Origin of the sequence: Tindallia californiensis (assembly GCF_900107405.1) — a bacterium.
GTDB lineage: Bacteria > Bacillota > Clostridia > Peptostreptococcales > Tindalliaceae > Tindallia > Tindallia californiensis.
On sequence record NZ_FNPV01000010.1, the window covers coordinates 57672 to 115342 of the forward strand.

The window sequence follows — 57671 nt, forward strand, 5'->3', positions numbered from 1 at the left end:
TGGACCAAGCAGTTGATCAGATCTATAAAGCAGAAACAATTTATTTCTTAGGGTTGGGAACGAGTGTTATTGTGATAGATTTTTTAGCGTATCATATGAGACGGATGGGCTTTAGAGTAAATGTGATCCACCACGGTGGATTAATGCTGTTTGATCATTTAACGAGCATTAGCGAAAAAGATCTATTAATAGTTGCTACTTTCCCAAGGTATTCAAAAGATTCTATGAATGCTGTTCTTTATGCCAAGAAAAAGGGAGCTACGGTTGTTGTGATTACCGACAGTGAGTTGTCTGAAGTAGCGAATAAAGGCGATATTGTTTTAACGACAAAAACCAATAACACCAGCTTTTTTAATTCTTATATTGTTCCAATGGAATTGTGTAATCTACTATTGATAAGCATTCTAGAAAGAAATAAAGATAAAATTTACAGTAGTTTAAAAGAAAATATCAATAGCATGGAAGACTTTGATTTGTTTATCTAGACTAGAACCTTCGAAAGACTTTTTTTCGAAATATCTGTTAGATAATGTAAACGTACAATCAATAAAGGGCAGACCTATGAGGGGGTGCCCTTTTTTGTGTGGAAATTTTTTAAGAGCTAGAAGTTAATGTGCCTAATCGTAAACCAACTTCTCCTAAAGAGACTTAAAGCAGATTTATTGCAAATAATGAGAAAATTATAGTTGCAAATACTACACTAATAAAATATAATGTAGTAAAAACTACAACACAATAGGGGGGTATGTATGATGGAAAAATCGAGTGAGACTAAAAGAAAGCTTACAGAAAAATTCATTAAAAGCATTGAGAAAGCTGGTAATAAATTACCACACCCTTTAACACTGTTTACCTACTTAGCCATAGGCGTACTGATCATGTCTTTTTTTCTCTCCAAAGCAGATATGACCGTAAGCTACACCATGGCGTCCAGAGATGCAACTGAATTAGCAGAAGAAACAACAGTGGCAGTCGTAAATCTGCTCTCTAGACCAGAGCTCCAAAAAATAACAAGTGAATTTGTTACTACCTATATCCGCTTTTTTCCAATCGGATTAGTCATTGTAATGATGCTGGGGGTTGCAGTGGCAGAGCAATCTGGTTTAATTGAGGCCTTGATGAAAAAATTGGTATTGGGTGCCCCTGATTTTATGGTTACCTTTATTATTGCAATTGTAGGTATTTGCGCAAATGTGGCTTCAGATGCTGGCATTGTTTTTGCACCTGCCATAGGTGGGTCGGTTTTTTATGCCTTAGGAAGACATCCTATAGCTGGTATCTTAGCAGGTTATGTAGCCGCCTATGGAGGTTTTTCAGCAAATGCACTAGTGGCTGGTACAGATGCTATGCTTGCAGGTATTACTCAGTCAACGGCTACTTCTTTTGGTATTGATGCACCAATTCATCCATTGATGAACTGGTTTGTCATGGCTGCTTCTACATTGATGCTGGCACTAGTCGTCACTATTATAACAGAAAAGGTCATTACACCGATTTTAGGCACCTTTGATCCAGCGGATCCGAATTTGAAAATTGTAGATAAGAACGAATTCGCAGTAAAGGATAATGAAATAAAAGGTTTGAAAGCTGCCGGCATTGCAACGGCTATTTTCTTTGCTGTTCTTCTAATGCTCACAGTACCACAAAACGGATTCTTTAGAAGTGATGCTGGAGATTTACTGCCCAGATCTCCTTTAGTAGATAGTATCCTATTCTTAGTGTTTGCTTTCTTTATGGTAGTGGGTGTGATTTATGGAAAAGTAGCAGGAACAATTAAGTCTGATAAAGATATTGCTAAATTTATGCAAAGTGGATTAACAGGAGTTGCTGGATTTTTGGTAGTCTGTTTACCTGCATCTATGTTTGTAACATGGTTTGCAAGAAGTAATATTTCTACAGTATTAGCGGTTAAAGGTGCAGAGGCTTTGCAAAGCATGAATATATCAGGGATTCCCCTTATTTTGTCCTTTGCATTTTTATGTGCGGTATTAAATCTTTTTATTACGAGTGGTGCTTCGAAATGGATGCTCTTAGCTCCTATTTTTGTTCCCATGTTTGCAATGATGAATGTATCTCCTGCAACTACACAGATGGCTTACCGAATTGGAGATTCCATCACCAATATTATCTCACCGCTATCAGCCTACTTACCAGTCGTATTGGGAATGATGGAAAAATATAGAAATAAAGGGCAGGAAATGGGGATTGGTACGGTGATATCGTTGACCTTGCCATATTCCATAGTATTGTTGGTATGTTGGATGATATTTTTCGGTATTTGGCTAGCCTTAGGATTACCAATGGGACCGGGAGCACCAACCTACCTTATGTAATTTGAATAGAAGTGTAGTTGTAATAAAGCTCATTGATATAATCCTAGATTTAAAATATAACAATCGAGAGGAATGGGATGCTATGAAAAAAGTGTTGATCAGAGGTGGATATTTGATTGATCCAGGAAATAAGAAAGAAGGAAACTATGATCTTCTCGTTGAAGGCGATAGGATATCAAAAATTGAAAAAGAAATAACCGTCAATAAGGAGATTGAAGTGATTGAAGCAGATGGGAAATTTGTTGTTCCTGGCTTTGTAGATCTTCAAGTAAACCCAGGAAATACCATTGAGTATATTTCAGATATTTTACCATTTTGTGGCATTACAACACCTTTAATAATGCCCTGCAACACCTATGATGGAATACCTATTATCGATCATTATGGTGGATTGAAAAAAATGCTATCCATTTGTGAGGGCCTTCGAGTAAATATTGCCACAGCCATCTCCATAGAACCACCTGATACTGGTGGGCATGAAACCTATGTTAAGCTGGCGGTGCCCTATGAGAAATTAAGCAGCAGAATCGAAGAATTTATCGATTTAGGGATTACTTCTGTGGGAGAAGTGGTGTTACCACTTGGGGGGATTGCCCATATTACCAGCGACAGCAGTGAGGAGTTTTTAGATCGGTTATTAGAGGAAACAACTAAATATGATATGCCAGTATTGGTTCATACAGGATTAGGACTGGCAGGGATTCAAAAATCTGTAGAGATTACGAAAGGAAGAACTATGCATCTTTGTCATGTTGGAAGTACATGTTCTCAGGATAGTATTCACAAGGCACTAACATTGCTAGAAGATAATCCGCATATTACAACGGACACCCACTTGTCAGAAGTGGCGGGTAGCACTAGTAGAAATAGTAAGTTGGTGATGGACTATTTTAAAAGAGGAGAAGTAGTAAAAATAGACCCGCAAGATTTTAAGGTGTCCGTTCCTAAGGATATAAACACGGCGAAGCCACCCTTTTACTATAATAAGACTAACCTACTAGAAAACAATATTATATGCGCTTTGTCTGAAAGAGTAGAGGCTATCGAAACAGATGAGCTAGGAGATGGAATTAGAGCTAGAATCATGTTAAAAAATTTTTTCAGACTTGTTAACTCAGTGGCATTAGAACACGCAAAAATTAAAGTTTTAGGAAAATTAATCCAAAAACTAACGGTTAATCCTGCTAGAATATTAAAAATCAATAGAGGTACCTTAGGGGAAGGTGATTTTGCCGATGTGGTCATTCTGGATTTAGTAGGAGAAAAAGTTGATACAGTGCTTGTGAATGGTGAAACGGTTGTTTTCAATGGTCAGGCAACAGAGAAGAAACCTGGAAGAAGAATTCTTTATAAAGGTTAGTTAAACGAGGCAGGACAAGGGGAGGAGGGTTACCTTGTCCTGCCTTGTTAAATCTTTAGATTCTCCTCTCATCATTTACATAGATACGTATATGAAAAGAAGGGTACTGGTTATTAAAAATCGGTATAGCACAGTAGTTGTATTTTCTGTTAAATAATATACAATAAAAAGCATGTTATAACAAAGCTAGAAACTTCGAAGTGAAAATTTAATAAGGTAAAAGGGAGACTATAGACCATGGATTATAGTCAATTAAGATTTGTCGTTGAAATTGTAGAAACAGGAAGTATTTCAAAAGCGGCTAGCAATCTATTTATTTCTCAGCCGAATTTAAGTAATCAAATTGCTAATTTAGAAAAGATTTTGGGGAAAAATATCTTTTATAGAAGCAATAGAGGGGTAACGCTTACTTCCTATGGGGTGGAAGTTTACAGTTATGCAAAAGCACTGGTAGAGCAATATGCGATGGTAGAAAAAAAGCTCATGACCCGCTCCAACGAAAATAAAATTAAGATAGCTTCTTTTGGATCAGAAGTCATAAACTCCCAATTTTTCGAAATATGCAAAAGGTATAACGAAAATAATTATGAATTTAATTTATGTGAATGTGGTGTTGAAGCAGCAATCCAGAAAGTGAATATGAGAGATTGCGATGTTGCTTTAATCATCTATAGCGATTTTCAGCAGAACAAATTGGGACAGCTATTGACCGCACAAGAGCTGGAGTTAAAAAACCTTTTTCAAGGGCAACTAAAAATTCATGTGAGTCAAAAATATCCATTAAGTAAAAAAAGTAATATTACGAGAAAAGATTTAGAAGGGTTGTTTCATGTAAAAAAAGCGTATCTTTTTGAAGGCATGTTCAGCCTTGATTACGAGCTTCAATTTTTAGGAATACCAGAAAATCAAAAAACAATATTGGCAAATGGAAATAAAACGTATAATGATGCCTTACATAACTTACCTTCTTTTGCCATAGAGATAGACTGGAAATGTAATAAGGCCTTGCCGAGTGATCTGAATAGAATCCCTTATGAAAACAAAAATCTGCCGATCACCTGTGGATTAGTAAAGAGAAAAAATGAATTTTTAAAGGAAGAGCTATCCTTTTTTGTAGAAAAGTTAATCGATGCGTATGGGTAATAGGTGCTTAATTAAAAAGCATATCAGATGTCTAAGCATTAGAATAAAGAGGAGGAAGTATATAGTGAAGAAAAACATTTTGTTAATGATCATCTTAGCGTTGACTTTTGTCGCAAATGTGGCCTGTAGCAATTCTGAGGCAACTAATATTGCTGCAGAAGAAAAAAGTGAAGAGGCAGTGGATACGGTTACAGCTAGTTCTGAGCAAGTTGACGGAGTAACCACAGCATCGGTTGTAGCGGACCGTTATCGGAACAATTATGAACCAAACGGGTTTACAGATTCTGATCAGAAAAAAGCATTATTTGTTGTAGGAGATCCACGAAAGTATAGTGTACAGTATGATATGACCTATACAGCTATGAAGCATTTCGAAGAAAAAGGAATAGAAGTAGAGTTGAGGGATTTATATGACATGGATTGGAACCCAGTCTTGTCGGCAGAGGAATTCTATTACCAGAAAGATGGAAAAGGAACAGTGCCTGAAGATGTAAAAGTGGAACAGGATTTGGTAACCCAGGCAGATTATATTATTTTCTCTTATCCTAATTGGCATGACACACCAAATGTGATGGTAAAAGGTTATATGGAGAGAGTTTTTGCCAGCCAGTTTGCATATACCAACGAAGGACCAGAAGGATTGCTAGTAGGAAAAGGCATGTATACCATAAGCAACTGTGGTTTTCTTGGAGGCGGCAGAGGCTTTGTAGGAGATGGTGTGGGCATCAATGATGACTTGTGGGATGAGTATATGGAAGCTTTCCGTGTTTTCGATGAAGATACTGCCGGTTGGTGGGGGATGGAAAACCTAGGCAGATTTATGAATGACAGAACGCCGGCCAATGACGACGAAAACTACGAAACAGAAATGATGGAGCTTAGAAATACGCTAATCAATCATTTGGATACAACGTTTTTTTAATCAAATCAACAAAAGAACCACTTAAAGGGAAAGAGATCCCAAGGAGTGGTTCTTTTTTTAGCGTAAACAATTGGACAATATCGACGGTGAACATTCAATAGATATAGACATAGGGGAAAGAGGAAATTCTGAGGCTATGAAGGTTGACATAAGCACGCTTAAAAGCAAGGATCGCTGGACAGCCATATAGTAGAAGGCATTCGCTATTTATGCTATACTCAAACCAAAGAAATTTTATCCGATTGATAAAGAAAACAAAGACCTCTAAACAATAAAAAACAAGGGCCAGGAATAGAGAAGAGGGTTGAAATGACACAAGATAAATCGTTTAACGCCCATAGCAAACACCGTATCTTGATGCATGGAATAAAAGAGAAAAATGTCGCAAAAACCTGCCGCGTTTTTGGAATTTCCAGAACCATTTATTATCGTTGGATGAAAGCTTACAAAAAAGAAGGAATGAAAGGACTGGAGGGGAAAGAACGGAAGCCGCCTGTTATGAAAAATAAGATTGGGAAGCAGTGGGAGGAAGAAATTCTTGATTATGTTCTTCTGTATCCAGAAGATGGCCCTAAACGGATTTTTTATGAAATGAAGTCCCGCGGGATGGAAATCAGTGAATCGGGCATTTACAAGGTGTTGCTCCGAAAGAATTTGACCCGAAAGGTGCAACGAAGAAACTTTGCTCAAGAAAAAGCCATGGACCCTGTCAAAGAAAATAAAAAGGAAGAAGGGTTTTACAGAAAGGAAGTGCCAGTAAAGGGCATAGGCGATCTAATGATTCAAAGGATTGATTATTTAGGCCGATTTCAGGGTGCGGGAAGGGTTTATCAGTATACCTTGTACGATCTTTATTCCGGATTAGCCGTGTCTCGTATCTTTCAAGGAAAAAACCAGATTGATATTGGCTTTCTTCTTGACCGGAAAATTCGGTACCTATTAAAAACCTTTGATGCTTCCATAACCCTGCTTTGCAGTTGCTATCAAAAAGAGTTTTTACCCTATTTTATCAAAGGCGATATGCTCCAAAGAGCTTTAGAAGATCTGAACATTGACCATCAGTTCATTAAAGAAAACCATCCGATGGTAGAAAAACTCAAGGCATTTCAACGAGATCTTCGAGCCGGATTTTATAAAGAACTGGAAAAAAACGGAGGACTTTTTCATTTTAGAGAAATGGAAAAAGCCTTGGAACAGCAAATCCGCCGGCATAACTTTTTTATCCCCATCAAAGCAGGGCTTCATCAAGGGAAGGCACCAATCGAAATGATGATCGAATCGTCAAAGATCAAAGAAAGTGACTTGGAATCCTTGCCGCTGTGGATTTTGGCATTATTGGATCGGCGAAGGGAGGAAAAAAGCAATGGGTGAAACAAAGGACAAAATTGCCATTGTGGGCGGCGGTCTTGCCGGACTTACCATTGCTTATGAGTTAAAGAAAAAAGGATATCAAAACATTACCCTCTTTGAAAAGGAAGGGCGCCTCGGTGGAAAACTCTACAGCTATCACTATAAAGGTCGGTCCTACGAACTAGGGGCTACGTTTGGCCTTGCAACACAAAAAAACCTTTGTCGATTGATGGATGAACTGAATGTACGACCGGATGGTCCTAACCTTGCAAGAGTCTACTATAATGAAAAAAAGGAAAAAACCCTGCAAATACCCAGAGAAAAACTGACAAGCTTTATTGCAGAAATGGATAGACTGCCTTTGGTCTTAGAAAAATATCCGTCTCTGAAGGAAGCTGGTTTTGGTAATAGCGAAAAAGCCTTGATGAAACCCTTTGACGCATGGTGTCGTCAAGAAGGATTTCACCTGTTGCCTTCCATTTACCGCAATCATTTTACCGGATACGGCCTGGGAGAAATCGAAAAAGTACCGGCACTCTATGTTTTGAAAGCCTTAGATTACGATTCTGTCCGATCTTTTCTTGAGGTTCCGGAACTTTTCACATGGAAAAAAGGAATTTCAGAAATTGCTTACCGGTTGGGAGAAAAAGTGGAGGATATCCGGCTAGGGCAGCCGGTGGTCAGGCTGATAAAAGAAAAGAATGACTCCCAAAAGCAGGTACTGAAAATAGAAACACCTTACGAAACAGCATTTTATGACAAGGTGATCTGGACGGCTCCACCTCATATATTAAAGGATATCTTTGAAGAAGACATCCAGAAAGAAGCCATGGAAAAGCTTCGCTATCATGACTATAGCGTTCATGGAATTCTTGGTGAAAATTTGCCTCAGGGATGTGGCATTGAAATCTCTTTTGTGACACAAGCTGTTGGAGGCGTACCACTGATATGGATCAATCGGTGGGACCCTTCAGAGATTCTTACGGTCTTTTCCTATCAGGGACGAAAACAAAAGAAGCAGGAACATCTTTACGGTTTACTCCATCATTTTAGGGCATGGGGAGGGCGGAACCTTCGGCTGCATCGGACGGCTCATTGGAAACAAGGCCCCTATCTGGAAGAAGGGATATTAAAACAAGGATTTTATCACAGTGTGGAGAAAAGACAGGGGGAAAACGGCCTTTACTTGGCAGGAGAACTCTTTAGCGGTGTTTCTATGGACAAGGTAATTGGTTATGGAAACGCACTGGTAGAGAGATACTTCTAAAAGTTTACTTACAGGATGAGTTGACATATAGGAAGATAAAAAGGAAGCAAAGCGTTGAATTCCATCATGGATAAGAGCGAAAGGACATGGTGGAAATGTCAACACAAGTCGTAAGATAAACAGAGGGAAACCCAGATGTAAGAAGGGTTTCCTTTTTTTTGACAGAAAAAACCCTCTGAGCTATAGTGAAACTGAAAGATTGTTAAAAAATTAATAAATAGGTTGTAGGTACAGAACAGCAATATATGAAAACCATGAAAACAGAGAAAAAAATCCAAAGACACCAAAGACAAGGAACAAGAAACAAGAAGCAAAAAAGAGGAGGGAAAAAATGGAAGCATTTAAGGTCATTGAAATTAAAAAGAGCGTATACAAGGATAATGATGAGCGAGCTAGTCTTCTAAGAAAAGATTTGGAAAAGCAGGAAATCTTTTTATTAAACCTGATGTCCTCTCCGGGATCAGGGAAGACCACTACTGTTCTGGGAACCATCGAAGAGCTGAAAGCAAAAACCCGGATGGGAGTCATGGAAGCGGATATTGATTCCGATGTTGATGCCATGTCTGTTGCAACAACCAATACAAAAGTGATCCAGCTTCATACAGGAGGCATGTGTCATATTGATGCAGAAATGACAAAAGAAGGGCTGCGTCAACTGGGAACAGAGGACCTTGATTTTGTTATCTTAGAAAACATAGGCAACCTAATTTGTACAGCCGGCTATGATGTGGGTGCGGCTAAAAACGTAATGATTCTCAGCGTTCCTGAAGGGGATGATAAACCGCTGAAATACCCTGTAATGTTTGAAAAGGTAGACTGTATTCTTGTTAATAAAATTGATGCCATGGCCTTCTTTGATTTCAATATGGAGAAACTAAAAGAAAGGGTAGCGACACTGAACCCGGATGCTACCATCATCCCTATTTCATCGAAAACAGGTGAAGGAATGGATGCATGGATAGGATGGTTGTTATCGGCCATGGAACAATGGAAGAAACACATTCATTCCCAGAGTGAGTAAGGAGTTGGCAATGAGCTGATAAGAAGTGGGTAAAACCTTTGGACAGAAACAAAAGGAGGGGTTTTGATGGTGAAAGAACGGGTCTTGGATTATGCCAATAAAATAAGTCGCACCAAAAAAGGAAAAGCGGAGGGCATTACCTCGGACCGGCCAGAATACAAAATTTTGGCACCGGTGGTGACGGAGGAAATGGCAGAAGTAGGAATGATGCTAGCATTTCGGGAACCGCAAAATGCCATGGATATTGCTAAGAAAATGGGTCGCTCCAAGGAAGAAGTAGAAAAACAGCTATGGGAACTGGCTCTTTGTGGAGCCGCTTTTGTCAGTGAGATGGATGGCGTGGATCACTACTGGCATGATATTTGGGTGCCGGGGCATATGGAAATGATGGCAAACCATAAAGAAAATGTGGAGAAATATCCGGAAATTGCCATGGCCTTTGACGAATACGGAAAAGTCCGGGGACCTAAAGCCGCAGGCATCTTTCCCATAGGAACCGGTCCGATGCGGGTAATTCCCATTGAAGAGACCATTCAGGGCGAGACAAGAAAAGCTTCCTATGAAGAAGTTTCGCAATACCTGAAAGACAGCCATCGGTTTTCTGTTTCTGATTGTTCCTGCAGAACCTCCAGAGAAGTGATGGGTGAAGGATGTGGGCATCTAAAAGAGGATATGTGCATTCAACTGGACCATGCCGCCGAATATTATATTCGAACCGGAAGAGGTCGGGAAATTACAAGAGAAGAAGCCTTTGAGATTATTCATCGAGCCGAAGAAAACGGTTTAATGCACTCCATCCCCAATTTGGACGGACCAGGAAAAACCCATGCCATATGCAACTGTTGCGGATGTTCCTGTTTTGCCATGAGGATTGCAGCCATGTATCGGAATCCGGATATGGTACGATCCAATTATGTTTCGAAAGTAGATGAAGACAAATGCGTGGCCTGTGGAGAATGTGTGGAGAACTGTCCCACCAATGCCCTGCGTTTGGGGCAAAAAATTTGCACGAAAACACCGATTCATCGGGAAGAAGGAGAGGTACCCTACGATACCGAGTGGGGACCGGAGAGATGGAATATGGATTACCGACAAAACATGCAAGTGGTAGTCGATTCAGGAACCAGCCCCTGTAAAGCCGAATGTCCGGCTCATATAGGGATTCAAGGCTATATTAAACTGGCCGCCGAAGGAAAGTATATGGAAGCTCTGGAACTAATCAAAGAAGAAAATCCTCTGCCGGCAGTTTGTGGAAGAATCTGTCCCAAAAACTGTGAATCAGCCTGTACACGTAGTGATTTGGATGACCCGATTGCCATTGATGATATTAAGAAATTTATTGCAGATAAAGAATTACAAGAAGAAAATCGATTTATTCCCAGGAAAAAAGGAAGGCACAGCGAGAAAATTGCTGTTATCGGATCAGGCCCCGGAGGCTTATCCTGCGCCTATTATCTGGCAATCCAGGGATATCCGGTTACGATCTTTGAAAGAGAAAAAGAACTGGGAGGAATGCTGACCCTGGGAATACCTAATTATCGACTGGAAAAAGAAGTTATTCTTTCTGAGATTGAAGTCCTGAAAGCTTTGGGAGTTGAGTTCCAGACAGGTGTTGAGGTAGGAAAGGACAGGACGCTTAAAGACCTACGGGAAGAAGGGTATCAGGCTTTTTACCTGGCCATAGGTGCACAGAAAGGACAACTCCTGGGATTGGAAGGAGAAAAAGGTGAAGGGGTAATGACTGGCGTTGAGTTTCTGAAAAAAGTCAATCTGGAAGAGGCTGTTGACATTCAGGGACCAGTGGTGGTAATCGGTGGTGGCAATGTGGCCATAGATGTGTCAAGAACAGCTGTACGCCTTGCAGAACATGAAGTAACCATGGTCTGTCTGGAGGCGGAAGAGGAAATGCCGGCGTTGGAGGAAGAAATTTATGAGGCGAAAGAAGAAGAAGTGCTTATCCAAAATGGATGGGGACCTAAAAGAATTCTCCGTCATGAAGGGAACGTAACCGGTGTAGAATTTGCAAGATGCTTACAGGTAACAGACGAAAAAGGAAGATTTCGGCCTGTCTTTGATGAAACTCAAAAGAAAATCATCAAAGCAAACCATGTATTTCTTTCCGTGGGACAAAAAATTGATTGGGGCTCTTTACTGGATGGCAGCAACGTAAAACGTAATGGAAATGAAACCGCTAAAGCGGATGGAATTACCTTTCAAACCGATGAACCTGATATTTTTGTAGGGGGAGATGCCCTGACAGGACCCAAATTTGCCATTGATGCCATTGCTCAGGGAAAAGAAGGAGCCATTTCTATTCATCGCTTTGTGCATAGAGGACAAAGCTTGACCCTTGGGAGAAGAAATCGGGATTACCGTCCTTTAGATAAAGAAAATCTTGATCTGGCAGGCTATGACCAGCTTCCACGGCAACGTATGAATGTGCTGAAAGGCAAGGAAACGAAAAAGACCTTTAAGGATCTTCGTGGCATTTTTACAGAGGAGCAATTGAAAAAAGAAACAGAACGCTGTCTGGATTGCGGTGCAACAGAGGTAGATGAGTTTATGTGTGTGGGATGTGGTTCCTGTGTGACAAAATGTAAGTTTGATGCCATTTCACTGCAACGTAAATATGATAAAACCTCTGTGGAATTTGAAAAACTGAAACCTATCGTTGTGAAATATGCTTTGCAGCGAAAACTAAGAATTAAAAAGAAAGAAATGAAAAGAAGGTTCAAAAAAATGATCGGCAATGCATAGACGCTTGGTAATTCGTATAAATATTCTGTTGATAGACGAGAGGAAACAATGGTCAGCAAAAGGAGGGTAATGATGTTCTTTTTCGAAGATCTCACCATCATTAATATAGTAACTTTTATAGTGGTTATCTTGGCAGCAATTGGCATCAATGAGCTTTTACGAATGAGCAAAAAAATAAGCATCGGCATTTTTTTGGTGCTTCCCTTTATCATGACCTTTTACTGGATATCGAATGATAGCGAAGTGGTGTCATGGTTTTTCTGGGTGAAAGTCTATTCGGCACTGGCTGGTTCGCTGATTTACATGGTCGTTCGATTTACCGATTATCCGGTGAAACATCCCGGCTACCTGTTGCTGATTCCAGGAATCTTAGCTTTAAATATACTGGAAGCCGTAGTGAGAGAGTTTCAGGTAGTCCTAGCAGGCTTTCATGGGATGGTGGATGGAGCCTACTATATTTCCGGCGGATGGAACTATGTCAATGCGGTGGCAGGAATTATAAACATCCTATTGCTTTGTGGCTGGGTAGGGATTAAAAGGAAAGAAAGAAAAAACAGAGTTGATATGGTCTGGCCGGATCTGGGCTCCATGTACATTATGGCCTACGCCCTATGGAATATCTCTTATGTGTATTCCTGTTCTCCCAATAACGCTTTATATTCCGGTTTTGCACTGAACCTGGCACCCATCATCCCTGCTTTTTTCTGGGCTAAAGGAACCTGGATGCAAAACCGAGCCCATACCTTGAGTGTATGGATGATTCTTATTATGACCTTTCCTTACCTATTCGCCGATGGCAGCATGCTTCAGGCCAGCCTAAGCTATCATGCTATCGCAAATTGGAGCCTGGCCATTGCTTCTTTGGGACTTAACGGAACCCTTTTTGTATGGCAAGCAGCAAGAATCCTTAAAACAAAGAAAAACCCTCTCAGAGAAGAAATATGGGTGGGAACCAGTCAGTATCAGGGAGAAGACGAGGTGACAGAAAATGCACGAACTGGGCGTAGTAATAGAAGTGGTCAAGAGTGTTCAACGAGTAGCGCAAGAACATAAGATTACAGAAATCGACACGTTGGTATTACAAATTGGAGAACTTTCATCGATGATTCCCCGATATGTGGAAGCCTGTTATCCAGCAGCGGTGGAGGGAACCCTGCTGGAAAATACAAAACTGGAGATAGAAGTGATTCCGGCCAATGGCCGATGTCGGGGATGTGGTCATTTGTTTCACCTTATCCAGCATCCGGAAAAATGCCCAGGCTGTCAGAGCACCAATTGGGAATTGCTACGAGGAAAAGAATTTTTCATTAAAGAAATCCTTGCACGATAAGAAAAACAAGAAGAATAGGGAAAACAAGAAGAATAAGAAGGAGGATCATCATGAACAATAAAAACACAAGAGAACTCGTTTGGGGTGCCATGCTAATAGCCGTCGGAGTGGTATTGCCCATAGCTTTTCATGCGGTGGGAGGTGCGGGGCCGGTCTTCCTTCCCATGCATTTACCAGTGTTTTTTGCCGGAATAATGCTCAATCCCTATTTAGCCGGAGTCGTTGGGTTTTTAACTCCCTTCATTAGCAGTATGTTGACCGGCATGCCTCCTCTTTTTCCGATGATGCCGATTATGATGATGGAACTGGCAACCTACGGCTTTGTAACCAGCCATTTAGTTTATCAAAAAAACAGAAGGCTTCTTCCGGCCCTATGCATCAGCATGGTTGCCGGAAGAATGGTGGCAGGCTTTACGGTGTGGGGACTCAGCTGGTTTTTTGCGGTTGCTCTGCCGGGACCAATCCTCTTTCTTTCTGGAAGCATTCTTACAGGAATTCCGGGAATTCTGATTCAGCTTATCTTTATCCCTTCCGTGATAGGTATTATATCTCTGCGAAAAAAAGAAGTGGGGTACCGGTAATGACGAAAACAGAAAAAGAAAGAGCTTTTTTTAATGAAAAAGCGGCTACCTGGGATCAACAGGTGGTTCATAATCCTGAAAAAATTTCTGCCATTCTTGATACCATAGGCATTCAAAAAGGAGATAGAATATTAGACGTGGGATGTGGTACAGGGGTTCTAACACCATATCTTTTGGAGAAACTGCAAGGGGAAGGATGGATTCTTGCTATGGATCTGGCGGAAGAAATGATAAAAAGAGCAAAAGAGAAATATTCAGATCCACAGATAGAATACCGAAGAGGAAATGTGCTGGAAGACCTGGAAGACGAAACCTTTCATCATATTATCTGTTACTCCATGTTCCCTCATTTTGAGAACAAAGAAGAAGCGATCCATCAGATGAAGAAGCACCTTAAAGAAAAAGGAACCCTTACCATTGCGCATAGTAACAGCCGGGAAGAAATTAACGGCGTCCATAAAAAACAGGCCGCGACCATCGTGGCAGAAGATCGACTTCCTTCAGAAGAAACATTGACTGCTTTCGGGAAAGAAGTTGGCTTAGAAAAAGAACATGTTATTGACTCCTCCGAGTACTTCGTGGTGATGCTACGTAATACGGAGTAAAGGAGAAGTTCCATTCCATTGACAATCAAAAATTCCCGACAACTCCCGATAACTCCTGATAGGATGTCGGGAGTTTTTTGATTAAAAAACTTTCCTTTCACGAATAAATTCCTATAAGGTATAATGAGTGAGAGGGAGAAAGAAGTATCGGAAAGAGATAGATCATTTTTTGTCTCTTGAAAAAAGGCGATAATAACAACTACAAGTTCAGTAAAAGTATTGCAACTAAGGCTTAAATAGCGTATGACTGAATGATTATGCAGCCATTGCGATTAGTTCTAATACTAGCCAAGGTAACGGCAAAGATAACTCTTCTGGCAATACGATATTCACGCTTTGACATATGAACTTCCGTTGCGGTAAACTTTCTTAGTTGATTAGCGGAAGGGTCCAGGCCAAAACAAGCTAATAACTGCTTTGGTTTTTGAACGCACTGAAAACATCAATCTCGCACATGTTAGTTACAACTTAGAGGAAACCGACACTAAAAATTGAGTTAAGAAAACGAATCTGCTTAATAAACTTCTCAGAACTGTTATTGTCCATTAGAGCGTGAATTTGTTTTAAGACTGATTTGTAATAGCAGCATCAAGCTTCGCAATAAGCTCAATCTTCAATGAGATATTTAAATACACTTTCTAAGTTGTACCCGAAAACTTGTGCAGCTTTGGTGGCTCCAACTAGCTTATCGTATTTGATAGTAGCTTCCTTGATCCCCTCTCTAGAAGCTTCAGAAATTTTCTGGATTATAGTTTTTTTCTATGACTACGCAGTATTTAAACAAGCCCCCACCTTTATGGTAAGGAGCTTTTCTAATAATCATATATTTAAACAACAACTTCTTTTGGCTTATTTTTCTTATCTCTTTTGTTTTTCTTAGCTACATATGTTGTTAGTACAGGAACAAATAAAGCAGTTATAATGACAGAAGCTGCGACTTGTGCTGTGGCGATCTCTGCAGTAGCTTGCAAGCTTGGATCTGCTAATGCCACAGCCATTGGTGTAGCTACAGCATTTCCAGCCGTACTAGATGCTGCAGCACCAGCGACTCCTGATCCTCCAGAAGCTTTATCTGATAAAATACAAACACCTCCTGTAATCCCAACGGTCATTAACCCTAAAACAATACCAGGAACACCAGCTTGCACTAACATATTGAAGTTAATTCCTGTACCCAGTCCAAAAGCAAAGAATGGTATAAGCATACTACCGCCAGCCCCTAAAAAACTTCTCATTTCTTCATCTAAGTTTCCGATGATCATACCTAGCACGATGGGTAATACCACGGCTACTAGCGTCATAAATGGAATTTGTGCAGCTCCAGCAGCCCCTAGTGCAACTAATGTAAAAAAAGGCCCATCGTTAACTGAGATGATTGAAATTGCTCCAACATCTGTTTCATCCCCAAATTCTCCAGTTAAGGCAGCATAAAGACCACCATTAGTATTAGTCATGGCTGAAATAATCGCTAAAGGCGCTAAACCAAGAAAACCATTTTCTCCAAAAATGTGCTGAACTATTAATCCAGTAGATACACCCGCTATAAACTTTCCTATGGTAATACTAAAACCTTTTTTTAAAGCTTTCGGTGCAGCATTGAATTTCATTTGAGAGCCCATAACAAATAGAAACACTCCCAAAATAGGCATAGCACCTCCTGCAATAGCTGTAGTGAATCCACCAATTTCTAATACCTCTGGATAAAAGGTATTGATAATGGCACCTACCAAAAGTGGGACTACCATTAGCCCTCCAGGAACTTTTTCAATAGATTTTTTAATTTTCACCAGGTTTTTACCTCCCTTTCATTCATTAACCCTTTTCGTATGTTATCTAAAGCCGAATAATCTAGCGTGCCTATTAAATTAAGTCAACACCATTGAAGTTCGATAACTCTTTATTTATGTCTTCAACGTGGAACATTCTGAAATTTCAAAATACAGCACTTAGTTTCTTGAATTTTGTGAATCTTTTATGACACGTCTTGAAGTTGCGTAATAGACTCCTAGCTTTTATGTGTTGGCATGGTTTATTGAATCAAATTCGTAATATCCCAACAATTTTTGTCATCTCTTAATATTTATCAAGTTAATTCACCATGCCAACATTAGCTAACTTTGAAACTATTGTCACCTTACAAAGATATCATAATAGGTTATCCACTTTGTCATTAATCAGTTACCAGATAAATAACGACCTTCCAATGTCGTCTTTTCCTTCTAATTAAAAAGTTGGTGCGCTCTTATATATTGAAAACTCTCTATGGCCCAATTGTTCCGCTTTTGTATGTTTACCATTTGCAACACTTATTATTTCTTCAAAAATACCTTGTCCTACCTCTTCAATTGTTTTTGTGCCAGCTATAATTTCTCCAGCGTTAATATCTATGTTTGGCTTCATTCTTTCGAACGTATTGTTATTCCCAGTAATTTTAATAACTGGCGCCAGCGGATTTCCAGTTGGCGTTCCTCTACCCGTTGTAAATATAATAATTTGCGATCCACCTGCGACCATCCCTGATATTGATTCAATATCTTGCCCTGGTGTATCCATCACATGCAACCCTTTTTGAGTTGGAATTTCTGCATATTGTAATACATCTTGTACAGGAGCTGAACCAGCTTTGTGAATACATCCTAATGATTTTTCTTCAATAGACGTTAATCCTCCAACAATATTACCCGGCGTGGGTTGTCCCCCTCTTATATCTTCCCCCAGTGCTTTCGCTCTCTCTTCACAGTCACGTACAAGATCTAATAATTTCTGCGAAACTTCTTCGTTTACAGCTCGACGTGCCAAAACATGTTCTGCTCCAATTAGTTCAGTAGTCTCAGAGAGCATAGAGGTACCACCCTTATCTATTAAAATGTCAGATGCAATACCACAGGCTGGATTTGAAGCAAGTCCAGAAGTTGTATCTGACCCACCACACTCAATTCCTAATATTAGTTCACTAACATCAATTTTTTCTCTCGTCTGCTGAGAAAGTATTTGCCCATATTCACGGGCTATTTCACATCCTTTAGCAAAAGCTCCCAAAGTACCACCTTCTTCTTGAATAACAACTGTAGAAACAAGTTTTCCTGTTTCTTTTAATTCTTTTGCTACTTTATGAGGCTCAACTCCCTCGCAACCTAAACCAACAACAATGACCGCACCCGCATTTGGGTGTTTCCCTGCATTTACCAATGTCTTATAGGTTAATTTAGCATCTCCCGCTACTTGACAACAGCCAAACTGATTGTTTATTATAGTACATCCTTCTACCTTGGTAGCAATTTCAGTTGCTACCTGTGTTGAACAAACACTTGTTGGTAATAATAGTACATAATTTCGAATACCTGCTTTTCCGTCTGAACGCCTATAACCATTAAATTCCATAAGATAATACCTCCATATTCTATTAGTAGTTTACAAATCTCCTCTTCCACGTGCACTTTCAACATTATGAACATGTACATGATTTCCAATTTTTATTTCTTTTGTAGCTTTCCCTATGGATTCATTGTATTTAAGAACGTGTTCCCCTACAGCAACATCTCTTATAGCGAGCTTATGTCCAAAAGGAATATTATCATTTGCTACCACTTCTAATACTTCTTCACCTATAAACATCCTTACATTCTCACCTTTCTTCAAATCAACGGTAGCTGTAGCAACGCTATCCGTCGCTGTAATCACAACAGCTTGTTTTTTCATGCGCATTCATCCTCCTTGAGATTTAATTTTTTATCCACTTATTTATATAGCAAAATTCATGCCATCAAGTATTTAATCAGCCATATCAAGGGTTTCCATAAATTTTATTTTCTGACATAAAAAAACCACACAAATGTGTGGTTTTTTTAAGCAGCAGCGCTGCTTAATTAATCACTTTAAGTATTTATCAACCGTAGAACGGTCCAATTCTAGGCGCCTTGCTGTGCGGCTTTTATTGTCGCCCTCCTCCTTCAGAATTTTTGTAATTACCTTTCTTTTTATATCTTTCATTGTTCCTTCTAATATATATTCGCTGTCATTTTTGTTTTCACCTATAAAATCGTTTTTTAATTCTTCCACCAAAAATTCTGCATCCCGTAAAGTAATATAATCACCTTTTGCTGATAGTACTAATCTTTCGATAATATTTTTTAGCTCCCTTACATTTCCCGGCCAAGTATGTTGTATTAACAATGGCATGACATCTTCCGAAAATCCCTCTATTTGACGACCATATTTTTGATTAATAGATCTTAAAAAACACTTCGATAAATAAGCAATGTCTTCTTGACGCTCTCTCAAAGGAATTGTCTGCAACTTTAGTACATTAAGACGATAATATAGATCCATTCTAAATGCTCCTTGTTTTACTTGTGCCTTTAGATCTAGATTAGTAGCAGCAATAATTCTAATGTCAACTGGAATTATTTTATCAGAACCTAAACGCATGATCTGTTTCTCTTCCAATACACGCAAAAGTCTTGCCTGAAGATTTTTATCCATTTCTCCCATCTCATCTAAAAAAATAGTCCCTTTGTGAGCTAACTCAAAGTGTCCTATTTTCCCACTTTTTTTCGCTCCTGTAAAAGCACCTTCCTCATAACCGAAAAGTTCACTTTCTAACAATTGTGATGATAAAGCCGCGCAGTTCACAGCAACAAATGGACCATCTTTTCGCGAGCTTAAGCTATGTATACTTTGAGCAAGTATTTCTTTTCCCGTACCGCTTTCTCCACAAATAAGAACCGTAGCATCGGTTTTAGCAAAGTCTTGTGCGATTATTATGAGTCGTTTCATTTTTTTGTTTTTCGTTATAAAATCTTTAAAGTTGTATCTTGTAACTAAACCTTTAGCATAAAGTTTTTGACGAATCTTTTGTTCTGCGCCTTGAATAGCAGAAACATCTTGGAAGGTTGCCACAACACCTTTAACAGTTCCATTCACCATGATAGGTATGCGATTAGTCACAATATGACCACTGCCTACCTTTTGAATTTTTTGAATATCTCCACTTTTCTTCCTGATTACGTTCATTATTTCGGTATTGGAAATGATACTCGTCACAGGATGTCCTATAACTTCTTCCTTTTTGATTCCAAAAATTTTTTCAGCTATCGGGTTAATAACCGTAATAGTACCTTCTTCATCTGTTGCTAAGACTCCATCATTAACAAAATCTAATACTGCTTCAAATCTTTTTCTTTTTTCTTTTTCTGTTTCTCTAACACTAGAAATATGAATAGCCTCTTCTATAGCCTGGATTATGGCTTCTTGCCCTGATGTAATTAACTTTACGGCAATATTAAGCGATGGTAATTTGCTTATTATTGTTGTATCTCCAACAAGAGCCTCTATTTTATGGATAGAAACTAACTCATTTACTTTGTTTTCAACATGAAGCCAGTCTATTTTAGCTTCATCATTAGGAATGATAATTTCTTGAATCGGTATCTCTAAAATTTCACTGATAGTCTGACAACCTTCTACAACATTTTTATAACCTACTACTCCGATAATGCTTTCATTCTTTCGGTAAGGATATAGACTTTTTAAGAGATCATGACCCGTTACTCTAACCTCAACTACAGGAATACTCACATTTTGCCTAATAATAGATGCTGTTCCTCCACGACTAATAATAACTTGAGCGCCACTCATTTCTGCTTGTTTTGCTGGAACAATACCTTCTTCTAAGTTACCTCTTTTAATGGTAATTTTAGTTTTTGTTTTTTTGCAAACTTTTTCTGTTAGTTTAAAAATCTCTTCATAAGGAGCGATAAAACAAATCTTTTCCAGCTTCCTCACCTCTCTGGCATATTAGAGTCTTAGCATAAAGTTATGAAAATTACTTAATTGAAGTTTTAAATACTAGTTTAGGAGTTCTTTTTAAAGTTAATATTGGTTAGAATGCTAAAACGTCCATTTTTAAGCAGTCAATTGGTCTAATTGTTGAAGCGAGCTCAGTTTTCTCCAAAAACTATGCGTATTACGAGAAAAATCAGTAAGTAAACGCCCCTGCATCGCCTTTTTCAATACTCTTTTAACGTTGATGGCTGCCACTTTAAACGCGAACCACATTTTTGAGCGCAGAAAGCCACGGACAGGCATCTGGTCAACGTGGTATTTGCGTCGTAGCACGGAAGGGTTCTGTAAGCTCTGAGGCGTAATTTCTTTTTTAGGTTTAGCTGTGATGATTCCGCTGTTATTGGTGTGGGTCTGTTCTTCCATTACCCGGATCAGTAGAGAACCGGCTTCTGTGTGCTGGTGTTTTTTTGAGATCAGGTTCATCAGTTGTTTAGCATCTTCAATGGTCGCGGACAGGCGTTGGTTCATGTCTTCATGGCGCTGGTGATAGATTACCTGGTTTTTATGTTCTTCTTTCAGGTAGGCTTGCAAGTTTTGGTTCAGACTTGTTTCGCCTTCTTTGTCAAGTTGCTTTACCAGGTTGGCCACGCAGGTATATAGAATCTCCAGCCGGCTCATTTTCTTGCTTCCAGAAGCGACCATCAAGCTGTCCATTCGCTTTAATGTAGGTTCGATCTTGAGGAATTTTCGAAAGGCTTCGCTTAAATGGATCATTTCATCTTTCAGCAAATCCTCACCAGTATTGCACTCGTAATGGTATAGTCGTTCTCGAAACCGGCTGATGGTACGGTCGCTGAAGGGTTGTTCCTGAAAGCTGGTGGTTCGCAACGCTACTTGAAACCGTATATCACACAGGATGGACTCCAGTAGTTCTTCATCTGTTAGGCCGAACAGTTCTTTAATGATTAATGCGCCAATAATGGCATTAACAAGCGTGTTAGGCCGCGAAGCTGGATTGTCGCTGTAAAGAACGGCAAACCGCTTTTTGTTAATCACAGGGAATACGATATCAGAAAAACCGGCGGTCCAGGATTTCTCAACAAATTCTTTTACACGAGGCGGGAGATTGAGTAATGCATCTTTCATATTATTTTGTTGGACATCATTGGATTTGAACGCCATAGAATCCACCTTTCCGAATCTGTTGAGGTGCTTCAATTATACCATAAACAAGGCGTTAAAGGTTGATATTTCAATATTTTTAAGACTTTCTGCAAGTGTACTAAAAAAACTGTTTCTGTAAGTGTTTAGGACTTTATGGTAGGCGGTTGGGTACGAAAAATATTTTTGACACCTTAACCATATTTTAACCAATTCTTAGACGGATTGCTAATCTATTAGAAGAAAGATCGGAATAATTTATAGATAAGGACTTGCGAATATACTATTCTTAAATTTCGGCCAATAACCAAAGTCAGAAAGACCAACCATGAAAAGTCAAGCATCAAATTGAAAAAAGATAGCAAATCATTTTGGTAATTTATGCATCGAGTAGATCAGCAAAGAGCAAATTCAAGACCTTGGGGATGCTGTTCCCAAAACTCCTGTCCTCGCCGGAAGGCAGGTGCCTGCATGGCAGCCCCCATGAAAAACATACTATTGGCATATTGTATAACAAAAAATATATGATACAATAGAAAAAATATTGCGTATTTAGAATGTTTTAGCTACTTAAATGAAAAGAATATTCAAAAAAATAGGCAATAAATGCGAATGACTCAAAAGAGTCTGAAGGAGTGTTCTTATGTCGATCAAAAAGCAGTTTCCATTAATGATTATTTTCATTCTGCTGATGAGTTTTTTAGCCGTAGGCTTTACAGGAAGTCGAATCGTACGTCAGTTGGTGCAGGATCAACAGTACCAATTGTCGGATTCAATGGCTTCTACTTCTGTTATTGATGTGAATAACTTTATAACCGAAAAAATGGTATACCTGGAAGAATCCGGAGAAACCGTCTTTCAGTTGATCCAAAATGACGTAGATCCTTTGGAGTATGTCACAAAGCAAACACAGCGGGATGAAGACATTATTGCTGTTTATTTCGGATATGAAGATGGAAGTGAGTTTATATCTGGAGATGGCTGGATACCTGATTCGGATTGGGACTGGACACAACGCCCCTGGTATGTGGAGGCGGTAGAGGAAGCTTCGACCATCTTTACCTCGCCTTATATCGATGATACTACCGAAGCTATGATTATTTCCGCCGCCATGCCGGTGTATGATGATTCAAACCGCTTAATCGGGGTGGTTGGCGCCGATATTGATATTAAAACGGTGACGGCGATGATTAGTGAAGCCAATGTTTCTAAGGATATGTCCGTATTTTTGATGGAAACCACGGGTTCCTTAGTAGCTCATCCAGATGATACGTTAATCACGGTGGATCATGTAACCCATTTGGATGAATTATATGCTTTTCCCGATGAAAGGCTAAGAGCGGATGCAGACCGATTTTCAGTCGGTGAAAGAAATGGTGTTCGTGAATTTATGATTGCCAGCGATGTAAACCATATTGACTGGCAGGTTATTACAACCATCGATCCTACCATTATTACCAACGAAGTTACTTCGACCCTTAGAAGTTTAGGGCTGTTATTACTAGGAATCTTTCTGGTTGCTGCTTTGATTGGATATCGAATGAGCCTTCGTATTTCCAAGCCTATAGAAGAACTTTCAAGAATGATTAGGAAATTATCTAATTATGATTTAACCATCGAGGAAAACAGTCTTGCCAACCAATATGCCGAGCGAAAAGACGAGATTGGAGAAATTACCAAAGCATTAACAACCATGCAGACGAATCTAAGCAACCTGATTAAACGCATTTCAGAAAGCGCTGAAAATGTGGCGGCATCTTCAGAACAGCTTACGGCTACCAGTAATCAATCGGCTACAGCGGCCAATGAAGTAGCCAAAACAATAGAAGAAATAGCCCGGGGAGCAGTGGATCAGGCAAAAGATACGGAAAATGGTGCCAGTCATGTTCACGGTTTAGATCAAATGATCCAGTCTAATCAGCAATATATGCATACCCTCAACGATTCAGCCAAAAAGAGCGATGAGCTGAAGAATGAAGGGAGAGCAATGCTTCAGGAAGTAGTTACTAAAACAGAACAAAGCCGCCAGGCGACCCAGGAAGTAAATCAGGTTATTATTGAAACCAACGATAGTGCGTATCAGATTCAAAATGCCAGCACGATGATTAAAAGCATTGCAGAACAGACGAACCTATTGGCACTGAACGCAGCGATTGAATCTGCAAGAGCTGGTGAAGCTGGCCGAGGATTTGCTGTGGTAGCTGAAGAAATTCGGAAACTGGCGGAACAATCGAATCGGTTTACAGAAGAAATAGCGTCTGTTATAGAAAAATTAACCGAAAAAACCGGCAATGCGGTTAAGACGATGGAGTCTGTTAGTGAAATAACCAAAGATCAAACTCAAGGGATCTATGAAACCAATGAGAAATTCGATGGCATTGATAAATCCATTGCCAGCATGGTGTCGGTCATCGGAGATCTTAACAAATCTGGAGAAGAAATGAATAGAAAAAAAGATGAGATCATTGCGGTTATTGAAAACCTATCGGCTGTTTCAGAAGAAAATGCGGCTGGGACAGAAGAAGCCTCTGCTTCTGTAGAGGAGCAGACAGCGGCAATGGATCAAATTGCTAATACCAGTGAAGAACTGTCACGCCTAGCACAAGAGATGCAAGCATCTGTTTCTCAGTTTAAGATGTAGCTATCTGTTTTTATCATTTGACAATCAAAAATTCCCGACAACTCCCGACAACTCCTGATAGGATGTCGGGAGTTTTTTGATTAAAAAACTTTCCTTTCACGAATAAATTCCTATAAGGTATAATGATCATAAACAAGATTCTTAGAGGTGGTAGTCATCAGATTCTGATAAACAGGATGCTTAAGAAATAAGAGAAGAATAAGAGAAGAAAAAAGAGAAGAAAAAAGAGAAGAATAAGAGAAGAAAAGAAGGAGGGAACCATATGATGCAGGAAACCTATTATTCATGGATTTTTAAGCGAAAATCCAGTAGAAAGTTTATCCAGGAAGGACTGAAAGAAGAAAGGATTCAATCCATTTTAGAAGCTATGGAAGGGCTGACACCACTGGAAAGTGATATTAAAACAGAGATTAAGATCATGGATGCAGATTCGATGAAAGGCCTGCTGGCCATAAAAGCACCACATTATGTGCTGATTTACTCTGAAGAAAAACCAAACAACTTGGAAAATGCTGGTTTTCTGTTGCAACAAGTGGATTTGATGTTATCGGCTATGGGCATTGGCTCTTGCTGGCTGGGCTTAGGAAAACCGACGGAAAAAGCAGTAGGAAAAGATGGAATGAACTATGTGATTGCACTGGCCATCGGGCCGACGGCTGAACCAGTTCATCGTCAATCAACAACCGAATTCAAACGTAAAAAACGAGAAGAGATCTATCGGGGAAATCATTTTAGCTCTGTGGTGGAAGCTCTACGACTAGCACCTTCCGCCACAAATAGTCAGCCCTGGTTTTTGGTGGAAGAAGAAAATAACTTGCACGCCTTTTGTGTCAAAAAAGGAAAACTGAAAGCCATGTTCTACGAAGAGATTAATCGAATCGACATGGGCATAGGACTATGCCACTTGTGGCTTGCAGGCCTGGCAGAAGGATACGAAGTACATCTCTTTCGTGAAAGGGCTGAAAAAGAACCAACGCTTCCCAACTACGAATATACGTATTCAGCAAGTTTCAAGAAAAATAAATAAAGCTGGAGGAATATCATGAAAAAACGTTTATGGATAGGAATCACAATCCTTCTTTTTACCACTGGATGCCAACCAACAGAACCAACAGAACCAACAGAACCAGTTTCTACAGAGCAGGAGACAGTAATAAGCGAAGAAGCACCAGGAGGCTTCAGCCCGGATTTGATGGAGAAATGGGAACAGGTGCTGGAGCAGCAAGAAAACAGTGCAGCGGCTATAGGCCTTTTTATCAGAGAACATGGTGCCGAAGCATCGGCACAGGAAATGGAAATGATGATCGAAAAACTGGTACTGCATCAGGCTGGCTTGAAGAATCGCTTTCATCAAAAAATTTATTCCCAGGCCTATATGGAAGCCTTAAATCAAACCATGGGAGGAAAGTTAACACCAGAAAAGATAGTAGACATTGAAGAGGAAGAGGTTAAGAGGGATTATCAGGAATTGGTGGATGCCTACTTGACGGTGGTTCGATACGGAGATACTCCAGCGGTAGAAACCGACTGGGAAGCCCTGAAACAGTACGAAGAGGCTGTAACCCAAAGGTTTTCCCGTTGGATTATACTAAAGGATAAAATGCAAAATCATCGATATGGCAGACAAGATACAAACTACGAAGAAATCATCCAAGATATGATCGAAACAGAAAAAATGATTCAATCCAAAGAAGTTTCCTTCCTAACCTGGCAGTTAAAGCAGCTTTATAATCGTCAGATAGCCGCCTTATTTGTTGGGCCGGAAGGCAGTTATATGGAAACCTTTATTCATCAAGACAACGAGCTATATCAGCTATTGGTCAATAATGCATCAGCGTATCCGGATAGCGGATTTGCCAAGTTGGTACAATCCCTGGAAGAAGCAGAAGCTACGGACAGCATGACATTATATGAGATCATCGAAAATGTTCATATCTTTGGGGTAAACGGATCGGCTCAAATCGTGAAAGAACCTATAGAGGGAGGAGAATCCCTTGGGGATCTTAGGTATCTTCATTTTCCTCAGGATCAAGAAAAGGAAAAAGCCGTCAATCACTTGATTAATGAGATCGCAAGTTCTATGGATCTGCCAGAAGAAGCCATTATGGCTAATTCTTTTTACTTTATGAATGATCATTTCTTAAGTTTTTCCATCTCTGCAACCTATACAACGGAAGAGGGTGCATATCAATTTAAGGAAGAATTTGTCACCATTGATTTGGAGGGATTAGAAAGAGAAAACCTGAAAAACATGTTGGAAGGAGAGGGAGTAACCGTAGCCTTATCCGATATTGTGGACACAGCACCCGAAGATATTGATCAGTTTGTCATAGGTGGATCCGGACTTCACTTAAAATGGCAGGAAGAAGAACAGGAAAATGATACCTATAAGCGGTTGTGGTTTTCGGAACTGGAAAAGCATATGAGTCTGGATAAGTTATTTCAGTAATGGACTCTTTAGAACCTTTAAAATAGCCCTATCTTTAAAGATTCGGCTATTTTTTTGGTTTCGGAATGGACTGGGTTTGAAAAAATAGTTTGTGTGGATCCTTGTTCAAGGATACGACCCTCTTTCATGATTAAAAGATGATCACTGATAGCGTTTATCAGATGAATATCATGAGTGATAAACAGCATGGAAAGGGAAAACTCCCGTTGTATTTTTTGCAATAACTGAATCATCTGCGCCTGTACAGAAACATCCAGCATGGACGTGGGTTCATCAAGAATCAGCAACTCTGGTTGTAAAGATAAGGCTCTTAGGAGTGCCACCCGCTGAATTTGCCCACCGCTGACCTGATGTGGATATCGGGATAAAATGTCTTCTGTCAGACCAAAGAAGGCCAGGCTTTCCCGAATCTTTTGGACAGCTTCTCTTTCCGGGAGGATTCGATGGAGGCGAAAAGGTTCTTTTAGGCTTTCAAGAATTTTTTTCTTAGGGTTTAAGGCTGTATCCGGATGCTGAAAAACCATCTGGATTTTTCTTCTGTAGGGGAGCCACTCTCTAAAACTGAGTTGGTTAAGGGATACGTCTTGGTATACAATATGGCCGCTGTCAATGGGTTGAAGACCGGCAATGCATCTGGCTAAAGTGGACTTTCCGCAACCGCTTTTACCGACCAATCCGGTGGTTTTTTTGGCATGAAGGGAAAAAGAGACTTCTTGGACCGGTGTGATTTTTTGAGAAAAAGGCCAGCTGCGACCATAGGTCTTTGTAACGTTTGTTAATTTAAGCATATAAGAAGCATCTCACTTTCCGGTGGTTTACAGAAAATAACGGTGGTTTTTCCTGTTGGCACAGAGGCTTTTTGTGTGGACATCGAGGGTGAAAAGCACATCCTGTCGGTAAATGGATTAAACTGGGTGGCATGCCGGGAATGGGTGTCAATGTTTTATAAGGTTGGGCTTCAATAAATCCTTTTGTATAAGGATGAAAGGGTTGGGAAAAAAGATCCTGTGTCCGTCCGGATTCCACGATTTCGCCAGCATATAAAACCAGCAGATGGTCGGCAATATGATTGGCAAAAATCAGGTCATGGGTAATCAGTAAAAAGCCGATATGGGTATCTTGCTTCATTTGCTGGAAAATATGATATACCTCATGGCGAAGCAGTACATCTAAGCCTTTGGTAGGCTCGTCGGCAATGATAAATTCTGGTTGTCGGATGGTTGCGGCGGCGGCTAAAATTCGTTGCTTCATTCCACCGCTTAGCTGAAAAGGGTAAGCATCCGCCACTCTTTCCGGATCTGTGAAATGATATCGTTTTAGTTCTTCAAGGATACCAGCTTTAAGATTTTGGCGATGCTTCCCAGCTACTACTTCCCGAAGCTGTCTTTTGATCTTGAGAAGTGGGTTCAGGGAGGTATCAGGATTTTGAGGAATAAGAGCTATTTTTTGTCCTCGTATTTTTCGAATTTCAGAAGCTTTCATCATAAGAAGGTTTTGGTTTTCATAGAAAGCTTCGCCGGAAACCAGGCTATTCTCAGGCAGTAGTTGAAGAAGGGAAAGTCCCAGCACGGATTTTCCGCTGCCTGTTTCACCTATCATTGCGGTGACGCTGCCTTTTTCGAAAGACATGGATAAATGGTTAACGGCTTTTACCAGCCCTTCTTTTGTTTGAAATGCCACCTGTAGATGGTTTACGTCAATACGGTTATTCATCAGATCTCAGCCTTTCTAAAGAAAGGGTTGATCCTTTCTTTCGGAGGTATCAAAAAAGTCTCGAAGTGCATCGCCCAACAGATTGACAGAGAAGCAAAATCCAATGATAAAAATGCCAGGAAAGTACATCAGATGAGGGTCGGTACGCATATAGGTTTTTGCATCAAAGATCATGACACCCCAGTCTGGCTGAGGTGGTTGAAGGCCTAAACCCAGATAGCTTAAAGAGGCAATCGCAATAATGGTTCGGCCGACCTGAGCGGTAAAAAGCACCATAAAAGGGCCAATAATGGTGGGCAGGATATGCCTGAAAATAATATACCCATGACCAGCACCAAGGACTCGAAGACCTTCCACAAAACTTTCTTCTCGTATTTTTAAGATTTCAGCTCGCACCACTCTAGAAAAGTCGGCCCAGGAAACAATTAAGCTGGCGATTAAGATACTCTGGAAGCCGGGTCCTAATATGCCAGCAATAGCCAGCATAAAGCTTAGAGGAGGCAAACTCTGAAAAATCTTTACAAAAATCTGAATGATTTCGTCCAGCCATTTACCAAAATAACCACCAAGAATTCCAAAAAACAAACCAATGATCATGGTGCCACTGGAAGCGACGGTGGCTAAAATCATAGAAGTTCTGCCGCCATAAATAATGCGGCTAAGCACATCCCGTCCCATGGCATCTGTACCCATCAGATGCTCCTTCGAAGGAGGTTGTAAGCGATTACTCATATCCACTTGTACCGGATCGTAAGGAGCAATCCATTCAGCGGTGATGCTCATCAGAATGAGTAAAAGGAGAAAAAGGATTCCCAAAGAATTCATCCATTTTCCAAAGGTGTTTTGCTTCATCCTTGATCACCACCAAGGCGAATTCGTGGATCAATGAGGATATAGGAAAGATCAATCAACAGGTTAAAAAGGACATAAACTACACCAGTAAAAAGGACATAGGCCTGAATCACAGGATAGTCCATGCTCATAATCCCTTCTATGGCATAACGGCCAACACCGGGAATGGCAAAAATGGTTTCTACAATGGCGGATCCACCGAGGATACTACCAAAATAGTTGCCAATAATGGTTATGACAGGAAGTAGAGAATTTCGTAAAGCATGCCGGTAAAGCACAAAAGCTTTGGTTAGTCCTTTGGCATGGGCATTTAAGATATAATTTTTATGCAACACTTCCAGTAAGGTTGCCCGATTGACACGCATAATCACCCCACTGGTTCCGAAAGCTAGTACCAAGGAAGGAATGATCAAGTGGGAAAATGTCCCATAGCCACTGGTAGGCAGCCAACGCAGATGAACAGAAAAGAACATCATGAGCAGAATGGCGGCCAAAAATCCGGGGGTTGAAATGAGAAGCAGGCTGAAGAGCCTGCCTATATGGTCAAACCAGCTATGTTGATAGACGGCCATGAGAACCGCCAAAGGAATCGAAAGAAAGATGACCAGGAGAAGGGCTGAAATGGACAAGGCCAAGGTTTTAGGCAGTCGATCCCGGAATTCTTCAGCAATGGGGATGTTCGTCATAAAAGAGGTACCAAGATCTCCCTGAAGAATCCCCCCGATCCATTGCTGGTATTGTTTGCCTAATGACTGGTCAAGGCCCAGTTCTATTCTTTTTACGTCAATTTCCTCCTGAGTAGGGGTACTCACTCCGTCGGCACTTAAAGCCTCCCGGGCCGGGTCACCTAAAGCGACCACGCCCAGCAGGAAGGCAATTACCGAAACTCCGATTAAAACCGGCAGGGCCAATACTATTTTTTTCAAAGCATAAGGAAGGGCATAGGTCATGGCTATCTCCAGGAAATGCCGGGTAAATCCACTCCATAAACGGTAGCTTCATAATTTTTAAGGGATTTATGATGCGGTGCCAAGGTTACATCATGAAACATCGGCAGGGTGGAAATATCTTCGGCAGAAATGGTTTGTAATTCATTAACGGCTTCTTTGATGAGATCCAGCTCTGTTTCAACAGCTAGCTGAGCCAGCAATTCATCTACACGTTCATTGGAAAAACCCAAACTATAAGCAATATTGGTACTTCCTTCACTGTGCATAAATCGGTTAAAAATGGTCATTGGGTTTAGATCTGGCAATCCTTGAATATGCAAAGAGATATCAAAGTCTCCCTGTGACTGACGCTCTCGAAAAGCGGCACCATCCATGATGCTGATGCTGGAAGGCAAGCCAAGTTCCGATAAGACGGATTGCAGGTATTCCGCCTGTTCTTTATAAGGGTACCGGTCTAAGGCCCAGGAAGGAACAATAATTTCAAGTTCCGGTGTTTGATCACCAAGGACTTCTGTGACCAAGGTCTTGGCTTTTTCTGGATCATAGACTGGAGAAATGGGTTTAGCAAAGGGAGAAGCGGCGTTGAGAATGTTGACGGTAGGTTCTGGATAACCGTTATAAAACTCTTGCACCAGCAGTTCTCGGTCAATGGCTAAACTAAGGGCTTTTTTCATCTTCGGATCATTAAAAGGAAACCGTGTTCCATTACAAGACAAGTAATGAGAAATGGTTGATGGCTGGTAAGAAAGGGCAAAACGATCATCGTCCAATAACTGTTTGGTTAATTCTGGTGTTAAAGCGCCCAAATCTAAAACGCCCATGATTTCTTCGGCTTTTAAGGCAGCAAATCGAGTCTGTGGATCTGGAATAATTCGAATTTGAATATTTTTCACCTGAGCTTTTTCGCCATAATAATCTTCGTTGGCTTCCAGCTTTACATATTGGTTCCTTTCATGTTCCACCAGCCTGAAAGGACCTGTTCCCTGAGCAATCGTCGTAAAATCCGTTGTTTCGTCAAAGGAATCCGGACTATACATGGCACTGCCAAAATTAGCCATATTATAAGGAAGCAAGGCAAAAGGTTCTGAGAAAATCATTTTCACCTGATGGTCCTCTATTTTTTCGATGGATTCAAAATGGGGATATACAGCATCGAAATGGAAGGTGTAGAAGGAGGAACTTTTTCCATGCATGTTTGAATAGCGATCATAATTGGCAATGACCGCATCCGCGTCAAAAGAATGACCGTCATGAAAAGTGACACCTTCCTTTAGGTGAAAAATCCATTCCGTAGCATCTTCGTTGCGTTCCCAATGGGTTGCCAGCTTAGGAGCTGGTTGCTGATCGGGTCCGATGGCTACCAGAGGTTCCCATACGGATAAAATGGAGCTCATGTAAAAAGCATCCTCCGGACCTGGGGCGACATCTCTTGGACCAGCCAACACAACCTCTTTTTCATAGAGATCCTTTTCAACTTCCTGAGTGAGTTCAACTTCCTGTGAGGTATCCGAATCAGCATCCGTTGATCCGCCATGGCATCCGGCTAAGAGTAAAAAGCTCATAAGCCCGAGAAACATCACGGTCCATAATATTTCTTTTCTTTGTTTCATCATGGTACATTCCCTTCTTTCGTCTTTTTTTCTCTTTTTAAGAGTGGAGATGGAGGATGCTACTACATGCTAAGGGCATCAAAAAAGCCCCTTAGCATGGCTACTAAGAGACTTTCTCATCTTAAGTCTTCCTAAAAAAAACGCAAAGGTTCTGCGTCGTCTTTTTCAAGGCAGGTCTCCTGGCTCGCGCATCATTCTCCTCCCAGTCTTCCCAGATTTCTCCAGTGACACTTTAGGGATTCGTCTTCGCTTACAGTGGTGAGTCCGCACTGGTTTTTCACCAGTTTTCCTATTCTCCCTTGTATCCTGTTGAGGATAAGGGCACCTGAAAAGATGATAATAGTGTACCCTTTATGAAAGATCCTGTCAACGGGATGGAACTGGCGGCCAGGTATTTAAGCGGATGCTTACAGCTTAAATACCCACATGGCGGTATCCATTTTGGCGGCCATATCAGATAAGACCTCTGTGGCACTGGAAATTTCTTCCATAGAAGCGGTTTGTTCTTCGACGGAAGCAGAAGCTTCTTCTGTTCCCGCTGCATTTTCTTCTGAAATAGCCGATAGATTTTCCATAATCTGAACCAGATGATCTTTGTTGGTTTCGATGGTATTGCTAGAGGCTGTCAGTTTCTCTACCAGGATACCGGCTTTTTCTACGGCATCGGCAATGTTAGAAAACTGTGTTTCGGTTTCGTCTTTACTAACTCTTTCGATACTCAGTGCTTCATTGATTTCACCCATTGCCTGCACGGCTGTCTGGGATTTTTCTTTAAGTTCTTCAATGATGCCTTTGATTTCGCCAGTAAAGGTGTTTGACTCTTCCGCCAGTTTTCGGATTTCTTCAGCAACCACCGCAAATCCTCGACCCTGCTCACCGGCTCTGGCGGCTTCGATGGCAGCGTTTAGTGCCAGTAAATTGGTCTGATCGGCAATGGCCTGAATCATGCTGCTGGCATTATCGATTTTATCGGCACTGGCCTGGTTGCTTTGAACGGCTTCGCTCATGACGCCTATCAACTGACCGCTTCGATCCATGGTGGCGGACAGCTTATCCATTACGTCGATGCCTTTATCCTTTTGTTGTTGGATTTCTTCGGTAATATTTTTAACGGAAAGCACATATTCCTTATTTTGGGTGAGGGAATTTTCCATTTCAGTTACATTCTGTACAGCCGTTTCCACATTTTGCGCCTGATCTGTTGCACCTTTGGCGATTTCTTCAATGGTTTTTGCCACTTCCTGGGAAGCGGTGGAAGACTGTTGGCTGGTAGCTGTCAATTCCTCTGCTGAAGTAGCCAATTGTTGGGAATGACCTTTGATGTCTTTTACCAACTTTGCAAAATTTTCCTGCAGGGTGATCAAGGAGCGGGTCATATCGCCAATCTCATCTGTTCGGTTCTGAAAGGAATCATTTGCATGAGCTTGATTTTCTGTTAGATCATACTGAGCTAGTCGGTCCATTGCTTGAGAAATATGTTTAATAGGAGCTACGGTTTTTTGTGCAATGCCGACAGACAGCAGGATGACAAGTAGCATTCCCAGACCGCCAATAAGCATATACTGATTCCGAAGACTAATTAGTGGCTGGTAGACCTCGTCTTCATCAAGAACAACCCCCAAAACCCAGCCAGTAGAAGCTACCTTTTGATGAAAAAGAATTTTATTCATGCCGCCTTCCCGGTAATGCTGGACACCTCTTTCTTTTTCTACGGCTTCCTGATAGATGGTGTCAAAAAAAGAATGATCATTAAAATTGGTGTTGATTAATTCCTCAGAAGGATGGGTTAGAACCGTTCCATCTTGGGAAACGAGAAAACCATAACCAGATTCGCCTATCTCTACTTCAGCAATGGTTTGGGTTAATGTATCTAAATAAATATCACTGACAGCGGCACCGGTAAACTGTTGGTTGCTATCATAAAAGGGTGCTGTGGCAGAAACCATATATTGATCGGTATTCAAATCTTGATATACTTCTGTAACGCTTGGTTTACCTGTTTGCTTTGCTTCCATATACCAAAGCCTGTGGGTCATGTCATAGTCCTCCGGTGGAACCCAGCCACTACCGGTAATAAAGGTGCCATCCACAAAACCCAGGTAGTAATGCACCATGTCCTCATCAAAACCTGTAGGTTTTAAGTAATCGGACTCCAGAGTCTCTTCCAATAATCTGTCCATGATAAAAGGATCTTCTACGATTCCGGCTAAAGTAGCTACAGAAGCTACCTTTTGTCCGAGCCAGGCTTCAATATACTGTACCAGAGACTCTGCCTCAGCTTCTCCATCGGCATAAACACCTTCTTCTAAAATATTTCGTGCATTAAAATAACCAATCATAGAAGTAGCAGCAATCATTACAGCAAACGCAATTAAAAGGACCGCTGTTAATTTACCTTTAAACTTCATTATGATGCCTCCTGTCTGTCTTCACTGTATTAGAATGGATGGATGAAAAAGTTCACCTCTTTTCTTGCTTATTTGTTGGAGATACACTCCAATTTCTTATCATAGCAAATAGGGACAGAAGCGTCAATAAAAAAAGGCACTAAGAGTTCCGGATATAGGAACTTTTAGTACCTTTTTTTAAGGATAACGTAATTTTGGCGGATGCTGGATAAAATTGCAGGGGTCCTTTATCGATCATTTTTTTCTCGGTTCACGTGAAAGATCCATGGGTTGACAAGAGGTGGGAGAGAGGATTGTGAGACACCTTATTCCTGTTCCTCGGATTCTTCGTTGGGCTGAGTATAGGTCGCCACAATAGCTTCCAACAGGTTTTCTTCCAGCACTTCTTCTAATGCAGTGGAAACAGTATCAATCAAAGCTGGATCGCTGTCTTTTGAGGCGGCCAGCCATGCAATAGTGTTCATAACCGGCGGCCCAAGGTTAATTTCCTGATCAAATCCTTTGTGATTCCAAATCCAGAGTCCTTCCCATTCAGGAATCAACCAGGCTTGACCTCTATCATTGTAAAGCATCTCAGCGTTAGCCTTGGTATCGGGTGATCCACATACATTCGTAAAACCATTAGCGAACAGAAATTCTTCGAAGGTGGTCCCTTGCTGCACCATCACATTTTCCAAGGATTTTGCACTTTCCAGCGTATGAGAAACACCATCCGTTGAAAGAAACGAAATATCGTAATCAATGATTTCGCTGATCCATACAAAATGCTCTTCTCTTTCATCGATTCTGCCTAAAGGTAGAATGAAAAGATTTTTCCCTTCGCTGACGCTTTCCTGGGCTCTTGACCAAGGTTGGAATTCTACCAGAAAATCCATTTCTGCTTTTTTGCCACTTCTCTGGCTAAATCAACAAGGATCCCGCTATTCGTCGCTTCGATGCAAAAAGGTGGCAGATCGGCTGTGATCAGATGGAAGGTAGGCCGATGGTGCTTGGGAAGCTTTTTATCCGATACTTTTTCTGGAGAGGGCTCATGCTGAGCATTGTTACACCCTAGGAAAAGGATAACCATAACACTGAGAAAAACTATCATAAAAGCACTTTTTCGTAACATTTAAGACACCTCCTGGTTATTAGGATGGTTGTTGTTTAGGAAGGAGAATAGCAAATAAAACTCCCTGATCAGGCTCACTGCTGAAATGGAGCTCTCCGTTTAGTTTGTGATGCACCAGATTATAAACAATGCTTAAACCCAAGCCACTGCCTCCTCCTTTTCGGTCGGTGGTATAAAACATATCGAATATTTTAGGCTGATCTTCTTCCTTTACTCCCTGACCATTATCTTGATAAAGGATGGTGACATCGTCTTTATCTGCTTTAAGTTCAATGGTAATGATTCCGTTTGTTGTATCTCCAAAACCGTGTTTAATAGAGTTCATAATAAGGTTTGAAATGATTTGTGATAAAGCACCGGGATAGGTATTGATACTAATTTCTTTTTCTCCAATCAGATCGATTCGATGATTGCCATTCTTATATTCATGTTTGAGGCTTTTAATAATCATTTCGAAATAAGGATAAAGGCTGACCGAATCCAATTGATCAACCTTTTGATCAATGGACACTTGCTTAAAACTTTGAACCAAGTCAGCACTTCTATTAAGATTATTCTCTAAGATTTCCAAGCTTTCTTCCATTTCAACAAAATAATTTTTTAAGTCTCCTTTGGTCATGGTGGAATCCTTTAGAGACTGAAGCATATCCTGATGAATGGAATTGATATAAGAAAGAGAGGATAAAGAGACTCCAAGGGGAGTGTTGATTTCGTGAGCAACCCCACCAACAATTTCTCCAAGAGAAGCCATTTTATCCATTTGAATAATATGATTGGTAGCGGCTTGGAGTTCCTGGGTTCTTTTTTCAACCCTTTCTTCTAGCTCTTTGATGATGCCTTTGGAGGTCTTAATAAAAATCAGCCAAAGCAATAGAAGGATAATCAAAAACTGGACAATATTTCTAAAAAGTGCCTGACGAAGTTCTTTTTGAATGTAAAAAGGGGTATAGCCATATTCAAGGATTCCGATAGGACGAGAACTATAACTAATGATAGAAGAACGATAAATCATATGTTCCTCTGGAATAGGGTCCTCAGAAACTTGATGATAAAAAACTTCCCGTTCATTAAAATCGCTTATGCGTACTAAAATCATATGCTGATTGTTTTTTAAGGCATTTCCTGTAGAAGTGATGGTGCCTCGGTCAAAAGCCCATAGACTGCTGGAAAGTGTATTTTCAGACAGTTCGACGATGCTATCAATTTCATTTTCTAATTGATAAATCTGGCTTCGATATTCAGATAAAAAACTCACGATATTCGAAATCGTAAAAAGAATAATAATGAGTAAAAAGGCTGTTTTCAAGAAAAGATTCTCCCTCTTGCTGCTGATAGCTCCAGGTATTCGATCAATAAGACTTTTCAAAAGAATCCCTCCCTACGGCTATTCCTTGTTTTTTTCTACAATATCGATAAATTGACGCTTGTTATCTGTGAAAATCCTTACTATTTCGGGATCAAAATGGGTGCCAGCCTGACTTTTAAGATAATCCATGGCGTCCTCATAAGCCCAGGCTTCTTTATAACATCTCTTACTAACAAGGGCATCGAAAACATCCACCACTGCCATCAACCTTCCGTAGAGAGGAATACGTTCACCTGCTAATCCTTGCGGATAACCGGTACCATCGTATTTTTCATGATGGTAATGGGCAATGGTTGCGGCAATTTTAAAGAGATAATAATCGACATTTTTGAGAATGTTGTAACCGATCCTGGTATGATCTTTTATTTTATCAAACTCTTCAACGGTGAGCCTGGAAGGTTTTTGAAGGATGGCATCACCAATGCCAATTTTACCAATGTCATGGAGGGCGCTGGCAATTCGAATGTCTTCGGTTTCGGTTTCGTCAAGTCCATATAAAAGAGAGAGTTCTTTCATCATACTCGATACTCTTCGGACATGATTGGAGGTTTCGTGGCTATGACGTTCAATGGTTTCGGTCAAAGTGAAAATAATGGCTTCTTGATTTCGGACAACCAACTGGTTTAAGTGAAAATTGTCTAGAGCAAGGGCGTAATTATTAAGGAAAAGTTGAATAATATGATAGTCGTAGACACCTTCTACGGTTTCTACAAAAAAATAAAAACGGGTGCCACGTTGGCCTTTATTATAAAAAAGAAACCCATGCTCTAAGAAAATCATATTGTTATTGTCTGGGTGTAGATGTTTCATTACAATATAAAGATCTTTCAGTTCCTCAATTGTTGACAGGTCTTTGTTGATATGATGTTTATACTTTTCGGTGGCGGTGATTAACCGATAGTCGTCACCTGTTTTTTCATAAATAAACCCTTCCGGCTTTAAATGCTCACAATGGGAATCCGGCTCGCTATATTTTAGATAAAACATTTCCAGCTCATCTAATAAAGTGCTCAAAAAATCGTCTAAAGAATTTTGCGAAAAGAGTTTATTACTTACTTTTACAATTCTCTCCAGAGCGGTTTTGTTTTTTTCCAATAAAGTAATATCTCGATAGGAACGCAGAGCCGAATAAATGCTGGTAAATAATTTTTGTTTGGTTAACTCGGTTTTTAGCTTGTAATCGTTCACATCGTAATCTGTAATCACTTTTTCTTCCGGTGCTTCGCCAGGATGGCCTGTTCGCAATATGATTCGTGTATTAAAGTTGCCTAACTCATTTCGAATAAATTCTACCACGCGAAGGCCGGTGTCTTTTGTGTCCATCACCACATCTAATAGAATAATGGCAATATGTTTGTTTTCAGTTAAGGCTTTTTTGGTGCTGTCTTCATCATAAGTGTGGATAAATTCCAAACCTTGTTCTTCAAAACAGAAGCCTTTTAGGAGAAGCTTTGTGACCGTATGAACATCTTCATCATCATCAGCAATAATGATTTTATAGGTACCCTTAGGGGACGTTGATTCAGCAATGGTACTTTCTTGATCGTCTTTTAGGAAATCCAAGTCAAAATAGCTATCCTCCAAGCCTGGTTTTTTATTCACGATGATCCCTCCTTGGGTTTTGTAAGTACATCTGGCGAGGTTGAAAAGTGTTCTATCTCAACATTATACCCTTAAAGGATTGAAAGTTAAAAGTTTTTTGAAATAATAGACAAAGTGACGTTTTTCTTGCCCCTTTGTCTATTATTTAGTATATGTATTTAGAATGCGTTGATAAGTTCCATCGTCTTTCATTTCTTGAAGAATTAGGTCGAATTCTTTTGCCAGATCCGCATAATCTTTTTTTCTGGTAAAGGCCAGATAGGCAGCAAAGGAATCTAAGGGAGGCGAAAGTTCCTTGACCTTATCGGTTTTTTCCATTTCCTGCAATGTGTTCCACACAATATAATTAGTGTTCATAAACAGATCGATGCCACGATGATGAATCAGCCTTTCGATAGCTTGCTCTGTGGAAGCAGAACGGTCATCAATGGTAAGGATATTGTCTGGGTCCGATTTTTGCAGGGAGATATACCCACGAATCGTTCCGATGGTATATGGGCGGAGGCTCTCTAAAGTGCCATCAAAGGTGATGTCAGAATCCGCAGGAACAAAAAAGACATTTTCTTCATAAAGGAGAGGCTCTTCCGGGAACAGATAGACACGATTTCTTTCTTCTGTAAAATAAGGGCTAAAAAAAGCATCAGCTTCACCTTCCGCAACTTTTGCCTGAACTCTGGCCCAAGGAAGAAGTTCTATGGATATTTCATGATCCATTCGGTCAAAAACTTCACGAATAACATCCGGACTGATGCCTTTTATTTCCCCATCTTCTTCGTAAGAAATGGGAGCAAAATCTTCTTCTCCTAAAATTCGGATAACCTGATCAACGTGAGTATTCTGATTATCCTTATCATCTTTTTGATCCTGTTCAGCACTATCCTGCTCTGAAGCCATCTCATTATTTTCCTCATGGATAGTGTCCGGATGACCACATCCTGTGATAAGGAGAATACTACACAGTAAAAGCACCCGCACTGGTGAAAAAAATGATTGATAAAACATCAATACGCCCCCTTTTTACGGCTTAGAATGATGGAGTTCAAAGATCGTTCAAGCGTGTTAAAGACCCTCAACAAAAGATTCTTCATGAAGGTAGTAAGTTATTACCCATTTAAGAGTGAAGCTAATATTTTTTCTTAGAAGCTCATGCAAAAGGAATTACCTTATTTGCTGGATTTACAGGTATAATTAAGGCATAATAAAAGCAGTGGTCATATGGGTATGAGGGGCATGCCCGCTTATTAGAGAGTCAGCTCAGCGTGAGGCAGGAGGCGGTGTCATACGTGATAACCGATTTTCAAAAAAATGCAGACGAAGGATCGGTTTCCTTTCCTTTTCTTCTTTCAATTTGCCTTGAAACATAAGCCGTTGAACTACGAAATACCAAGACCTAAAAAAAAGAACAAGCTTCCTGAAGTCTTAAATAATGAAGAAGTGATTGCTGTTTTAAGCAAAGTGAGCAATGAGAGTCTTAGAAAAATAAAGAGTCCGTTGGATAGGTGGTTGGAAGAGTAAAACAAATGGGCTTTGCACTGTTACAGAAAGAAGTTGGTATTAGCGAACCAAGGTTCGCTAATACCTATTGAAATGGGAGGTAAAGCGAACTGAGTGGCGGGAATAAGACGTTAGGTGAAATTTAACCAAGCAATTTTAACTTTAAAAAATACATAAATGGGAGGATATCATGAGTTCGTGGTTAATAAATGAAATAGTCCGTATAGATGGAGATAGACCTAATCATCATTTTGCTACATTAGGTACAATAAATTGGATAAAGGCATTAAGAATATATTGTGAAAATCAACGATTTAACTATTCAAATATTAAAGAATTTTATGATGATATTAGACCCAATAAAAGTATTGGAAAAGAACAAGAGATCGCCTCATTTGAGCATCTTGTATTTGGTATACACTATTTGTCTGCAATGAAAGAATTAAGTAAAGCTGATTGTAAAACAGTGATAATACGTTCCGCAATAGTTACTTGGTACTATAATATTTATTATTGTACAAAAGCGATGCTTGTTGCATCAACAGGTAATGATGCAGAAACACACTCAAAGATTGCTAAAATGTATCATACAGATCTAGTTAATAAGGGAAAAATTATTGAACCATTTCATTGGACTGTTGAAAGTCTTGTACCAAATGATTATAAAGCTGAAATAGAGGCTCTCAAGAATGGTAATCCTTATGATACAAATGATACACCTAAAAATGAATACGAAGCACAAGGTGTATTGCTGTCATATTTGAAAGGTACTGCAAAAAGAGAATCAGAAATTTCGCAAGAGAATATTAAAAAAAGTCAGGAATTCAAGAATCTCAACGTTAAAGATTTTAGAAAAAAAGTAGGAAGAGAACTTCGCGACAGTCAACTCAAAAAAAAGAAAGTAAATTTTTTGAATCAAAGCTTCAGATTTAGAGGAAAAGCTAATTATCGCGATGGAATATATCTTACGTATGATAATAATTATATAAGTGATGATGTAATGTCTATTTTCCTAGATGATTTGACTGCAGTTGCAGAGGCATTTACTTTAATGAGTTATGAATTTGTCAGAAAAAGTGTACGATCTAAGAGCTGGGAAAATTTTCGTAAAGACTACGATGAAAATAATAAAATCAAATTTGATATTAATGAATTTATTCAAAGTAGAAAGTATTAGGAAAAGATTAAACATCACCTAACACGTCATTTTCCTACATTCCTTCCGATGTCACAAGTCTTGCGAGGCAAGCCTTGCGCCACTTTTTCCGCTAAGGCGTTAAAAGGAAGGAACGTCGGAAACTGCGGAAACGTAAGGCGACAGAATCAATTAGTTTTTTTAGAATATATTTGCGTTATTACAAAGGAGGAATTAGCATGAGCGATATTAAAGGAATTGAATTTACAGATATTTTAGGACTATCGGAGCCGATAACTAAATTAATTGAAGTTTTAGCTGGTGGATGTGGGAAAGTTTATGAACCCACGCATATTAATCGGATTGCAAAAGCAAAAGCATCTGAAATAAGACTTATAAGCGAAGCTGTCAACGAAAATCTTAACTTACCTACACATTATTCAGGCGGAGATGTAACAATAGACACTACTTCCGCACAAGAATTGATTCAACGTGCAGGAAATAGATTTCTTTATCAGGAAATGAAAAAGCAACAAAACATTGAATCAATTGCAGCGGTTGCTTATAAAGAGTTAGAGAACGAGGTGCAGGTTTCAGAAGAGCAAGTTGACTCTGACTGGATAACAAGATTCTTTAATAGTATAGAAGATATCAGTGATAATGAGATGCAAGAAATATGGGGGCGGATACTAGCTGGCGAAATTAAACAACCAAATACTTATTCACTCAGGACTTTGGACAAGCTTAAAAACATAAATAAAACAGAAGCTTTTTTGTTTGAAGAATTGAGTAAATTAGTAGTAGAATCTAGTAGTGCATATTTTATATTTGATAACAATGAAACACTTAATAAACAAGGGTTGTACTTTTCCCAGATTTTAGATTTAGAAGAATGTGGCTTGATATCTGCCCAGAGTTTGACACTTAATCTTAAAATCTCAAAAGATATAACGAAGTTTATATTAAATGAAGAGCTAGTAGGTATCTTTAGCACACAGAAAGAAGGGGAGCTTAAAATAACTATTTCTATATATACATTAACAAAGGCAGGAGTTCAACTATATAAAGTTGTTAAGAGTTCAACGAATGCACAATATTTAATAGATAATCTGAAGGTGTACCAACGAAAGTCAACTGATTACAACATCACAGCACATAGAATAAATTTCATAGATGAGTCAGGGATTAATTATGATGACGATACTAATTTGCTTGCAGATATTGAAGTAACAGTGTAAATATATTTTGTATTTAAAAGCATATATATTTTTGTGTTTGAAGTATTCGGCCGTTTCCATTGATTCCATCGCCTAACATTGACTTCCCAACATCTATCGACTTCATGGCTAGTGGAAGAAGGAAGTTGATTGAGCCGATAGACGTCGGGAAGTCAGGAGCCGTTAGACGACATAAGTTTTAAAGGTAGGAAGGAGTTTAGATAATGATTAATTTCAAAGAGTTGCCATCAGATGGAGTAAAATTCGAACAGTTGATTAGAGAAATTTTGGTTAGAAGTGGTTTTGAAGTTCACTGGACTGGAGTAGGACCAGACGCTGGACGTGATTTGATATTTATTGAAAAAGTAAATGGTAAGTTAGCTCCCTTTGAAAGAAAATGGCTCGTTAGTTGCAAACATAATGCTGTATCAGGACAGTCAGTTGGTATTACTGATGCAAATAATATTATTGATGATTGTGAAGCAGTTGGTGCCGAAGGGTTCTTATTAGCATGTTCTACTCAACCTTCCTCCGCAGTTGTTAAAAGATTTGAGGAGATTGAAAGCAGAGGAAAAATCATCGTTCGTTATTGGGACAGTATAGAAATTGAAAAAAGACTTAATACCCCATCAACACTCCAATTAATTCATTTGTTTTTTCCTGAAAGCTATAAACAAATCGGATGGAAAATTTATAATACATATTCTCCTGCGTTTTGGGCTGCAAATTATAAAGATTACTTTGTTTACCTTAGCTCAAGAACGGCTAATACTTTTCCTGAACTAAAGCATGTAGAAGATATAATTGATAGGTTGGAAAGCATAAAGTTACCAAAAGGTGATGAGTGGCAAGGGCATTATATTAGACCAAGGGCTATTTATTTTGACAATAAACACGAGCAATTTTCTGTATTTGCTGATTATTTATATCCAAGTAATGAGGAGGGGGAAGTATTAAAGCCAAGTGATATTAATAAATTGTTAAAAGATGGACAAGGTTTATATTCAGAAAGCAACTTAATGTGGTTAATTACTTTTTGGGATATAAGGTATGTGCCTAGCTTTCAATTAAGCGATCACTTTCATCTTGATCATAAAGATTATTATGACAAGTTTATGGATAATTATAAGACAGGATTTGCTCGAAAAGCTTTTATCAGTGAGATTAGTGAATTTGATAAAGAGTAACGTCGTCTAACAAAATGTTCCAACAAGGGTGCACTGGGGTAGTGTGCACCACATTCCTTCGCTAGGTGCAAGCGCCATCAAGATGGTTTTCCGTTGGGGTCTAGCTCAGAAACGTCTGGAACACGAACCGTTAAATGACATTGGTCGCAAGAACCGCCACGTCCTGTGTCGGATTGTGCAGTTTAACTTGGGATAATCAATGTATTGGGAGACTTCTTTATGAGTACTAAAGATATAGATGAGTTCTGTTTATAATGAATAATATTAATTTAGGAAGGACTTCCCTTGTGGTCACTTGGAGAACCACCAGCCAAACTCAGCGAAGCATTTGAAGGAGGGATGTCACATGATTATTAATGGCATTAAAGGTTTAATAAAGCGCATCAGATTTGAAGGCATTACTTTAAGTGTAGGCTTTATTGGATTGAACTTCGCTGGGGGTTCTTCCTAAGTTAATATTATGTATGAGTAAGAGAGTTCTCATATTTATTTCAGGGGGGATTATGAAGATATGGCAAGACGTGTTAATAAGTTTACAGAGGAAGAGATATTAAAAGTGGTAAAAGCATATTTAGTTGATGGATTGAGTCACAGAAAAATTCAATCTAAAATACTAGGACTTCCTGCACCTGATAACGGTGGAGGGTATGTTACGATGGATATTCTTCATCATTTCAATATATCTGGAGACAAGAAAGGTATTCTTGCTATTGAAGATATCAATAACTTAATTGAAAATGCATCTGGAAATTATCATGATATTTTAATAAAGATAAGAGCTTATTTTGAGGAAGAAAATGAAGTTGAATCAAAGATTAAAAGAATGAACATTAGTCATACGAATAGAACTGAAATAACAATGGAAACAAAGCAAAGAATCGGTCAAGATAAATTAAGAGAGTATATTTTGGATATATACATGCATAAATGTGCATTATGTGATATTAATAAAGATGATTTGCTTATTTGTAGTCATATTATACCTTGGAGAGTTGATGAACAAAATCGTCTAAATCCGCAAAATGCAATTTGTTTATGTGCTAATCATGATAAATTGTTTGACAAAGGATATTTCTCGTTAGGCGAGAACTATGAAATAAAGTTTGGCGCAAAAGCGGACGCTACAATTGTTAGTATATTGGAAGGTGCTAGTTTTAGAGAACCTTTGGAAAATGCCCCTGATAAAGAATTATTAAAGATTCACTTTAATACATATTGTAAATAATTACTTTTTTGAAAGGTAAGAGATAAAGAGATTCTTAAGGAATCGACGTCTATGTCGATTTCTGAACAAGTGGGGCGACCAACATCACTTAACAATACATTTGCATAAAGGTGCTGGAAGTACGTTTTGCGGGCAGTTCAGCACCACACCTTCTCACTGGGAGCGAAGCTCCACTATGGGGTATTCCTTTAGGGTCCAGTTCGAAGGCGTCGCAAATGCGCCCCGTTAGACGACACAGTATTTAAAGGAGTGGGAGGTGATTCTGTGAAAGCAATAGTATGGGAAAACGAGAGAACTACTTATGAGGTAGAAGTTCTAGGGTGGACTCCGCCGCAGAGGCAAAGAATTAGTGTTGACCAAATTGGAGGGCCATCATCATATGTCTCAGGTAAGGTTATACCAGGGAGTATTAGAATTATTGTTCCAATTAACTTTAACATAGATAATAACTATTCAATTGAAATTTATGGTAAAAAAATGAGATTAGAGATAATGAAAATCGATAATTCTGAAGGGATAAGTATTGCAGAGGGAGTTGTATACTGATAAATTGTTAGGAGGGGCAATGTGGAGAGAACCGTAAGGGTTGAGGTATCAAAGAAAAAAATAGATGACTTGGGTGATTTGCTTCAGAAGATACCAATAGATTTAAGAGTCTTGTCCTTTCATCAGAAAAGAGAGATATTGGGACAGCTTATTGATGTCACCAATAATGTAATCGATGAACGGGGGCAGGCCTTTGAAAAAGCAAAAGAGCTTGTTACTGACACCCAGAAAGCAACAGTTATTTTGGACTCGATTGTAGAGAACTTGATTGACAGATCTTTTATAAAACAAAAGCAGCTAATAAATTCATACCTAGACCAAGAGGTTATTAAAGTAATGCATGAGTAGGTATAAGAATTAGAGAGACCATAGCGTCGTCTAACAGAGGGTTCCCAAAATCTGGTATAACATAAATGTAATAACCAGACTTCGGGAACCCTCGAAACGTTCTCTGAAATGCACCTAAATAAAAAAATGGTGACAAGCAATATTGCTAAGATGTATACTTTAACAAGGGGAAGATGTAATGCTAACTCAAACTGAAGTTAATGCACTTTTAGATATGCTTAAAATTGCAAATGAAAGACGAATAAAATTCACGGAAATGGGTAACTATAAACAATTAGATGTAGTTTCAAAAGACGGGAAAGAAAAATTTATTGTTGATATAAACCGTAAAACTAGTATCAAGGTTACCAAATGCACATTCCAGGGAAGGTATAGAAGGGATATAATTTTACTACGATTAGATATTGATGGTCCTCTACACACTAATCCAAATGGAGAGGAAATTAAGCCAAACCATTTGCATATATAGAGAGAAGGCTATGGAACTTCATGGGCAATCCCGTTACCTGATGAAATATTCTCTGATTCTAAGGATTTAATTAAAACTTTGATTGAGTTTTTAGAATATTTCAAAGTCGAGAACTTGAATAATATCTCCGTTCAAGGAGGAATGTTTGATGAAATTGAAACCAAATGATTTTGTGGATTCGTATATAAACTGGCTTAAATCAAAAATTATACTAAAAGAAATTAAGGGTTTTTACGAAATCACTACTCCGTTTCTAGATAGACATAATGACCACTTGCAAATTTATGCTAAGCAAGTAGGTGAAAAAATTATTTTAACTGATGACGGGTATGTTATTAGTGACCTGCTAATGTCTGGATGCGATATAAGTTCACCTAGAAGACAGAATGTACTGCATACTATTTTAAACAGTCTGGGTGTAAGACTTGAAGGAGATGCGATGATTGTGGATGCAAGCGTAGATAATTTTCCACAGAAAAAGCATCTATTACTCCAAGCCATGATATCCGTGAACGATATGTTTATGATGTCGCAGACTAGAGTGGCGAGTCTTTTTTTGGAGGATGTTGAGCACTTTCTTGATTTTAATGATGTAAGATATACTCCTTCAGTTCAATTTAATGGTAAAAGTGGTTTCGCACATAGCTTTGATTTTGTAATTCCTTCCTCAAAAAAAATGCCAGAAAGATTAATTAAGGCTATTAACAATCCATCTCGAGAGAAAGCCCAAACCTTATTATTCTCTTGGAATGACATTCAAGAAGTTAGAAAAAGAAAAACTGCTATGTTCGTTTTTGTAAACGATATGGATAAATCAATACGTTCCGATATCCTAGGGGCTTTTAGTGAATATGGGATAACAACAATTGCATGGACAAAAAGAGAACAATTTTTAGACCGTCTAATTGCTTAAATACTCTAAGCTAAGTTTAAAAGAACCTGTTATTGCAGGTTCTTTTTGTCTTTCAAATATCTAATTAAGTGTACAATGGAATTACATTAAAATACAAATTTGGTTAAAGTAAGAGATTTTAGAAGGTAAAAAGGAGGTTGCTGTAGAATGTAATTTTTGGTGCCGGTAATTGTCAAGAAAGATGTCGCATTTTCCTCCTCCAACTCTTCTTGGCACTCACTATACTTTAGTTGGAGGGCTATGACAACTATCCTAACACAGGGGACTATATCCCAGTGGTGGTTCATCTGATGCTGTCTTAAGATCCAAAAAAGTGGTGCAAATAGCAAGTGAAATTGCATCGAAATTCTAAAAAAAATACCCAGGGACAAAAGTCACTTAATACATTAGTGTTTATCGATTTAATGTTTAGATATGATATAATTGCGTAATAGATAAAGTAGTTGTTAAATACATTTTAATGTGAATTCCTTAACGAAAAAACTGAAGAGTAAGAGGAGGATGGAGAATGAATCTGTCAAGAAGAAGATTTGTACAAGGGGCAGTTGCGGCAGGGATTGTAGCAGGCTTTTGGCAAGCGGGACGAAGCAAACGAATGGAAAGTCTTGAAGAAACAGGCACGACGGTTGAAAGGCCAAGCGAAGTTCAACCGTTAACGGCAGGAGAATGGAAACCTAGTGGTTGTTTGGGATGTACTTCCTGGTGTGCCAAAGAAGTCTTTGTGGTAGATGGACGAGCCATTAAAGTAAGGGCAAACGCTGCTTCAAGAGTACATGGTGGAAATGATTGCCCACGAGCACACCTTGCCATTCAGCAGGTATATGATCCAGATCGCATCAAACAGCCTATGAAAAGAACCAATCCCAATAAAGGCTTAAAGGAAGATCCTCAATTTGTTCCTGTTTCTTGGGACGAAGCAATGGAAATGTTGGCGGATCGAGTGATGGATTTGAGAGACCACAATGAAACCCATAAATTTGTTCTATTTAGAGGGAGGTATACCAATATAAATGGGTTGCTTTATGGAACAATGCCTAAAATTATTGGATCTCCCAACAACATTTCCCATAGTTCAATTTGTGCGGAAGCTGAAAAATTTGGACCTTATTATACCCAAGGATATTGGAATTACAGGGACTACGATGTAGCTAATACTAAATACATGATTTGCTGGGGTGTAGATCCGCTCTGTTCCAATCGGCAAGTTTCCCATTACTTAAATGCTTTTGGAGGAATGTTAAAAAAGGGCGTTCGAATTGCCACCGTCGATCCTAAGTATTCTAATACAGCAGCAAAATCTGAGACATGGCTACCAGTAAAGCCAGGGCAGGATGGGGCTTTAGCTACGGCTATGGCTCATGTAATTCTAACAGAAGGATTGTGGTCAAGGGAATTTGTTGGAGATTTCAATAATGGGCAAGATTATTTTAAATCCGGGGAAACCGTTGAAAATGACAATTTTGACGAAATTCATACCAATGGAATTGTTAAATGGTGGAATTTGGAGTTGAAAGATCGAACACCCGAATGGGCTGAGTCCATCTGCGGAGTGGAAGCAGAAAAAATTCGTAAAGTGGCAGTGGATTTTGCCAAGGAAGCACCTCATGTCATGGTGTTCATGGGCGGAGGATCTAACATGCAAGTACGTGGCGCTTATAATTCAATGGCAGTTCATGCATTGAATGGGTTGGTGGGTGCTGCTGAGAATCTAGGCGGTACCATTACGGGTAGGAGTCCAAAACTTGGATCCTTCCCTGCGGCAGATGATTTTATGGATGAAATGGCACAAACAAATAGTAAAATGCAAAAAATTGATCAGCGTGGCTATGTAGAATTTCCTGCACTTAAAGAAGGGAAGTCAGGTGGAGGTGTTGTGACCAACCGAGTGGCAGACGCAATTTTAACGGAAGACCCATATCGGCCAAAGGTAGGGATAGGTTATTTTTGTAATTTTAATTACTCTTGTCCTGAAACAAGTCGGTGGCATGAAGCTATGTCAAAGATGGAGTTTTTTGCTCATTGCGTAACCCATTATTCAGAAATGAGTCACTTTGCAGATCTTTTGCTTCCTTCCACCCATCATATGTTCGAGCAAATGAGTTCAGCAGCACAAAAAGGCAATGGATACACACATTTATGGATTGGAGATCGAAGTATTGATCCTGTTTACGATGTTAAAAATCCTGAGGCTGAGATTCCATGGATGCTGGCTGAAAAACTAGCAGATCGTGGGTTTACGAATCTCTTGGACTATCTAAAGACCTTTAAAGATCCAGAAACAGGTCGTGAACCTACAAATGGCCTTGAGTTGGAAAAATATGCCTTTAAAATTCGAACACAACCAGTGTGGGATTCGGCTGCCTATGCGGAGTCTGGAAACCATGGAGACGCGTTTAATAGCTGGGAAGCCTTTATGGAAAAGGGCATTTGGAACTCAGATGAATATGAGTTCCAAAAATTGTGGAGCAATATGCCCACAACAACGGGTAAATTTGAGTTTTATAGCGAGACGTTAAAAGAAGCATTAGAGCAGCATGCTGAAAAACACAATATGTCCGTTGACGATGTGTTAGAAGCTTGTAAATACACATACACCAAAGGAGAGTTAGCATATATTCCTCACTATACGGAACCTTTTATGCATGGAAGTAAGGAAGAGTATCCCTTTTCTTTTGTAGACTGCAAGTCTCATATGGCTAGAGAAGGAAGATCTTCGAACTGTTCCTGGTTCCAAGAGTTCAAAGACGTAGATGCTGGAGATGTAAAATGGGGAGATTGCATTAAGATAAATCCTAAGGATGCACAAGCGTTAGGCCTTGAAGATGGAGATCAGGTTCGTGTTATTTCACCAACAGCAGAAGTAGTGACAACCCTTAAGACATGGAATGCCCTTAGACCTGGAACGGCTTCAAAAACCTTTGGGCAGGGTCATTGGGCCATGGGTCATGTAGCAGCGGAAGATTATGAAGATAAAATAGCGAGAGGAGCAAACAATAATGACTTTATGGCGGCGGACTACGAGCGTTTGAGTGGTTCGACGGCGTTTTACGGAAGTTTTAGAGTTAGGATTGAAAGAGTATAAATAACTTATGTGGAGGTGAATATAAATGGCAAAATATGGAATGATTATTGATCAACAAAAATGTGCTGGTTGTGCTGCTTGTTCTATTGCATGCAAAAATGAGAATAATGTTCCAGATGGAATCTTCTGGTCTCATTATATAACAGAAACAAGAGGTGAATTCCCGAATATCACCTATGACTATATCTCAACACTATGCAATCACTGCGATATTGCTCCTTGTGTGGAAGTGTGTCCAACAGATCCAAAATCTATGTATAAACGAGACGACGGAATCACCATGCATGATGAGGAACAGTGTATTGGATGTCGAGCTTGTGAGCATGCATGTCCCTATGGAGTGATTTACTATAATGAGTCTGGTGTGGAACCTTTTGAACGTTGGCAAAGCGGCGAAGCCAAGGAGTTGAACGACAGAATAGGGGGGGAAGTAATTCCTTATTACAATCCAGATCGAGCGCTGACCTATGCAGGCATCCGAAGAAGCAATAAAGTAGAAAAATGTACTTTTTGCGATCATCGTGTGGCAAATGAGGAAGAACCATATTGTGTAAAAGCCTGTCCAGCAAATGCCCGAATTTTTGGGGATTTAGAAGATCCAGACAGTGAAATCAGCAAGGTGTTGGCAGAAAATAAATCCACCGTACTTCTTCCAGAAGAGGGGACACAGCCAAATGTATATTATATCAATCGTTTTGATATGAAAGAATAATTTGCGAGTGAAAGGATGACTTAAAAGAATGGAGAATTTTCTAGAACAGGAAAAAGTTCGTGCGGTTATATATCATCTTTTGGCATCCTGCTATCGAATGCCGGAGGATAAGAGGATCAATGAATCATCATTGATCCAGCTACGTACATTGTTACTGGAGCATCATCCAGAAGCAGCAGCCCATGTCGAGAAAATGATCACAGAAATTGAAACAACAAAACTCAGTGAGGAAATTCGAGGGGATTACCTTGCATTGTTTGTAGGGCCTAAAGCATTGTTGGCACCACCCTATGGTTCCCTTTATCTTGAAAACAAACATCAGATTATGGGGGATTCCACTAGGGAAGCAATGAAGTTTTATGAAGCAGCTGGATTGAAAAAAACAGACGAAATGAATGAGCCAGATGATCATATCTGTATTGAGCTGGAATTCGTTTACTATTTGATTTCGCGTGTTGTGGAGTCTTGTGAAGCCGAAAACTATGAAGCCGCAGAGGAGTTTGGTAAGTTGCAGCAGGAATTTCTGAAGCGGCATGTTGGAAACTGGGTAAGACCCTTTACACAGAATGTAAATCGGCAAGCAAAGACACATTTTTACAAGCACCTGGGGTTGGCAACAGAATTATTTGTTCGCAAGGAAGCAACAGAAGATAGTCATCAGATGATGCTGGAATTAAAGGAGTTAGCTGCATTGAATTAAATGATAAGTGGTGGGTTGAATGAATTGGATGACGGGACTATTATTTCGGCTAGCAACTGAAGTTCAGGAGCCGGAATGGATACCAAACAAATGTTTAAGACAGTGCAAGCTAAGCAAAGATTGCTTAGCTTGCCAAGGTGGATGCCAGTATAAAGCCATTGAAATAGTAGGGGAGAAGGTATTTATTGATGGAGACAGGTGTCGACAATGTGGCACCTGTATGTATCTGTGCCCTGCTCATGCTATTATATATCCTTCGAAGGTATTAGAAAAGAGCCTTAAAAGACTTAAAGAGAATAATGAGCCAGTGATCACCTGCAGTCTTCATGAAAATACTGGTGATGCGGTTTTTTTCTGTTTTCATAAGATGCCTGAAGCTTTGTTGTTGCTCCTACTCTTGGAGCATTGGGATAAAACAGTATACTTTAATGCGTTTCATTGTAGTGATTGTGTTCTTGTAAGGCCTAACCTGGCGGATTTTGAACTTGCATTAAGCCGAGCCATCCATTTTTGCAAGCATTTTGATCTGGAGATAAAGGCAGAGATCCTAATAGAAAACCAAAGAGTCCCTAGGCAAGAAATGCATTCCCTATCCCGAAGGGATATGTTAAGGGATGCAAAAATCAAATCAAAGGAAGTCGTCTTAGATGCCAGTCAGGAACTAATAAAAAAGAAAAACACTCGCTGGTTTCCCTTGAGAGAAAGATTAATTAGTGGGTTGAAATATCATTGGGCCGAAAAGAAGAAAGCATTACCATCTTATGCTGGTGTGATAGCTTCCCTTGACGTTACAAAAGACTGTACAGGGTGTGGTGCCTGCATCAAAGCTTGTCCATGGTCTGCATGGACATTAGAAACAGATGAAAAAGCCGCAAGACTGAGTCATGATACAAAAAAATGTTGTTTCTGCGGTAGATGTCAGGAAGTATGTCGTGTGGAGGCTATTCTAGAAAAAAAGATTAATTTTCATACCTTAGATCAATCGGTTGAGAGAAAAGAATGGCATTATAGAAGTTGCAAACAGTGTCACCGAACCTTTCTGCAAATTGATGAACAAGAGAAACGATGTGACTCTTGCCTAAAACAGTCCAACATAAAACAACGAATTTTTGGAAAAAAACCTTAAGAAATCCTTAGAAAGGAGGATATCCATGAGAACAAATGTAACCTTGGAAGAGGCGCTGGCTCTACTTTTAGATGAATGTCCTCAAACCCAATCGATTCATGTGCCAATACTAGACAGCTTAGGTGGGGTTTTAGCAGAGGATATCGTGTCTGACATCAATATTCCCCCCTTTGATCGGTCACCCTTGGATGGGTACGCACTTCGCTCGGTTGATAGTCAAGGGGCATCGCCAGATCAACCAATAGAGCTGGATGTGATTGACTATGTACCAGCAGGAAGCGTTTCTGAAAAATGTGTTAAAGATTATCAGGCTGTTCGCATTATGACTGGTGCTAAAATTCCATTGGGAGCCGATGTAGTGATTCGGCAAGAAGAGGTAGAAAACGTCGGAGAAAAAATTCTGATCAAAGCTCCGATGTCAACCATGGAGAATATTAGTAGGGTAGGAGAAGATATTCACGTAAATCAGATGGTGATTAAAGCAGGGACTGTGATTGAGCCAGCGGAAATTGGGCTGATGGCAACTTTGGGTAAGAGCTACGTATCAGTTTACATGAAACCACGTGTAGCGATTCTTTCCACAGGAGATGAATTGCTGGAGATTCAACAACCTCTTCAGGATGGAAAAATCAGAAACAGCAACTCTTATACGATTGCAGCTCAGGTGAAAAAAACAGGCGGAAAAGCTTTAATGCTGGGTGTGTGTGGCGATGATATTGAATCTATATCAGAAAAGTTACGAGCTGGGTTAGGAATTGCGGATATTGTGATTACTACTGGAGGGGTTTCTGTTGGTGATAAAGACTTGGTAAAAGAATCTTTTATGAATGCTGGTGCAGAAATGCTTTTTTGGAAAGTACGTATGAAACCAGGAACTCCTATTGCTGTAGCACGTTTGGGGAAAAAGCTGCTGATAGGATTATCGGGAAATCCAGCGGCCGCCTTTATTACCTTTGAGCAATTTGTAAGACCCTTGGTGTTGAAAATGATGGGGCGTGAAAAGCATCGATTGATGAATGTAGAAACAATTCTTGAGAATGACTTTTCTAAAGTAAGCAACCAAAATCGATTTGTCAGAGGAACTACTGTATATCGGGACGGTAGTTTTTATACAAAATTTCCTGGAAAACATAGTTCTGGAGTTTTGTCTAGTTTATCTGGGAACAATTCCTTGTTTTATGTGCCGGCAGGTACAGGCCCTTATGAGAAAGGTCAGAAAGTCAGTATTCAGCTTTTGGATCAACCTGAGGTGAAGTCATGATTCCGGTATTTTCTATTGTTGGAAAAAACTCCAACACAGGCAAAACAACGGTGATGTGTCATATAATAAAAGCCTTAAAGAAAAAAGGATATCGCATTGCGACGATTAAGCACGACGTTCATGGCTTTGAAATGGACAAACCAGGAAAAGATACATGGAAGCATGCTCAAGCTGGTTCTGATATTGTAATGATTTCTTCTCCTACTAAATATGCAATGATTCAAAGAGTAGAAGAAGAAAAGAAGTTGGAAGATTTGATATCGACACTTTCTAATGTCGATTTAGTGATTACGGAAGGATATAAAAAAGAAAACTATCCTAAATTAGAGGTTTTTAGAGAAGAGGCTGCAGATGAATTACTTTGTAAGGAAGTAGAAATCTTTGCCTTGGTTACAGATAAAAAATTTAATATAGATAAACCACAATACCATCCCAATGAAATAGACGAACTAGTAGAATACATCGAAAAAAAATTTCTGCAATAAGAGTGACCCTGCATCCGTGCAGGGTTTTTTTAGGATAATGAAATAGCACGAGTACCCTATAGGGTATGCGCACCCCAAAGGGCATAGGCAAAAAAATGTGGATAAGCTATGAATAAGTCATTGGAAAATTTGTGGAGAAGCGATAGAATAAAAACATGGAAACAAACAGTAAATCCAAATATAAAACAAAAGACATCTTTCAGAAGAAATACCCAGCCTGCGGGCTATTTTACGTTGACCGATGCCTTCCTGGGTATGCATATGCCGGATTCGGACATAAATGTCCGCGTCTACGATCATACCTTTCACACTCCTGTCAATTGAATTGTTTCTCTCAATTGTATCGGAGTTTGGCTTTGGTGGCGCACTTTTAGATTATCATACGCAAGCACCGCCAAGGGGTATTCCTTTAGGGGCCAGTTCGAAGGCGTCGGTAATAGCAAAACCGCTAGATAAAATTCAATAATCTCACAGACATGAAAAAACTCATTCCTAAGAATGAGTTACTATAAAAGATTTAAGAATTCATCAAGTTGTATATCAGCTTGCTCTAAAATACTTTTTAAGGCCTCTTTTGCAACTTTATCATGCATAGGTATAATCACTACTCTTGTAGGAATACCTAACTTTTTATATTTTGCATGGCTTCCTTTGGTATCTCCGGTGTTTACTATGGTTATAGGAAGGATCACCTGTACTTGATGGTACTTCTTCTGATGACATTGATTGCTTATCTTTCAGCGGTTACGATTCTTTACAGACAGGCAGAAAGTATTTATAGGTTGGCAGGAAACAAGGAAGATATCCTTGAGAAAAAGGGTTTTGGCAATTCTTTGCACAGAAAAAAGAAGATGATGAAAATTATTTTTTGGAAACCGGAAAACGAAAAAATTCGGGAACTACGAGGATATATTCTGATTCTTATGCTGTTTATTTTTCCTTTTCTAATGTCGGCTATTTACTGGATGTTTCTGTTTCGCTATTATCACTATATGATTCACTACTTTTCGATTAATATTGCCTTCGTACTATTCATGTTCCTTTTTGTACATCACTTTCTGTTAAACTCATTAAAGCCAGTATCGTTGATGACTAAGCTCACTATGGGGACGTTGACACTGGTTATTGTTGTTACATTCGTTTTCACTGAATCTCTCAGCCGGGGCATTCGGGTTTCAGAAAAGCTGGAGTATGGCATTGCAGTGCTGAATGATGGTGAACCAGCAACGGCACAAGCGCTCTTTGGTGGCATCAAAGAAAGTGGGCTGGGGAGAGAAGGCGGCCACTTTTAGGATAGAGAGCTTTCTGGCGATTAAATATCTTTCGATAGGCATAGAATAGATGACACAATTACACCATATTTTGATTGACATCCTTGTCAAAATATGGTTATATAGAAGCTGTCGACAAAAAAATACCGCAGGCTGGGCGATGCAGATCGCAACAGATGCAAAGTGTAGAACATCCACTTGAAAAAAACTCAAAGGATGTTTTTTTTTGCCTAAATCAGAAAAAGGAGAAAGAAGGATGAAGAAAAAATCATTTACAGGCTATTTATTTACGCTTACATTGCCAATCATTATTCAAAACCTGATCACCACCAGTCTTAACCTGGTAGATACCTTTATGATAGGACGGGTGGGAGAAAGTGAACTGGCGGCCGTAGGGATTGCGAACCAGTACTATTTTTTATTTACACTTTTTATGTACGGCATTGCCGGAGGTGCTGCCGTTTTTATTGCCCAATTGTGGGGAAGTCAGGAGAAAAAACGGATCAAAAAAGTGCTGGCTCGTTCATTAGTTTATGGAACAGCTGTTACAGGTGTTTTTATGCTCTTTGGATATAAATGGACAGAAGCCATCATTGGGATTTTTAATGGAAGTGAAGTAGTGCTTTATCATGGCTCTCGTTATTTAGAGATAACCTTGATAGGATACCTGTTTACCAGTATTTCCTTTGTATTAGCGGCAGGTTTACGAAGCATTAATCATACCAAAATCCCCATGTATGCCAGTTTGATAGGTTTGGTGATCAACATGATCCTAAACAATATCCTTATCTTTGGCCGTTGGGGAATGGCGCCGATGGGTGTTGAAGGAGCAGCGGTAGCAACTATTGTGGCGAGAGGGATCGAATGCCTTATACTACTTATTTTTGTGTACTACCAAGTGACGGACTTAGCGGTAAAACCCAGGGATTTTATTCGGCTTCATCCCGATACGAAAAAAGTACTGCACAGCGTTACCTGGCCTATTCTTTGTAATGAGGCTTGTTGGGGTTTGGGAATGGTGACCTATGTTAGCCTATATGCTCGTCTTGGTATTCCTCAAGCGGCGGCAATGCAAATTTGCAGTACCATGATCAATCTGTTTATGGTCATTGCCTTTGGCCTTGCCTATTCAGCCTTGGTTATGGTTGGAAATGAAGTAGGGGGAGGAAATCTGGAAGGTGCCATGTGGGCTAGTCAAAAGATAAGAAGCATGGGATTGAAAGTTGGGTTTTGCTTAGCACTCCTCCTGTTTTTCATTGCACCTTACATCAGTTCCTTGTTCAACGTGACGGCAGAAGTAAAGTGGCTGGTTACTTCTGTACTGCGTGTTCATAGCGTTATGTTTCCTCTTCGGATGATCAATATGATTATGATAGTAGGGGTTTTACGGGGTGGTGGAGATGCGCTGTTCAGTACCGTGACCCAAGGTTTAGTGATGTGGCTGATAGGAATTCCACTTACCTATGTAGCCGCTAACTTACTGGAATGGCCATTACCAATGGTTGTTGCTGTTATGTTTGCAGAATCAATGATTCAAGGGCTGATAGTTCAGAGAAGGTACGAATCCAATCGATGGATGAAGACGTTAGTAGCGTAGGGACAAGGGGACACCTCTCTTGTCCTGTTTTAGTGACGGGAACCTAGTGCTAGAAGAAGGTGACCGGGAAAAATTTCTGACACAGGTATTTCAAGCAAAGAAAAAAAGGATTTCAAGTGTTGGCATACTGGCTGATAGACAATCGCTTTTTCGCTTGATAAGCGAGTTGTCAGGTAAATAGAAGGATGGATACGAGAGTTTGGAAGTTCGGTGGATTTGACTCTTGAATTTGCAAAATTTGAAACCATGATAGCGTGAAGCGTCCTCTTGTCTAGTCTTGCCTATAAATCAGCATATTGCATTGGGAAAAACAATAAGGTATAATGGCGATAAAGTATATAATGGAATGAAGAAGTAGATCTAACAAGTATTAACTAGCCTTAGCCTGACTTGAATTTTCAAAACAATGGTAATTCAACAATGAATTTGGAATTGGAAAATAAATTAAAAGCGATTAAGTAGCCCTTGGGCTGCTTAAATTTTCAGAAGCGTTTATTACAAAATTTTAACCAGACTGAAACTTTTTAATTACGTTTTTCAAAAAGCGTCACAATTCCACAGGATATTATTTTCTCTGAAGACTTATC

General features: G+C 39.6%; 48 protein-coding genes, 1 pseudogene and 1 riboswitch (1 of these 50 only partly in view). Of the genes and pseudogenes, 32 read left to right on the top strand and 17 right to left on the bottom strand.

The features are described from left to right. From BLV55_RS12850 to BLV55_RS12910, 13 genes are all read left to right on the top strand, one after another. Positions 1-485, top strand: the 3' portion of a protein-coding gene (locus BLV55_RS12850) for a MurR/RpiR family transcriptional regulator (RefSeq protein WP_093315103.1). Its footprint begins 370 nt before the window's first position; 485 of the gene's 855 nt are visible here — the last part of the coding sequence; the start codon falls outside the window, past its left edge; its stop codon occupies positions 483-485. A 264-nt stretch (positions 486-749) separates the two neighbouring features. Continuing rightward, complete coding sequence (locus BLV55_RS12855; protein WP_207646081.1) at positions 750-2333, top strand: AbgT family transporter; 1584 nt, start codon at positions 750-752, stop codon at positions 2331-2333. Between the two features lie 82 nt (positions 2334-2415). Continuing rightward, positions 2416-3693: an amidohydrolase family protein gene (locus BLV55_RS12860; RefSeq protein ID WP_093315105.1), complete on the top strand. Its 1278-nt coding sequence runs from the start codon at positions 2416-2418 to the stop codon at positions 3691-3693. A 237-nt stretch (positions 3694-3930) separates the two neighbouring features. Then, on the top strand, positions 3931-4836 hold the full coding sequence (locus BLV55_RS12865) for a LysR family transcriptional regulator (RefSeq protein WP_093315106.1): 906 nt from the start codon (positions 3931-3933) through the stop codon (positions 4834-4836). Positions 4837-4900: 64 nt separating this feature from the next. Continuing rightward, complete coding sequence (locus BLV55_RS12870; RefSeq protein ID WP_093315108.1) at positions 4901-5758, top strand: NAD(P)H-dependent oxidoreductase; 858 nt, start codon at positions 4901-4903, stop codon at positions 5756-5758. Between the two features lie 309 nt (positions 5759-6067). Then, positions 6068-7129: a helix-turn-helix domain-containing protein gene (locus tag BLV55_RS12875; protein ID WP_093315110.1), complete on the top strand. Its 1062-nt coding sequence runs from the start codon at positions 6068-6070 to the stop codon at positions 7127-7129. Next, on the top strand, positions 7122-8375 hold the full coding sequence (locus BLV55_RS12880) for an FAD-dependent oxidoreductase (protein ID WP_093315112.1): 1254 nt from the start codon (positions 7122-7124) through the stop codon (positions 8373-8375). The genes BLV55_RS12875 and BLV55_RS12880 overlap by 8 nt, the downstream gene beginning before the upstream one ends. Before the next feature lie 331 nt (positions 8376-8706). Further along, positions 8707-9396, top strand: a complete 690-nt coding sequence (hypB, locus tag BLV55_RS12885; RefSeq protein ID WP_093315114.1) for a hydrogenase nickel incorporation protein HypB — start codon at positions 8707-8709, stop codon at positions 9394-9396. A gap of 66 nt (positions 9397-9462) precedes the next feature. Then, a complete protein-coding gene (locus tag BLV55_RS12890; protein ID WP_093315116.1) occupies positions 9463-12153 on the top strand; it encodes an FAD-dependent oxidoreductase in 2691 nt (896 codons plus the stop codon). A gap of 72 nt (positions 12154-12225) precedes the next feature. Then, complete coding sequence (locus BLV55_RS12895; RefSeq protein WP_093315118.1) at positions 12226-13206, top strand: DUF5692 family protein; 981 nt, start codon at positions 12226-12228, stop codon at positions 13204-13206. Next, a complete protein-coding gene (locus BLV55_RS12900; protein WP_093315120.1) occupies positions 13142-13483 on the top strand; it encodes a hydrogenase maturation nickel metallochaperone HypA/HybF in 342 nt (113 codons plus the stop codon). Before BLV55_RS12895 ends, BLV55_RS12900 begins: the two co-directional genes overlap by 65 nt. 50 nt (positions 13484-13533) lie before the next feature. Continuing rightward, complete coding sequence (locus BLV55_RS12905) at positions 13534-14064, top strand: ECF transporter S component (RefSeq protein WP_093315122.1); 531 nt, start codon at positions 13534-13536, stop codon at positions 14062-14064. Further along, the gene (locus BLV55_RS12910; protein WP_093315124.1) at positions 14064-14669 is read left to right on the top strand and encodes a class I SAM-dependent methyltransferase; all 606 of its coding nucleotides are present in this window, start codon (positions 14064-14066) and stop codon (positions 14667-14669) included. Before BLV55_RS12905 ends, BLV55_RS12910 begins: the two co-directional genes overlap by 1 nt. Before the next feature lie 827 nt (positions 14670-15496). Here BLV55_RS12910 and BLV55_RS12920 read toward each other — a convergent pair. The 5 genes from BLV55_RS12920 to BLV55_RS14815 form a co-directional block, all read right to left on the bottom strand. Beyond that, entirely contained in the window at positions 15497-16456 is a 960-nt protein-coding gene (locus tag BLV55_RS12920; protein ID WP_093315130.1) for a 2-keto-3-deoxygluconate permease, read from the bottom strand. A gap of 436 nt (positions 16457-16892) precedes the next feature. Continuing rightward, on the bottom strand, positions 16893-18050 hold the full coding sequence (locus BLV55_RS12925) for a UxaA family hydrolase (protein WP_093315132.1): 1158 nt from the start codon (positions 18048-18050) through the stop codon (positions 16893-16895). Positions 18051-18080: 30 nt separating this feature from the next. Next, entirely contained in the window at positions 18081-18368 is a 288-nt protein-coding gene (locus tag BLV55_RS12930) for a UxaA family hydrolase (protein WP_093315134.1), read from the bottom strand. Between the two features lie 171 nt (positions 18369-18539). After that, positions 18540-20453: a sigma 54-interacting transcriptional regulator gene (locus BLV55_RS12935; RefSeq protein WP_093315136.1), complete on the bottom strand. Its 1914-nt coding sequence runs from the start codon at positions 20451-20453 to the stop codon at positions 18540-18542. Positions 20454-20573: 120 nt separating this feature from the next. Next, positions 20574-21635: a transposase gene (locus tag BLV55_RS14815; RefSeq protein ID WP_242870129.1), complete on the bottom strand. Its 1062-nt coding sequence runs from the start codon at positions 21633-21635 to the stop codon at positions 20574-20576. A 622-nt stretch (positions 21636-22257) separates the two neighbouring features. Here BLV55_RS14815 and BLV55_RS12945 point away from each other — a divergent pair. The 3 genes from BLV55_RS12945 (at position 22258) to BLV55_RS12955 (ending at position 26704) form a co-directional block, all read left to right on the top strand. After that, positions 22258-24255, top strand: coding sequence for a methyl-accepting chemotaxis protein (locus tag BLV55_RS12945; RefSeq protein WP_093315138.1), 1998 nt, complete (start codon positions 22258-22260; stop codon positions 24253-24255). A gap of 262 nt (positions 24256-24517) precedes the next feature. Continuing rightward, entirely contained in the window at positions 24518-25282 is a 765-nt protein-coding gene (locus tag BLV55_RS12950; RefSeq protein ID WP_093315140.1) for a nitroreductase family protein, read from the top strand. A 15-nt stretch (positions 25283-25297) separates the two neighbouring features. Continuing rightward, positions 25298-26704 (top strand): hypothetical protein, encoded by a 1407-nt coding sequence (locus tag BLV55_RS12955; protein WP_093315142.1) that lies wholly within the window; start codon positions 25298-25300, stop codon positions 26702-26704. A 17-nt stretch (positions 26705-26721) separates the two neighbouring features. On the opposite strand, the gene BLV55_RS12960 is transcribed toward BLV55_RS12955, so the two are convergent. The 11 genes from BLV55_RS12960 to BLV55_RS13010 all read right to left on the bottom strand — a co-directional run bounded on the left by BLV55_RS12960 (position 26722) and on the right by BLV55_RS13010 (position 39318). Next, positions 26722-27492, bottom strand: coding sequence for an ABC transporter ATP-binding protein (locus BLV55_RS12960; protein ID WP_093315144.1), 771 nt, complete (start codon positions 27490-27492; stop codon positions 26722-26724). Further along, positions 27485-28417, bottom strand: coding sequence for an ABC transporter ATP-binding protein (locus BLV55_RS12965; protein WP_093315146.1), 933 nt, complete (start codon positions 28415-28417; stop codon positions 27485-27487). The genes BLV55_RS12960 and BLV55_RS12965 overlap by 8 nt, the downstream gene beginning before the upstream one ends. Positions 28418-28432: 15 nt before the next feature. Further along, a complete protein-coding gene (locus BLV55_RS12970) occupies positions 28433-29269 on the bottom strand; it encodes an ABC transporter permease (RefSeq protein ID WP_093315148.1) in 837 nt (278 codons plus the stop codon). Further along, complete coding sequence (locus tag BLV55_RS12975; RefSeq protein WP_093315150.1) at positions 29266-30219, bottom strand: ABC transporter permease; 954 nt, start codon at positions 30217-30219, stop codon at positions 29266-29268. Before BLV55_RS12975 ends, BLV55_RS12970 begins: the two co-directional genes overlap by 4 nt. 2 nt (positions 30220-30221) lie before the next feature. Then, a complete protein-coding gene (locus BLV55_RS12980) occupies positions 30222-31832 on the bottom strand; it encodes an ABC transporter substrate-binding protein (RefSeq protein ID WP_093315152.1) in 1611 nt (536 codons plus the stop codon). Between the two features lie 149 nt (positions 31833-31981). Next, positions 31982-32173: riboswitch (cobalamin riboswitch) on the bottom strand. 63 nt (positions 32174-32236) lie between these two features. Beyond that, the gene (locus tag BLV55_RS12985; RefSeq protein WP_093315154.1) at positions 32237-34237 is read right to left on the bottom strand and encodes a methyl-accepting chemotaxis protein; all 2001 of its coding nucleotides are present in this window, start codon (positions 34235-34237) and stop codon (positions 32237-32239) included. 305 nt (positions 34238-34542) lie between these two features. After that, a complete protein-coding gene (locus tag BLV55_RS12990) occupies positions 34543-35112 on the bottom strand; it encodes a type 2 periplasmic-binding domain-containing protein (protein WP_093315156.1) in 570 nt (189 codons plus the stop codon). Next, positions 35097-35348: a hypothetical protein gene (locus BLV55_RS12995; protein WP_093315158.1), complete on the bottom strand. Its 252-nt coding sequence runs from the start codon at positions 35346-35348 to the stop codon at positions 35097-35099. Before BLV55_RS12995 ends, BLV55_RS12990 begins: the two co-directional genes overlap by 16 nt. A gap of 19 nt (positions 35349-35367) precedes the next feature. Beyond that, complete coding sequence (locus BLV55_RS13000) at positions 35368-36714, bottom strand: sensor histidine kinase (protein WP_093315160.1); 1347 nt, start codon at positions 36712-36714, stop codon at positions 35368-35370. 18 nt (positions 36715-36732) lie between these two features. Continuing rightward, positions 36733-38316, bottom strand: coding sequence for a response regulator (locus BLV55_RS13005; RefSeq protein ID WP_093315162.1), 1584 nt, complete (start codon positions 38314-38316; stop codon positions 36733-36735). A 141-nt stretch (positions 38317-38457) separates the two neighbouring features. Then, positions 38458-39318 (bottom strand): substrate-binding periplasmic protein, encoded by an 861-nt coding sequence (locus tag BLV55_RS13010; protein ID WP_093315164.1) that lies wholly within the window; start codon positions 39316-39318, stop codon positions 38458-38460. 682 nt (positions 39319-40000) lie between these two features. Here BLV55_RS13010 and BLV55_RS13020 point away from each other — a divergent pair. The 14 genes and pseudogenes from BLV55_RS13020 to mobB all read left to right on the top strand — a co-directional run bounded on the left by BLV55_RS13020 (position 40001) and on the right by mobB (position 54216). Continuing rightward, positions 40001-40987, top strand: a complete 987-nt coding sequence (locus BLV55_RS13020; RefSeq protein WP_093315168.1) for a hypothetical protein — start codon at positions 40001-40003, stop codon at positions 40985-40987. Positions 40988-41184: 197 nt separating this feature from the next. Then, a complete protein-coding gene (locus tag BLV55_RS13025; protein WP_093315170.1) occupies positions 41185-42183 on the top strand; it encodes a DUF2806 domain-containing protein in 999 nt (332 codons plus the stop codon). 203 nt (positions 42184-42386) lie between these two features. Beyond that, entirely contained in the window at positions 42387-43349 is a 963-nt protein-coding gene (locus BLV55_RS13030; RefSeq protein WP_093315172.1) for a restriction endonuclease, read from the top strand. Between the two features lie 511 nt (positions 43350-43860). Then, positions 43861-44574 (top strand): HNH endonuclease, encoded by a 714-nt coding sequence (locus tag BLV55_RS13035; protein WP_093315174.1) that lies wholly within the window; start codon positions 43861-43863, stop codon positions 44572-44574. A 264-nt stretch (positions 44575-44838) separates the two neighbouring features. Next, entirely contained in the window at positions 44839-45120 is a 282-nt protein-coding gene (locus BLV55_RS13040) for a hypothetical protein (protein WP_093315176.1), read from the top strand. Positions 45121-45141: 21 nt separating this feature from the next. Next, positions 45142-45468 (top strand): hypothetical protein, encoded by a 327-nt coding sequence (locus BLV55_RS13045; RefSeq protein ID WP_093315178.1) that lies wholly within the window; start codon positions 45142-45144, stop codon positions 45466-45468. A 178-nt stretch (positions 45469-45646) separates the two neighbouring features. Further along, positions 45647-46105: pseudogene (locus BLV55_RS15070) on the top strand (DUF6978 family protein). Next, the gene (locus BLV55_RS13055) at positions 46086-46850 is read left to right on the top strand and encodes a DUF1829 domain-containing protein (protein ID WP_093315180.1); all 765 of its coding nucleotides are present in this window, start codon (positions 46086-46088) and stop codon (positions 46848-46850) included. The pseudogene BLV55_RS15070 and the gene BLV55_RS13055 overlap by 20 nt, the downstream one beginning before the upstream one ends. 508 nt (positions 46851-47358) lie before the next feature. Then, positions 47359-49932, top strand: coding sequence for a molybdopterin-dependent oxidoreductase (locus BLV55_RS13060; protein ID WP_093315182.1), 2574 nt, complete (start codon positions 47359-47361; stop codon positions 49930-49932). Positions 49933-49957: 25 nt separating this feature from the next. Next, a complete protein-coding gene (locus BLV55_RS13065; RefSeq protein WP_093315184.1) occupies positions 49958-50644 on the top strand; it encodes a 4Fe-4S dicluster domain-containing protein in 687 nt (228 codons plus the stop codon). 28 nt (positions 50645-50672) lie between these two features. Further along, positions 50673-51344, top strand: coding sequence for a TorD/DmsD family molecular chaperone (locus BLV55_RS13070; RefSeq protein WP_093315186.1), 672 nt, complete (start codon positions 50673-50675; stop codon positions 51342-51344). 19 nt (positions 51345-51363) lie between these two features. Continuing rightward, positions 51364-52470, top strand: coding sequence for a 4Fe-4S binding protein (locus BLV55_RS13075; protein ID WP_093315188.1), 1107 nt, complete (start codon positions 51364-51366; stop codon positions 52468-52470). 25 nt (positions 52471-52495) lie between these two features. Further along, positions 52496-53731, top strand: a complete 1236-nt coding sequence (locus BLV55_RS13080) for a molybdopterin molybdotransferase MoeA (protein ID WP_093315190.1) — start codon at positions 52496-52498, stop codon at positions 53729-53731. Further along, positions 53728-54216, top strand: coding sequence for a molybdopterin-guanine dinucleotide biosynthesis protein B (gene mobB / locus BLV55_RS13085; protein ID WP_093315192.1), 489 nt, complete (start codon positions 53728-53730; stop codon positions 54214-54216). Before BLV55_RS13080 ends, mobB begins: the two co-directional genes overlap by 4 nt. Positions 54217-54722: 506 nt before the next feature. Here the strand turns inward: mobB and BLV55_RS14980 are convergent. Continuing rightward, on the bottom strand, positions 54723-54908 hold the full coding sequence (locus tag BLV55_RS14980) for a type II toxin-antitoxin system HicA family toxin (protein WP_278280056.1): 186 nt from the start codon (positions 54906-54908) through the stop codon (positions 54723-54725). Between the two features lie 9 nt (positions 54909-54917). Here BLV55_RS14980 and BLV55_RS14890 point away from each other — a divergent pair, with 9 nt between their 5' ends. Beyond that, entirely contained in the window at positions 54918-55508 is a 591-nt protein-coding gene (locus BLV55_RS14890) for an aldehyde dehydrogenase family protein (RefSeq protein WP_278280057.1), read from the top strand. A gap of 235 nt (positions 55509-55743) precedes the next feature. Then, entirely contained in the window at positions 55744-57084 is a 1341-nt protein-coding gene (locus BLV55_RS13105) for an MATE family efflux transporter (RefSeq protein WP_143033218.1), read from the top strand. Positions 57085-57671 lie beyond the last annotated feature (587 nt).

Bases quoted from the DNA above. Each gene is read 5' to 3' on its own strand.
- BLV55_RS12945 (WP_093315138.1), top strand. From the start codon at position 22,258: ATGTCGATCAAAAAGCAGTTTCCATTAATGATTATTTTCATTCTGCTG.
- BLV55_RS13070 (WP_093315186.1), top strand. From the start codon at position 50,673: ATGGAGAATTTTCTAGAACAGGAAAAAGTTCGTGCGGTTATATATCAT.
- BLV55_RS12975 (WP_093315150.1), bottom strand. From the start codon at position 30,219: ATGACCTATGCCCTTCCTTATGCTTTGAAAAAAATAGTATTGGCCCTG.
- BLV55_RS13055 (WP_093315180.1), top strand. From the start codon at position 46,086: ATGAAATTGAAACCAAATGATTTTGTGGATTCGTATATAAACTGGCTT.
- BLV55_RS12910 (WP_093315124.1), top strand. From the start codon at position 14,064: ATGACGAAAACAGAAAAAGAAAGAGCTTTTTTTAATGAAAAAGCGGCT.
- BLV55_RS12965 (WP_093315146.1), bottom strand. From the start codon at position 28,417: ATGAATAACCGTATTGACGTAAACCATCTACAGGTGGCATTTCAAACA.
- BLV55_RS12985 (WP_093315154.1), bottom strand. From the start codon at position 34,237: ATGAAGTTTAAAGGTAAATTAACAGCGGTCCTTTTAATTGCGTTTGCT.
- BLV55_RS12990 (WP_093315156.1), bottom strand. From the start codon at position 35,112: ATGGATTTTCTGGTAGAATTCCAACCTTGGTCAAGAGCCCAGGAAAGC.
- BLV55_RS13025 (WP_093315170.1), top strand. From the start codon at position 41,185: ATGAGCGATATTAAAGGAATTGAATTTACAGATATTTTAGGACTATCG.
- mobB (WP_093315192.1), top strand. From the start codon at position 53,728: ATGATTCCGGTATTTTCTATTGTTGGAAAAAACTCCAACACAGGCAAA.
- BLV55_RS13020 (WP_093315168.1), top strand. From the start codon at position 40,001: ATGAGTTCGTGGTTAATAAATGAAATAGTCCGTATAGATGGAGATAGA.
- BLV55_RS12875 (WP_093315110.1), top strand. From the start codon at position 6,068: ATGACACAAGATAAATCGTTTAACGCCCATAGCAAACACCGTATCTTG.
- hypB (WP_093315114.1), top strand. From the start codon at position 8,707: ATGGAAGCATTTAAGGTCATTGAAATTAAAAAGAGCGTATACAAGGAT.
- BLV55_RS12890 (WP_093315116.1), top strand. From the start codon at position 9,463: ATGGTGAAAGAACGGGTCTTGGATTATGCCAATAAAATAAGTCGCACC.
- BLV55_RS14890 (WP_278280057.1), top strand. From the start codon at position 54,918: ATGGTACTTCTTCTGATGACATTGATTGCTTATCTTTCAGCGGTTACG.
- BLV55_RS12860 (WP_093315105.1), top strand. From the start codon at position 2,416: ATGAAAAAAGTGTTGATCAGAGGTGGATATTTGATTGATCCAGGAAAT.
- BLV55_RS12980 (WP_093315152.1), bottom strand. From the start codon at position 31,832: ATGATGAAACAAAGAAAAGAAATATTATGGACCGTGATGTTTCTCGGG.
- BLV55_RS12950 (WP_093315140.1), top strand. From the start codon at position 24,518: ATGATGCAGGAAACCTATTATTCATGGATTTTTAAGCGAAAATCCAGT.
- BLV55_RS12880 (WP_093315112.1), top strand. From the start codon at position 7,122: ATGGGTGAAACAAAGGACAAAATTGCCATTGTGGGCGGCGGTCTTGCC.
- BLV55_RS12960 (WP_093315144.1), bottom strand. From the start codon at position 27,492: ATGCTTAAATTAACAAACGTTACAAAGACCTATGGTCGCAGCTGGCCT.
- BLV55_RS12970 (WP_093315148.1), bottom strand. From the start codon at position 29,269: ATGAAGCAAAACACCTTTGGAAAATGGATGAATTCTTTGGGAATCCTT.
- BLV55_RS12905 (WP_093315122.1), top strand. From the start codon at position 13,534: ATGAACAATAAAAACACAAGAGAACTCGTTTGGGGTGCCATGCTAATA.
- BLV55_RS12925 (WP_093315132.1), bottom strand. From the start codon at position 18,050: ATGGAATTTAATGGTTATAGGCGTTCAGACGGAAAAGCAGGTATTCGA.
- BLV55_RS13010 (WP_093315164.1), bottom strand. From the start codon at position 39,318: ATGTTTTATCAATCATTTTTTTCACCAGTGCGGGTGCTTTTACTGTGT.
- BLV55_RS13030 (WP_093315172.1), top strand. From the start codon at position 42,387: ATGATTAATTTCAAAGAGTTGCCATCAGATGGAGTAAAATTCGAACAG.
- BLV55_RS12955 (WP_093315142.1), top strand. From the start codon at position 25,298: ATGAAAAAACGTTTATGGATAGGAATCACAATCCTTCTTTTTACCACT.
- BLV55_RS13075 (WP_093315188.1), top strand. From the start codon at position 51,364: ATGAATTGGATGACGGGACTATTATTTCGGCTAGCAACTGAAGTTCAG.
- BLV55_RS13105 (WP_143033218.1), top strand. From the start codon at position 55,744: ATGAAGAAAAAATCATTTACAGGCTATTTATTTACGCTTACATTGCCA.
- BLV55_RS12895 (WP_093315118.1), top strand. From the start codon at position 12,226: ATGTTCTTTTTCGAAGATCTCACCATCATTAATATAGTAACTTTTATA.
- BLV55_RS12900 (WP_093315120.1), top strand. From the start codon at position 13,142: ATGCACGAACTGGGCGTAGTAATAGAAGTGGTCAAGAGTGTTCAACGA.
- BLV55_RS12855 (WP_207646081.1), top strand. From the start codon at position 750: ATGATGGAAAAATCGAGTGAGACTAAAAGAAAGCTTACAGAAAAATTC.
- BLV55_RS13080 (WP_093315190.1), top strand. From the start codon at position 52,496: ATGAGAACAAATGTAACCTTGGAAGAGGCGCTGGCTCTACTTTTAGAT.
- BLV55_RS13035 (WP_093315174.1), top strand. From the start codon at position 43,861: ATGGCAAGACGTGTTAATAAGTTTACAGAGGAAGAGATATTAAAAGTG.
- BLV55_RS12865 (WP_093315106.1), top strand. From the start codon at position 3,931: ATGGATTATAGTCAATTAAGATTTGTCGTTGAAATTGTAGAAACAGGA.
- BLV55_RS13065 (WP_093315184.1), top strand. From the start codon at position 49,958: ATGGCAAAATATGGAATGATTATTGATCAACAAAAATGTGCTGGTTGT.
- BLV55_RS12995 (WP_093315158.1), bottom strand. From the start codon at position 35,348: ATGTTACGAAAAAGTGCTTTTATGATAGTTTTTCTCAGTGTTATGGTT.
- BLV55_RS14815 (WP_242870129.1), bottom strand. From the start codon at position 21,635: ATGGCGTTCAAATCCAATGATGTCCAACAAAATAATATGAAAGATGCA.
- BLV55_RS12930 (WP_093315134.1), bottom strand. From the start codon at position 18,368: ATGAAAAAACAAGCTGTTGTGATTACAGCGACGGATAGCGTTGCTACA.
- BLV55_RS13060 (WP_093315182.1), top strand. From the start codon at position 47,359: ATGAATCTGTCAAGAAGAAGATTTGTACAAGGGGCAGTTGCGGCAGGG.